This window comes from Caballeronia sp. Sq4a, from assembly GCF_023170545.1.
Lineage (GTDB): Bacteria > Pseudomonadota > Gammaproteobacteria > Burkholderiales > Burkholderiaceae > Caballeronia.
Genome location: NZ_CP084253.1, coordinates 575,242 through 632,912, shown reverse-complemented (window position 1 = coordinate 632,912; position 57,671 = coordinate 575,242). Strand labels below are relative to the sequence as shown.

47 protein-coding genes and 1 pseudogene (1 of these 48 running past the window's edge) are annotated in these 57,671 nt (G+C 64.8%); 33 read left to right on the top strand and 15 right to left on the bottom strand.

What is annotated here, in order from left to right; translation table 11 throughout:
* Positions 1-55 precede the first annotated feature (55 nt).
* From LDZ24_RS27295 to LDZ24_RS27265, 7 genes are all read left to right on the top strand, one after another.
* Positions 56-1,567: a CoA-acylating methylmalonate-semialdehyde dehydrogenase gene (locus LDZ24_RS27295; RefSeq protein ID WP_248324460.1), complete on the top strand. Its 1,512-nt coding sequence runs from the start codon at positions 56-58 to the stop codon at positions 1,565-1,567.
* Between the two features lie 96 nt (positions 1,568-1,663).
* Positions 1,664-2,788, top strand: coding sequence for a nitronate monooxygenase family protein (locus LDZ24_RS27290; protein WP_248324459.1), 1,125 nt, complete (start codon positions 1,664-1,666; stop codon positions 2,786-2,788).
* Positions 2,789-2,876: 88 nt separating this feature from the next.
* A complete protein-coding gene (locus LDZ24_RS27285; protein ID WP_248324458.1) occupies positions 2,877-3,827 on the top strand; it encodes a TauD/TfdA family dioxygenase in 951 nt (316 codons plus the stop codon).
* 35 nt (positions 3,828-3,862) lie between these two features.
* Positions 3,863-4,939, top strand: coding sequence for an ABC transporter substrate-binding protein (locus LDZ24_RS27280; RefSeq protein ID WP_248324457.1), 1,077 nt, complete (start codon positions 3,863-3,865; stop codon positions 4,937-4,939).
* A 29-nt stretch (positions 4,940-4,968) separates the two neighbouring features.
* Positions 4,969-5,796 (top strand): ABC transporter permease, encoded by an 828-nt coding sequence (locus LDZ24_RS27275; protein ID WP_248324456.1) that lies wholly within the window; start codon positions 4,969-4,971, stop codon positions 5,794-5,796.
* Between the two features lie 9 nt (positions 5,797-5,805).
* Positions 5,806-6,609: an ABC transporter permease gene (locus tag LDZ24_RS27270; protein ID WP_248324455.1), complete on the top strand. Its 804-nt coding sequence runs from the start codon at positions 5,806-5,808 to the stop codon at positions 6,607-6,609.
* 12 nt (positions 6,610-6,621) lie between these two features.
* Positions 6,622-7,389, top strand: a complete 768-nt coding sequence (locus LDZ24_RS27265; RefSeq protein WP_248324454.1) for an ABC transporter ATP-binding protein — start codon at positions 6,622-6,624, stop codon at positions 7,387-7,389.
* Between the two features lie 2 nt (positions 7,390-7,391).
* Here the strand turns inward: LDZ24_RS27265 and LDZ24_RS27260 are convergent, their stop codons facing one another.
* The 6 genes from LDZ24_RS27260 to LDZ24_RS27235 form a co-directional block, all read right to left on the bottom strand.
* Complete coding sequence (locus tag LDZ24_RS27260; protein WP_371747504.1) at positions 7,392-9,770, bottom strand: penicillin-binding protein 1A; 2,379 nt, start codon at positions 9,768-9,770, stop codon at positions 7,392-7,394.
* A 41-nt stretch (positions 9,771-9,811) separates the two neighbouring features.
* Positions 9,812-10,153, bottom strand: coding sequence for a zinc ribbon domain-containing protein YjdM (locus tag LDZ24_RS27255; RefSeq protein ID WP_248324453.1), 342 nt, complete (start codon positions 10,151-10,153; stop codon positions 9,812-9,814).
* An 85-nt stretch (positions 10,154-10,238) separates the two neighbouring features.
* A complete protein-coding gene (gene treF, locus LDZ24_RS27250; protein WP_248324452.1) occupies positions 10,239-12,023 on the bottom strand; it encodes an alpha,alpha-trehalase TreF in 1,785 nt (594 codons plus the stop codon).
* Positions 12,024-12,109: 86 nt separating this feature from the next.
* A complete protein-coding gene (locus LDZ24_RS27245) occupies positions 12,110-13,582 on the bottom strand; it encodes an efflux transporter outer membrane subunit (protein ID WP_248324451.1) in 1,473 nt (490 codons plus the stop codon).
* Between the two features lie 4 nt (positions 13,583-13,586).
* On the bottom strand, positions 13,587-15,164 hold the full coding sequence (locus tag LDZ24_RS27240; RefSeq protein WP_248324450.1) for an MDR family MFS transporter: 1,578 nt from the start codon (positions 15,162-15,164) through the stop codon (positions 13,587-13,589).
* A complete protein-coding gene (locus tag LDZ24_RS27235; RefSeq protein ID WP_248324449.1) occupies positions 15,157-16,287 on the bottom strand; it encodes an HlyD family secretion protein in 1,131 nt (376 codons plus the stop codon). The genes LDZ24_RS27240 and LDZ24_RS27235 overlap by 8 nt, the downstream gene beginning before the upstream one ends.
* Before the next feature lie 166 nt (positions 16,288-16,453).
* Here LDZ24_RS27235 and LDZ24_RS27230 point away from each other — a divergent pair, with 166 nt between their 5' ends.
* The 4 genes from LDZ24_RS27230 (at position 16,454) to LDZ24_RS27215 (ending at position 20,648) form a co-directional block, all read left to right on the top strand.
* Positions 16,454-17,107, top strand: a complete 654-nt coding sequence (locus LDZ24_RS27230; protein WP_248324448.1) for a TetR/AcrR family transcriptional regulator — start codon at positions 16,454-16,456, stop codon at positions 17,105-17,107.
* Between the two features lie 220 nt (positions 17,108-17,327).
* Positions 17,328-18,020: a heme-binding protein gene (locus LDZ24_RS27225; RefSeq protein WP_241270105.1), complete on the top strand. Its 693-nt coding sequence runs from the start codon at positions 17,328-17,330 to the stop codon at positions 18,018-18,020.
* 295 nt (positions 18,021-18,315) lie between these two features.
* Entirely contained in the window at positions 18,316-19,281 is a 966-nt protein-coding gene (locus LDZ24_RS27220; protein WP_175945907.1) for a bile acid:sodium symporter family protein, read from the top strand.
* 134 nt (positions 19,282-19,415) lie between these two features.
* The gene (locus LDZ24_RS27215) at positions 19,416-20,648 is read left to right on the top strand and encodes a multidrug effflux MFS transporter (RefSeq protein ID WP_248324447.1); all 1,233 of its coding nucleotides are present in this window, start codon (positions 19,416-19,418) and stop codon (positions 20,646-20,648) included.
* A 30-nt stretch (positions 20,649-20,678) separates the two neighbouring features.
* Here the strand turns inward: LDZ24_RS27215 and LDZ24_RS27210 are convergent, their stop codons facing one another.
* The 5 genes and pseudogenes from LDZ24_RS27210 to LDZ24_RS27190 all read right to left on the bottom strand — a co-directional run bounded on the left by LDZ24_RS27210 (position 20,679) and on the right by LDZ24_RS27190 (position 24,179).
* A complete protein-coding gene (locus tag LDZ24_RS27210; protein WP_248324446.1) occupies positions 20,679-21,455 on the bottom strand; it encodes a MipA/OmpV family protein in 777 nt (258 codons plus the stop codon).
* The gene (locus LDZ24_RS27205; RefSeq protein ID WP_248324445.1) at positions 21,452-22,333 is read right to left on the bottom strand and encodes a carboxylesterase; all 882 of its coding nucleotides are present in this window, start codon (positions 22,331-22,333) and stop codon (positions 21,452-21,454) included. Before LDZ24_RS27205 ends, LDZ24_RS27210 begins: the two co-directional genes overlap by 4 nt.
* A gap of 2 nt (positions 22,334-22,335) precedes the next feature.
* Positions 22,336-23,132 (bottom strand): annotated as a pseudogene (locus tag LDZ24_RS27200) (DUF4118 domain-containing protein).
* A 223-nt stretch (positions 23,133-23,355) separates the two neighbouring features.
* The gene (locus LDZ24_RS27195; RefSeq protein ID WP_248324444.1) at positions 23,356-23,736 is read right to left on the bottom strand and encodes a hypothetical protein; all 381 of its coding nucleotides are present in this window, start codon (positions 23,734-23,736) and stop codon (positions 23,356-23,358) included.
* A gap of 20 nt (positions 23,737-23,756) precedes the next feature.
* A complete protein-coding gene (locus LDZ24_RS27190; protein WP_248324443.1) occupies positions 23,757-24,179 on the bottom strand; it encodes a hypothetical protein in 423 nt (140 codons plus the stop codon).
* A 313-nt stretch (positions 24,180-24,492) separates the two neighbouring features.
* Between LDZ24_RS27190 and LDZ24_RS27185 the strand changes: the two genes are divergently transcribed.
* Positions 24,493-27,246, top strand: coding sequence for a bifunctional diguanylate cyclase/phosphodiesterase (locus LDZ24_RS27185; protein WP_248324442.1), 2,754 nt, complete (start codon positions 24,493-24,495; stop codon positions 27,244-27,246).
* 18 nt (positions 27,247-27,264) lie between these two features.
* Here LDZ24_RS27185 and LDZ24_RS27180 read toward each other — a convergent pair whose 3' ends face one another.
* Entirely contained in the window at positions 27,265-27,564 is a 300-nt protein-coding gene (locus LDZ24_RS27180) for a hypothetical protein (protein WP_206470620.1), read from the bottom strand.
* Between the two features lie 352 nt (positions 27,565-27,916).
* Here LDZ24_RS27180 and LDZ24_RS27175 point away from each other — a divergent pair, with 352 nt between their 5' ends.
* The 17 genes from LDZ24_RS27175 to LDZ24_RS27095 all read left to right on the top strand — a co-directional run bounded on the left by LDZ24_RS27175 (position 27,917) and on the right by LDZ24_RS27095 (position 49,980).
* Positions 27,917-28,465 (top strand): hypothetical protein, encoded by a 549-nt coding sequence (locus LDZ24_RS27175; RefSeq protein WP_248324441.1) that lies wholly within the window; start codon positions 27,917-27,919, stop codon positions 28,463-28,465.
* A 69-nt stretch (positions 28,466-28,534) separates the two neighbouring features.
* The gene (locus tag LDZ24_RS27170; RefSeq protein ID WP_175945927.1) at positions 28,535-29,086 is read left to right on the top strand and encodes a hypothetical protein; all 552 of its coding nucleotides are present in this window, start codon (positions 28,535-28,537) and stop codon (positions 29,084-29,086) included.
* Between the two features lie 400 nt (positions 29,087-29,486).
* Complete coding sequence (locus LDZ24_RS27165) at positions 29,487-30,788, top strand: gallate dioxygenase (protein ID WP_248324440.1); 1,302 nt, start codon at positions 29,487-29,489, stop codon at positions 30,786-30,788.
* A 25-nt stretch (positions 30,789-30,813) separates the two neighbouring features.
* On the top strand, positions 30,814-32,163 hold the full coding sequence (locus LDZ24_RS27160) for an aromatic acid/H+ symport family MFS transporter (RefSeq protein WP_248324439.1): 1,350 nt from the start codon (positions 30,814-30,816) through the stop codon (positions 32,161-32,163).
* A 19-nt stretch (positions 32,164-32,182) separates the two neighbouring features.
* Positions 32,183-33,208 (top strand): amidohydrolase family protein, encoded by a 1,026-nt coding sequence (locus LDZ24_RS27155; RefSeq protein WP_248324438.1) that lies wholly within the window; start codon positions 32,183-32,185, stop codon positions 33,206-33,208.
* Between the two features lie 2 nt (positions 33,209-33,210).
* Positions 33,211-33,894 (top strand): 4-carboxy-4-hydroxy-2-oxoadipate aldolase/oxaloacetate decarboxylase, encoded by a 684-nt coding sequence (gene ligK / locus LDZ24_RS27150; RefSeq protein WP_305854735.1) that lies wholly within the window; start codon positions 33,211-33,213, stop codon positions 33,892-33,894.
* 14 nt (positions 33,895-33,908) lie between these two features.
* The gene (locus LDZ24_RS27145) at positions 33,909-34,610 is read left to right on the top strand and encodes a substrate-binding domain-containing protein (protein ID WP_248324436.1); all 702 of its coding nucleotides are present in this window, start codon (positions 33,909-33,911) and stop codon (positions 34,608-34,610) included.
* A gap of 623 nt (positions 34,611-35,233) precedes the next feature.
* Positions 35,234-36,493 carry a nucleotide sugar dehydrogenase gene (locus LDZ24_RS27140; RefSeq protein ID WP_248324813.1) on the top strand — a complete coding sequence of 420 codons (1,260 nt, stop codon included), beginning with the start codon at positions 35,234-35,236 and terminating at the stop codon, positions 36,491-36,493.
* Positions 36,494-36,524: 31 nt separating this feature from the next.
* Entirely contained in the window at positions 36,525-39,035 is a 2,511-nt protein-coding gene (locus LDZ24_RS27135; RefSeq protein WP_248324435.1) for a tetratricopeptide repeat protein, read from the top strand.
* Between the two features lie 117 nt (positions 39,036-39,152).
* Positions 39,153-41,228: a glycosyltransferase gene (locus LDZ24_RS27130; RefSeq protein ID WP_248324434.1), complete on the top strand. Its 2,076-nt coding sequence runs from the start codon at positions 39,153-39,155 to the stop codon at positions 41,226-41,228.
* A gap of 51 nt (positions 41,229-41,279) precedes the next feature.
* A complete protein-coding gene (locus LDZ24_RS27125; protein ID WP_248324433.1) occupies positions 41,280-42,416 on the top strand; it encodes a polysaccharide biosynthesis/export family protein in 1,137 nt (378 codons plus the stop codon).
* Between the two features lie 9 nt (positions 42,417-42,425).
* Entirely contained in the window at positions 42,426-43,739 is a 1,314-nt protein-coding gene (locus LDZ24_RS27120) for an ABC transporter permease (protein ID WP_248324432.1), read from the top strand.
* Positions 43,718-44,464: an ATPase gene (locus LDZ24_RS27115; RefSeq protein WP_371747503.1), complete on the top strand. Its 747-nt coding sequence runs from the start codon at positions 43,718-43,720 to the stop codon at positions 44,462-44,464. Before LDZ24_RS27120 ends, LDZ24_RS27115 begins: the two co-directional genes overlap by 22 nt.
* Positions 44,465-44,537: 73 nt before the next feature.
* Entirely contained in the window at positions 44,538-45,617 is a 1,080-nt protein-coding gene (locus tag LDZ24_RS27110; RefSeq protein WP_350029446.1) for a sugar ABC transporter, read from the top strand.
* Positions 45,610-47,619 (top strand): tetratricopeptide repeat protein, encoded by a 2,010-nt coding sequence (locus LDZ24_RS27105; RefSeq protein WP_248324431.1) that lies wholly within the window; start codon positions 45,610-45,612, stop codon positions 47,617-47,619. The genes LDZ24_RS27110 and LDZ24_RS27105 overlap by 8 nt, the downstream gene beginning before the upstream one ends.
* Positions 47,620-47,689: 70 nt before the next feature.
* Entirely contained in the window at positions 47,690-48,754 is a 1,065-nt protein-coding gene (locus tag LDZ24_RS27100; protein ID WP_248324430.1) for an SDR family oxidoreductase, read from the top strand.
* Between the two features lie 86 nt (positions 48,755-48,840).
* Positions 48,841-49,980, top strand: coding sequence for a polysaccharide lyase family 1 protein (locus LDZ24_RS27095; RefSeq protein WP_248324429.1), 1,140 nt, complete (start codon positions 48,841-48,843; stop codon positions 49,978-49,980).
* Between the two features lie 39 nt (positions 49,981-50,019).
* On the opposite strand, the gene LDZ24_RS27090 is transcribed toward LDZ24_RS27095, so the two are convergent.
* The 3 genes from LDZ24_RS27090 to LDZ24_RS27080 all read right to left on the bottom strand — a co-directional run bounded on the left by LDZ24_RS27090 (position 50,020) and on the right by LDZ24_RS27080 (position 53,182).
* A complete protein-coding gene (locus LDZ24_RS27090; RefSeq protein WP_371747502.1) occupies positions 50,020-51,525 on the bottom strand; it encodes a methyl-accepting chemotaxis protein in 1,506 nt (501 codons plus the stop codon).
* Between the two features lie 201 nt (positions 51,526-51,726).
* Complete coding sequence (locus LDZ24_RS27085) at positions 51,727-52,440, bottom strand: DUF2182 domain-containing protein (protein ID WP_248324427.1); 714 nt, start codon at positions 52,438-52,440, stop codon at positions 51,727-51,729.
* Complete coding sequence (locus tag LDZ24_RS27080) at positions 52,421-53,182, bottom strand: DUF899 domain-containing protein (RefSeq protein ID WP_248324426.1); 762 nt, start codon at positions 53,180-53,182, stop codon at positions 52,421-52,423. The genes LDZ24_RS27085 and LDZ24_RS27080 overlap by 20 nt, the downstream gene beginning before the upstream one ends.
* A gap of 129 nt (positions 53,183-53,311) precedes the next feature.
* Here LDZ24_RS27080 and LDZ24_RS27075 point away from each other — a divergent pair, with 129 nt between their 5' ends.
* From LDZ24_RS27075 to LDZ24_RS27060, 4 genes are all read left to right on the top strand, one after another.
* Complete coding sequence (locus LDZ24_RS27075; protein WP_248324425.1) at positions 53,312-54,532, top strand: helix-turn-helix domain-containing protein; 1,221 nt, start codon at positions 53,312-53,314, stop codon at positions 54,530-54,532.
* Positions 54,533-54,577: 45 nt separating this feature from the next.
* Complete coding sequence (locus LDZ24_RS27070; RefSeq protein WP_248324424.1) at positions 54,578-55,216, top strand: PQQ-binding-like beta-propeller repeat protein; 639 nt, start codon at positions 54,578-54,580, stop codon at positions 55,214-55,216.
* A 152-nt stretch (positions 55,217-55,368) separates the two neighbouring features.
* Positions 55,369-57,498: a PAS domain-containing sensor histidine kinase gene (locus LDZ24_RS27065; protein WP_248324423.1), complete on the top strand. Its 2,130-nt coding sequence runs from the start codon at positions 55,369-55,371 to the stop codon at positions 57,496-57,498.
* 120 nt (positions 57,499-57,618) lie between these two features.
* On the top strand, positions 57,619-57,671 hold the beginning of the coding sequence (locus LDZ24_RS27060; protein ID WP_248324422.1) for a bifunctional diguanylate cyclase/phosphodiesterase. It continues 2,227 nt past the right edge of the window; only the first 53 of its 2,280 coding nucleotides appear in the window; it begins with the start codon at positions 57,619-57,621; its stop codon lies beyond the right edge, outside the window.

The following is a 57,671-nucleotide window of genomic DNA, read 5'->3' as shown; positions in this document are numbered from 1 at the left end:
TCGATTCGCTTCCTACACTTGTCGTATTGCCGAAACGTTCGAGACAGGAGACGAAATGCAAGCCTTCAACGATACCGCCGATGTCGTCCACTACATTCACGGCGAGCGAGTGAGCGGATCGGGCGCGCGCTCGCAGCCCATCTTCAACCCCGCGACCGGCGAGCGTCCGCGCAAGCTCGTGCTGGGCGAAGCGGCGGACGTCGAAGCGGCGGTGCAAAGCGCGAAGGCGGCCTTTCCCGCATGGCGCGACACGCCGCCCATCCGCCGCGCGCGCATCATGCAGCGCTTTCTCGAACTGATGAATCAGCACCGCGACGAACTCGCCGCGATCATCACGGCCGAGCACGGCAAAGTGTTTTCCGACGCCCAGGGCGAAGTGACGCGCGGCATCGAGGTGATCGAATTCGCGTGCGGCATTCCGCAACTGCTGAAAGGCGACTTCACGGAACAAGTCTCCACGGGCATGGACAACTGGACGCTGCGCCAGCCGCTCGGCATCGTCGCGGGCATCACGCCGTTCAATTTCCCGTGCATGGTGCCGTGCTGGATGTTCCCGGTCGCGATTGCAACGGGCAACGCATTCATTCTGAAGCCGAGCGAGCGCGATCCGTCCGCGTCGCTCTTCATGGCGAATCTGCTGAAGAAAGCCGGCTTGCCCGACGGTATCTTCAACGTCGTTCAGGGCGACAAGGTCGTCGTGGATGCGCTGCTCGAACATCCGGACGTTCGCGCGATCAGCTTCGTCGGCTCGACGCCTATCGCGAACTACATCTACGAAACGGGCGCGAAGCATGGCAAGCGCGTGCAGGCGCTCGGCGGCGCGAAGAATCACATGGTCGTGATGCCGGATGCGGATATCGACCAGGCCGTCGATGCGCTGATCGGCGCGGCGTACGGCTCGGCGGGCGAACGCTGCATGGCGATCTCGGTCGCCGTGCTGGTCGGCGATGTCGCCGACAAGATCGTGCCGCGCCTCGCCGAACGCGCCCGCCAGCTCGTCGTGAAGAACGGCATGGAGCCGGACGCCGAAATGGGCCCGATCGTCACCCGCGCCGCGCTCGAACGCATCGAGGGCTATATCGCGATGGGCGTGGACGAGGGCGCGCAACTCGTCGTCGACGGGCGCGGCCTGAAAGTGCCGGGTCACGAAGACGGCTTTTTCACGGGCGGCACGCTGTTCGACCACGTGAAGCCGGAGATGCGCATCTACAAGGAAGAGATCTTCGGGCCGGTGCTCGCGTGCGTGCGCGCGAAGGACTTCAGCGAAGCAGTGGATCTCGTCAACGCGCACGAGTTCGGCAACGGCGTCGCATGCTACACGCGCGATGGACATATCGCTCGCGAATTCGGCCGACGCATAGAAGTGGGCATGGTCGGCATCAACGTGCCGATTCCGGTGCCGATGGCATGGCACGGTTTCGGCGGCTGGAAGCGTTCGCTCTTCGGCGACACGCATGCCTACGGCGAAGAAGGCGTGCGCTTCTATACGAAGCAGAAGTCGATCATGCAGCGTTGGCCCGAAAGCACCGAGAAGGGCGCGGAATTCGTGATGCCGACCGCGAAGTAATATATGAGTGCATGAACTTGACGCCCGCTGACTTCTCGGAGTTCAGCGGGCGTTGTACTTTGTGCGTGCCGGTTGACCGCGTGAGAGGACATTCGAATGACTCAGCAGACGAGACACAACACCTTGATGCCCTTGCTCGGTATCACGAAGCCGATCATTCAGGCGCCGATGGCAGGCGTCAGCACGCCCGCGCTCGCGGCGGCGGTATCGAATGCGGGCGGGCTCGGCTCGCTCGGCGTCGGCGCGATGAACGCGGAAGGCGCGCGCAACGTGATCCGCGAAACGCGCGCGCTGACAGACAAGCCGTTCAACATCAACGTGTTCTGCCATCGTCCGGCGCAGGCGAACGAGGCCGTCGAGAAGGCATGGATCGACTGGCTCGCGCCGCTTTTCGCGCAGTACGACGCCAAACCGCCGCAAAAGCTCGCTGAAATCTATACGAGCTTCGTCGTCGACGATGCCATGCTGAAGGTGTTCGTCGAAGAGAAGCCTGCCATCGTGAGCTTTCACTTCGGACTGCCATCTAAAGACGCGATAGACGCGTTGCGCAAGGCCGGCATTACGCTGATGGCCGCCGCCACCAACCTGCGGGAAGCGGACCAGCTAGCCGCCGCGGGCATGGATGCGATCATCGCGCAGGGCGTCGAAGCGGGCGGGCATCGCGGCGTCTTCGACACCGAAGCCGACGACGACCGTATCGGGACGTTCGCGCTCACGCGCCTGATCGCACGCAAGTTCGACGTGCCCGTGATCGCGGCGGGCGGCATCATGGATGGCGCGGGCATCGCGGCGGCGCTCGCGCTCGGCGCGCAGGCGGCGCAAATGGGCACGGCCTTCGTGCCTTGCACAGAGACGTCGATCGACGCGGGTTTTCGCCGTGCCATCCTGAGCGATGCCGCGACTCGCACGACGTTCACGGCGGCGATCTCGGGACGCGTCGCGCGTGGCCTCGTCAACAAGTTCACGGAGTTGGGCCGCAGCGCGGGCGCGCCTTCGCATCCGGATTATCCGATCACCTACGACGCCGGCAAGGCCTTACACGCGGCGGCGAAGGCGAAGGGCGAGTTCGGCTACGGCGCGCAGTGGGCGGGGCAAGCGGCGGCGCTCGCGCGCGAGATGCCGGCTGCGGAACTGATGGCGCAATTGAGTGCCGAACTGGAGGCGAGCATCGGCGAGCTTCAGCAATACGCACATGCTTTGCGCATGAGATCGACGCTGTAAAGCTAAGTCGAAACGCTTCGTTGGTCAGGCGGTGGCGAGATGCTTCAATGTTTTCTCCCAACCGACACCAAGATCAACGGAGCCCACGATGTCCGATACCGTTTCGCTCGCCAACGAATCTTCCAGCGATACCGCACGCCAGCCCGCCACGTCACACGAGCCGCTTCAGGTCCGCCCGATAGGCGGGCGCATCGGTGCCGAAGTGCGGGGCGTGACGCTCTCGGCGGATCTCGACGATGCCGCCATCGGCGTCATCAACGCGGCGCTGCTTCGTCATAAGGTGCTGTTCTTCCGCGGCCAGTCGCATCTCGACGACGCCGCGCAGGAAGCCTTCGCCGCCCGCTTCGGCGAGACGGTCGCACATCCGACGGTGCCTTCGCTTGCAAGCGGCAGCCGCCTGCTCGAACTCGACTCGAAGCACGGCGCGCGCGCAAACTCGTGGCATACCGATGTCACCTTCGTCGACGCGTACCCCAAGATTTCGATTCTTCGCGGCGTGGTGATTCCGCCTGCGGGCGGCGACACGGTCTGGGCCAACACGGCCGCAGCATACGAGCACTTGCCGCAAGCGTTGCGCGAACTCGCCGACAGCTTGTGGGCGCTGCATACAAACGCCTACGACTACGCCGCCGCGCGCAATACGCCGGACACCGAAGCGGACCGCGAGTACCGCCAGCAGTTCACCTCCACGCTGTACGAGACCGAGCATCCGGTGGTGCGTGTGCATCCGGAGACGGGCGAGCGCACGCTCGTCCTCGGCCACTTCGTGCAGCGTTTCATCGGCTTGTCGCAGCGGGATTCCGACCGGCTGCTCGCGATCTTTCACGATCACATCACGCGTCTGGAGAACACCGTGCGCTGGCGCTGGACGCAGGGCGACGTCGCGATCTGGGACAACCGCGCGACGCAGCACTACGCGGTGAACGATTACGGCGACGCGCATCGCGTGGTGCGGCGCGCGACCGTGCATGGCGATGTGCCCGTGGGCATCGACGGACGCACGAGCCGCATCGTCAAGCGCGAGACGCGCACGCACTGATCTTTGCCGACGCCCTTCACTCTAGCGATCAAGCGATGAAATCGAGCAGACTCTCTGTCCTCATCACACGCAGTGTGGCCGCGTGGTTCGGCGCGGCACTGTTATGCGCCGCGCATGCAGCGCAGCCCGACGTGGTGCGCATCGGCGTCGCGCAACAAGGCATGGGCGATCCCCCGACGTTCGGCGGATCGCCTGCCGCGACCGCGCAATTGCAGCATCGCGTGGAAGATGCGTTGAAGCCCGAGCACATCAATGTGCAATGGCTCTTCTTCAAAGGCGCGGGACCTGCCGTGAACGAGGCGCTCGCGAACAAGCAAGTCGACTTCGCGTATCAGGGCGATCTGCCCTCGGTGCTCGGACGCGCCAACGGACTCAAGACGCATTTGCTACTCGCGTCGAACGTGCGCACCGGCGTGTATCTCGCGGTGCCGCCGGACTCCGACATCAAGGGCGTGAAGGACCTGAAGGGCAAGCGCGTCGGAATATTTCGGGGTACGAATCTACAGCTCGTGACGGACAACGTGCTCAAGGAGAACGGACTGAGCGAGCGCGACTTGCGCGTCATCAACCTCGATACGGCGGCGGCGCAGGCGGCGCTCGCGTCGAAGGGCGTGGATGCGGTGTTCCTCGACTATTCGCTGTTCAAGTTGCAGCGTCAGGGGCTGGCGAAGATCGTCTACGCGTCGCGCAATGACGGCTTGCAGCTGACGCGCCAGGCGCATCTGCTCGTGCTGGAAGACTTCGAGCACGCGCATCCCGATACGGTGCAGAAAGTGGTGACGGCGGTGGTGCAGGCGGCGCAATGGTCGTCGGATGAAGCGAACCGCAACGCGCTCTTCGCGCTGTGGGCGAAAAGCGGCGTGCCGGTCGAATCATGGCAGGCCGAGTATGCGAACCAGCCGATGAAGGAACGCATGTCGCCGCTCATCGATCCGTTTCTGGTCGCGCGCTATCAGGCCGTCGCCGACGACGCGCTGCGCCTCAACCTGATCCGTCAGCCCGTCAGCGTCAACGGCTGGTTCGAGCCGAAGTATCTCGACGAAGCCATCAAGTCGCTGAAGCTCGATGGCTACTGGCCGCGCTTCGATGCGTCCGGCAAGCCGCAGGCGTGACGCGCTCAACCTTCACGGAGAACAGGCTCATGGCGAACACACTGTCCCGCGCGTTGCCCACGGCCGAGCGCGCCCGCTCTCGCGTGTTCGGCGCGCAGACGCTGCGCGCGGCCGGATGGACGGCGCTTCCCTGGCTCTTGCCCGTTGTGTGCGCGGTGTTGTGGGTGCTCGGCGCGCGCTTCGGATGGATTTCCGCGCAGGTCTTGCCGGCGCCCGCGCTCGTCTTCGAAACGCTCGGCGCGCTCGCGAGAAGCGGCGAGCTATGGACGCATCTGGCCGCGAGCCTCTCGCGCGTGGCGGTCGGCTTTATCGGCGGCGTGGCGCTCGGCGTCGCGCTGGGTGCGGCGCTCGGTCTGTCGCGCTCGCTCGAAGCGTATGTCCTGCCGAGCTTCAATGCGATCGTGCAGGTGCCCGTGCTCGGATGGCTTCCGTTTCTGATGATCGTCGTCGGCATCGGCGAGCCGTTGAAGTATCTGCTGATCGGCCATGCCGCGCTCGTGCCGGTCACGCTGAGCACGCTCCAGGGCTTTCGCAATACGCCGCCCGCGCTGCGCGAAGTGGCGTCCGTGTATCGCTACTCGCGCTGGCAGACCATTCTTCACGTCACGCTGCCCGCCGCCATTCCGATGATCGGCACCGGCGTGCGCCTCGCGTTCACGAAGGCGTGGCTGACGCTCGTCGTCGTGGAACTCGTCGCGTCGTCGGAAGGGCTCGGGTATCTGATCGTCTACGGCCGCCAGCTTTTCCAGCTCGATCTCGTTCTGGCGTCGGTGCTGATCGTGGGCGCGATCGGGTTCATCGCGGACCGCTCGCTCGGCGCGGTGGAACGCAGGCTGAATCGCGCGAACGCGGGTTAAGGAGCCGACATGTCCACACTCGAACTCGAAGCCGGAACGCCCGATAAGCAGCGTACAGCCGGTCCGCAGCGCTGGCGCGGCGTCGTGCTGCCGCTCGCGGCGCTCGCGCTGTGGTGGCTCGTCTCTCGTCATGCGCAGCCCGGCCACGGCGTGATGGTCTCGCCCGCGCAAGTGCTTCATGTCGCGCTGGAACAGGCGAAAAGCGGCGGGCTCGCGCGTGCGTTGTCGGCATCGCTCGCGCGGGAATTGACGGGCTTTCTGATCGGCACCACGCTCGGCCTCGCCTTGGGCGCGCTGCTCGGCATCTCGCGGCTCGCGCATCGCGCCATTGCGCCGAGCTTCGACACGTTCAAGCAGGTGTCGCTGTTCGCGTGGATTCCGCTCATCTCCGTGTGGTTCGGACTCGGCGATGTCGCGAAGGTCGTCTTCCTCTCGCTCGCCGCGCTGGTGCCGGTCGTCGTGCATACGAGCGACGGCATTCGCGCCGTGCCGCCGCAATGGACCGAGGTCGCGCGCACGTTCGGCTACGGCAAGCTGCAAATGCTCGCGCATGTGGTCTTGCCCGCGGCATTGCCGTCCGTCTTCACCGGTATCTACCTCGCGCTCATCTATTCGTGGCTCGCCACGCTCGGCGCGGAGTATTTGCTGGTGGCGGGCAGCGGCATCGGCAATACGCTCGTGGACGGCAGCGAGCAGTTCCGGATGGACCTCGTTCTGTTCGGCGTGGTCGTCGTCGGCATAACGGGTTGGGCGCTCAATGCGCTCGCCCGCGCGATCCAGCGGCGATGGTTCGATGCATCGCGCTATGTTTGAGGAGAAGAACGAATGGAAGCGATAGCAGCGAAGGACGGCAGCCTCGCCTTGCGGCACGTGAGCAAGCGTTTCGCGGGCGACGACAGCGCGCCCGTGCTGGAACGCATCGATCTGAACGTGCAGAGCGGCGAGTTCGTGAGCATCGTAGGCGCGAGCGGATGCGGGAAGTCGACGCTCTTGCGGCTCGTCGCGGGCCTGGATGACGCTTTCGAAGGCGAAATCGACTTCGACGGCGCGCGCGTGGTGTCGACGGATCTATCGCGCGGCATCGTGTTTCAGGATCACCGCCTGTTTCCATGGCTCGATGTGGAACAGAACGTGGCGGTGGCGCTGCGCAACGCGCGCTTGTCGAAGCGCGACAAGGCGAAGGCAGTGGCCGAGCATATCGCGCTCGTCGGCCTGCGCGGGTATGAGCGGCACTATCCGCATCAGCTGTCGGGCGGCATGGCGCAGCGCGTGGCGATTGCGCGCGGTCTCGTCAATCGGCCGCGCCTGTTGCTGCTCGATGAACCGTTCGGCGCGCTCGATGCGCTCACGCGTGCCCGCATGCAGGACGAACTTCAACGCATCTGGGCCGCCGAGCGGATCACGATGGTGCTGGTCACGCACGATGTCGAGGAAGCGGTGCTGCTCGCGGATCGCGTGGTGGTGATGCAGGCGCGGCCGGGACGCATCGCCGACATCGTCGATGTCGACGTGCCGCGTCCGCGCGCGCGCACCGATGCGCGACTCGCGCGTCTCAAAGACGATATCGTCGCCGGGTTCTTTTCGGAAGCCTGAGCTTACGGCTCCGTGGCCGATGCCGCCGCGGGCGCCTCGCTCGCGGTCACGGCAGGCGAAGCGGTCGAAGCAGGAAGCAGCGGTGGTACTGCAGGGAGGATAGGCGGCTGAGGCGGCTCTTCCGTCACTTCTGCCGCCGGTTGCGCAGGCGCACGCTTGACGCGCACTGGCTTGTGCACCGCCGTCTGCGCGGGTTTCTTCGCGAACGTCTCGTCGATCCATCCGCGCAGCCGCGTGACGAAAGTCTGCCACGCGCTCGGCGGCGCCTGCGTGTCGAAGCGCGCGCGCGAGTCGATCAGGCGCGAGCGCAACGCGCGCTGCACGAAGTCGCCGACCATCGGCAACGCGCTATGCGCGCCTTGTCCCCAGTAGTCGCTGCGCAGCGTCACGCGGCTGTCGTTGAAGCCGACCCACGCGCCCGCCACCAGTTGCGGATGCATCAGGATGAACCAGCCGTCCGCGTTGTCCTGCGTCGTGCCCGTCTTGCCCGCGACATCGCCGCGAATCCCGAAGCGCGTGCGAATGGCCGTGGCCGTGCCGCGATTCACGACATCGCGCATCACGTCGACGAGCTTGTGCGTCGCGTCGATCGACAGCGCCCGCTCCGGCGTGCTCTCGAATTGCGCGAGCACGTCGCCCTTGCGGTTCTCGATGCGCGTGACGAGTAGCGGCTCCATGTAATTGCCGTTGTCGGCGATGGTGCCGTACGCCGAGACCATCTCTTTCAGCGTCACCGGACTCGTGCCGAGCGCAAGCGACGGCACCACATCGAGATGACTCTCGCGCACGCCCATGTCCCGCGCGAGACGTGCGACGCGCGCCGGGCCGACCGACTGCATCAGTTGCGCGGTGATGCGGTTCTTCGAGAACGCGATGCCGTCGCGCAGGCTGACCGGACGTCCGCTCGGCGGCGCTTCGTCGGTGGGATGCCAGGTCTCGTTGCCCTTCACCGGAATGGTCACGTCCCGATCGATGAACGTATCCGTCGGCAGCGCGCCGCGCTCGAACGCCGCGCCATAGACGAAGGGCTTGAACGTCGAGCCCGGCTGACGCCGCGCCTGTTGCACGTGGTCGAACGGGTCCTGCGTGAAGTCGCGGCTGCCGACCCACGCCTTGATCTGCCCGTTGCGCGGGTCGAGCGCGAGGAACGCGGCCTGCACGCGCGTCTTGTTCTCGCAGACGTTGCGCATGAACGCGCGATCCGCCATGAGATGCTTGAGGGCGTCCGCGTCGGTCGCGCCGGCATCGCGGGCGGCGCGGTATTCGCTCGTCTCGCGCACGAACGCGCGCGCCAGATCGGCGTCCGCGTTCGCGCAGCCGCCGTGTCCGTTCCAAGCGGCATTGGCGATCGACTGCAACTGATTGCCCTGCCACGTGAGCGCCTGCGTGGCCATCGACTGAAGGCGCGAGTCGATCGTCGTGCGCACGACGAGCCCGTCCGAATAGACATTGAAGTCGTTGTCGTCGGCCCACGCGATCAGCCACTTGCGCAACTGCTGCGCGAAATGCGGCGCGCGTCCCGGCTCTTCGGTCTGCCGCTCGAAGTCGATGCGCAGCGGCCGCTTCGCGAGCGCGTCGAGTTTCGCGGGAGGAAGATGCCCGAAGCGGACCATCTGCCCGAGCACGATGTTGCGGCGGTCGAGCGCGCGCTCGGGATTGATCACGGGGTTGTAGTAGCTGTTGCCCTTCAGCATGCCGATGAGCGTCGCGCTTTCGAGCACGTCGAGCTGGCCCGCCGACTTGCCGAAGTACGTGCGCGCGGCCATTTCGATGCCGTAGGCGTTGTACAGAAACGGCACCGTGTTCAGATACGTTTCGAGAATCTCGTCCTTCGAATAAACGGCTTCGATCTTGAACGCGGTAATCGCTTCCTTGAGCTTGCGCGTGAGTGTCTGCGAGCGGCCGATTTCATCGGGATACAGATTGCGCGCGAGTTGTTGAGTGAGCGTCGAGCCGCCCTGGCGATCGCCCGAGAACGTGTGCAGCGCCGCCGACGCCGTGCGCCGCCAGTCGATGCCGTGATGCGAGTAGAACCGCCGGTCTTCGGTCGAGATGAGCGCGTCGATGACGTACGGCGAGACCTGCTTCACGCTGACCCATTCGCGATGCGTCGGCTTGAATTCGGCGAGTAGCTTGCCATCGGCGGAAAGAATCTGCGCGGGCTGATCGACCTTGGCCTTGCGGATATCGCTGATGCCGGGCGTGAACGGAATCAGCGCGAGCACATACAGGACGAAGAGCGCCGGCAGCAGCAGAAGCGTGCGCGGCCGGCCGTGCGGACGCAGCCGGGCCGCGAGACGGGCGAGCATCGCGCGGGCGATGACTTTGAATTCGGACGCAATCAAGACGAAACGGCGGGGGGCAGCGTGGAAAACACGCATCGTAACGCATCTTTACAATGCGCTTGCCACCGTTCGACCGCTCAAGCCTTGCGCACGAACTCCGATTTAAGGCTCATCGCGCCGAAGCCGTCGATCTCGCAGTCGATATCGTGGTCGCTATCCACGAGGCGAATGTTCTTGACCTTCGTGCCCATCTTGATGACGCCGCCCGAGCCTTTCAGCTTCAGGTCCTTGATGACGGTGACGGTGTCGCCGTCGTTGAGCACGTTGCCCGCCGAATCGCGATAGACCTTCGCGGATGCTTCGGCAGCGGTGTCCGCCTTTGCGCTCCATTCGTGCGCGCACTCCCGGCAGACGTACGCGCCGCCGTCTTCATACGTGAATTCGGAATGGCAGTGCGGGCAAGGGGGAATTGCGTTCATCGGTTGTCCTTCAGGCCGTGCGTGGCGAAAAAGCGCGTGAGTATAGCGCCGCGCACGGTCCCGATTTCCGACGATCCTACGCCGCTCATTCGCCGCTCGGCGTCGGTGCCAGCCGATGCGTATTCTTCGACGCCTTCGCCGCCGAAGCCGCCGCGTCCGCGACGCCGGCCGCGCCGGAAGGGACATCGACCGGACGCGTGGTCGCGCCCGCCGCCGACGGATACATGACCATCAACGTGCGCAGCACGCCGTTGGTCCAGCCGAAGCCGTCCTGCAACGGATACTCGCCGCCGCCCGCTGCGGTCGATCCGGCTTTCGCGTCGACATCGTATTTCTCGACGAGCTTGCCGGTATGCTGGTAATACGCGACGTTCGTCTGAATCCAGCGCTCCGCGATTTGGCGCGCGAGCGCGGACTCGCCATAGCGACGCAGGCCCATGATCGCGAGATATTGCAGCGGCGCCCAGCCGTTGGGCTCGTCCCATTGCTGGCCGGAGCGCACCGTCGTGGTCGCGAGGCCGCCCGCGCGCAGGAGCTTCCCGCGAATCGTCGATGCCACCGCGCTCGCCTGCGCTTTCGTCGCGATGCCCGCGTACAGCGGATACACCGTCGCGGCGCTCAGGCGATGCGTGAGCGCATGCGCGACGAAATCGTAATCGCCGAACGCGTGCAGTTGCGGGTCCCAGAGATGGCTGCGGATTGCCTGCGCCCGCGCGTGCGCGCGTTGTTCGAAGTCTTCGGCTTGCGCGGCATCGCCTTTCACGCGATACGCCCGCGCCAGCGTGCGTTCGAGATCGTAGAGCAGCGCGTTCAGATCGACCGGCGCGAGCGACGTGACTTCGATCGTCGCGAGCGACTTGCCGTCCGAGAACCAGCGCGAACTGAAGTCCCAGCCGGTTTCGCCGCCCGCGCGCAGATTGCGCCAGAGGTCTTCGGCATTGCGTTGCGGCATCTGTTTCGCCGTCTCCACGTCTTCGCGATACGACTCGTCGCGCGGCGTGGCACGGTCGTCCCAATAGCGGTTCAGGAGCGTGCCGTCCGAAAGACGCACGACATGCCGATACGCCTCGCCGGGCGCGACCTTGTTCTCGCCGTCCATCCAGTACGCGTATTCGCGCGCGAGTTCCGGCAGATAGCGCAGATACGCGCTGTCGCCGTCGGTTTCCGTCGCGAGCTGAACCATCTGCGCGAAGAAGGGTGGCTGCGAGCGGCTCAGATAGTAGCTGCGGTTGCCGTTCGGAATATGCCCGTATCGGTCGATGAGCGTCGCGAAGTTATCCAGTTCGTTTTTCATCAACTCGCGCTGCCCGCTTTGCCGCAGTCCGAGCATGATGAAGTAGGAATCCCAGTAGTAGATCTCATCGAAACGGTCGCCCGGCACGACATACGCATACGGCAGCGGCAACAGCGATGACCACGGGCTCGCGTTCGCATCCGGATTGCGGCGCAGGACGGTCCAGAGCGTGTCGATATGCTGCGTCACGCTTTCGTTCGGGTCGGACGCATAGCCCTTGGTTGCCCGTTGGGGCAGCGTGAAGTGCGAGCCGACGAAGCGCGCGAGATCGAACGGCTGCGTCCGGTTCGCATAGTCGATCATGACTTGCTGCGGCGACACGTTCGGCGTCATGTCGGCGAACGTCTTGCTATCGGGATAGACGTGCGCGAGTTGCACCTCGCGATATAGCTCGCCGTAGAGCTCGGACGGCGGCAGCGGCGACGAGGCGGGCGCGCTCGCCGCCACGGCTGCGGACGCGGCTTGTATTTCGCTTTGTGCTTGCGTGGCGGTTGAGAACGCCGCGGCGCTCGCCGCGATCAGCAATGCGCGTGTAAGAGTGGTGAAGCGTGTGGCAGGGTGTTTCGCTTGATGCATTCGATTCTCCGCGTGATGCCGGAAGCACAGGTTCAAGACTGAACGCTGTCGCAAGATGCATTCCGCAGAGCAATCGAATGTTCTCGTCAGGAAGTCGAGTCCGACGCTTGCTGCCAGCCGAGGCCGAGACTCTTTTGCAGCGACACGAAATCTCTCAGCAACTCGGCGCGCGCCGCGACCACGTCCTGTTGCGCGGCGAACTCGGTGCGCTGAGCGTCGAGCAAGTCGATGAGCGTCGATACGCCCGCCGTGTACCGTTGACGCACGAGCGTAGCCGACCGCTCCGACGACGCCTGCACTTCCTGAAGCCGCACGACATGCTCGCGCTGATTGCCATAGCGTGAAAGCGCCGAATTCGCGTCCTTCAGCGCGGCGAGCACCGTTTTGCCGTAACGCGCTTCCGCTTCGTCACGCGATGCCTTCGCTGCATCGACGCTCGCCGCCGTGCGGCCGAAATCGAGCACGTTCCATTGCAGATACGGCACGCCCAGCCACGAGAAGTTCTCCTTGCGAATCAGATGCCCCGGCTCCGACGCCGAGAAACCGATATCGCCGAGCAGCGAGACCTTCGGAAAATAATCCGCGATATGCTCGCCGATCTGCGCGTTGCTCGATGCGAGACGCCGCTCCGCCGCGCGAATATCCGGGCGCTGCTGCAACATCGTCGCGGGATCGCCGATCGGAACCGACGCGGGCAGCGTCGGCAGCGGCGCGGGCTGCGCGAGTTCGACGTCGAGCGCGCCGGGCGCGCGGCCCGTCAGCACCGCGAGTTGATCCAGCGAATCGGTGATCTGCACTTGCAGCGGCACGAGCGTCGCGCGCGTCGTGTTGACCTGCGTGTTGAGGCGCTCGACATCCACTTCGGCCGCCGTGCCGCGTGCGCGGCGCTGCTCGGTCAACGTGAGCATCTGCTGCTGATAGTCGGCGGTGCGCTGCGCAAGCGCGAGCCGCTCTTGCTCGTCGCGCAAGTCGATATAGGCGGACGCGACTTCGGCGGCCAGCGACACTTGCGTATCGGCGAGATCGGCCTGCACGGCTTCCGCTTCGCCCGATGCCGCTTCTATGGCGCGGCGCGTGCCGCCGAAGAGGTCGATCTCCCACGATGCATCGAAGCCGACGGTGTAGAAGTCCAGCGGGCCACGGCCGCCCGAGCCTTCCGATCCGCCGAGAATGGCCGTGTCAGGCGAGCGCATGCGCAACGCCGCCGCGGACGCCGAAGCCTTCGGCAATGCGTTCGCGCGTTCCCCGCGCAATTGCGAGCGCGCCTGGCGCAGACGCGCCTGCGCCATCTTCACGTCGAGATTGCCGGCGAGCGCGGCGTCGATCAGCGCGTCGAGTTGCGGGTCGTTCAGCGAGCGCCACCATGCGGCCGGCGCGTGCGTGGCGAGCACGCCCTGCGACGGCGCGCGCACGAACGCGCCGCTTTGCACCGATTGCGCGGCGACATCCGGCGCGCCGTGATAGTCGGGTCCGACGGTGCAGGCCGCGAGCGCGAGCGCCGCGAGCGGCAGCAGACGAGTGAAGCGAAAGTGATAACGGGACATCGTGTGGAGATTCATTGCTTCAATGTCCGGCGGACGGCGCTTCGCCGGGTTTGAACGACGGCGTTTTCAGCAACATCGCGAGCGGCAGGCAGGCGAGCAGCGCGATGGCGAGCACGTAAAACGTTTCGGAGTACGTCATGACGACGGCTTGCTGGCCGATCTGCATCGAGAGTTGCCCGAGCGCCTGCAACTTCGCGTGCGCCATGTCGCCGGTCTGCGCGAAGAAACTCGCGGCGCTTCCGGCGATGCGCTCCTGCCCGATGACCGAATTCGCCGTCACGGATTCGCGGATGGCCGCGTTATGAAAGTCGTTGCGCCGGTCGATCACCGTGCCGAGGATCGCGAGCCCGACCGAGCCGCCGAGATTGCGCGCCATGTTGTAGAGCCCGGCCGCATCGCCCGATTCTTCGCGCGACACCGCGGCCATCGACGCCTGATTGAGCGGCATCATCGCGAGCATCTGGCCGATGCCGCGCAGAATCTGCGACCAGAAGAAGTCGTGGCCGACGCTCTGCGCGGTCAGCGAAATGTCCAGCAGGCAGCTTCCGGCGAAGCAGAGAAGGCCCGCGATCACGAGCACGCGTGAGTCCACCTTGCCGAGCAGGCGCGGCAGCACCGGCATGATGAGAAACGCGGGCACGCCGGAAATCAGCATGATGGAGCCCGACTGCAGCGCGTTGTAGCCTGCCACGATGCTCAGGAACTGCGGCAGCAGAAACGACACGCAATAGAGTCCGGCGCCGACGGCGAAGACGATCAGAATGACGCTCGCGTAGCGCGGATTGCGCAACAGCGAGAGCCGCACGATCGGGCGCTTCGCAATGACCTGTGACACGGCGATCAGCACCATGCCGAACGCGGCGACGCACGAGAGCAACACGATTTCGCTCGACTCGAACCACTGATTGCGCTGGCCTTCTTCGAGCACGACCGTGAGCGAACTGAGCCCGATAGCGAGACCCGCAATGCCGATCCAGTCGGCCTTGAAGAACGCGTCCCACTGAGACTTCTCGGACGGCAAGCCGGAAAGCAGCAGCGCCACCAGCGCGACGCCCACCGGCAAGTTCAGAAAGAAGCACCACGACCACGAGATGTTTTCGGCGAGCCAGCCGCCGACCACCGGCCCCATGAGCGGGCCGAGCAGCACGATCAGGCCGAAGATGGTCATGCCCACCGGCATCTGCTCGCGCGGCAGCCGCGTGCGGATGATGGTCTGCGCCGTGGGAATCATCGCGCCGCCGGTGAAGCCCTGGCCGATGCGGCCGGCCACCATCATCGGCAGTGAATGCGAAAGGCCGCACATGGCGGAGAACATCGTAAAGAGCACCGCGTTGCCGAGCAGGAAATTGCGCAGACCGAAGACGCGCGTGAGCCACGCGGCGAGCGGGATCATCACGATTTCCGACATCAGATAGCCGGTGGAGATCCACGTGCCTTCGGTGCCGGTCGCGCCGATTTCGCCCTGGATCTGCGGCAGCGCCGAGTTCGTGATGGAGATGTCGAGCGTGGCCATCAGCGCGCCGAGCGCGCCGGCGGTCACGGCGATCCAGTCTGTCGCGGTGGCGCGTGCCGGCGCGTTCGCGCTTGCCTCAGTCATGATGGTTCTCGGCTGCGATGCGCTTGCTGTCATCGGTGGCCGACTTCGTGTCCACGTCGACGGTCACGGACAGGCCCGGCAGCAGGACCTGACGCGTTTGCGGCCCCGTGTCGATGCGAATGCGCACCGGCACGCGCTGCACGATCTTCGTGAAGTTGCCGGTGGCGTTTTCCGGCGGCAACAGCGCGAACTGCGCGCCGGTGCCGGGCGAGAAGCTCTCGACGACGCCGTGCAGCTCGGTGCCCTTCAGCGCATCGACGTGCAGCGTCGCCGGCTGGCCGACGCGCATGCGGCCCACTTGCGTTTCCTTGAAGTTCGCTTCGAGATACACGCTCTGCACCGGCACCACCGTCATCAGACGCGTGCCCGGCTGCACGTACTGGCCGACGCGCACGGTGCGGTCGCCGACGCGCCCGGCGAGCGGGCTATACAGCGTGGTGTCGTTGAGATCGAGCTTCGACTGGTTCATCTGCGCCTCTGCGGCTTCCATCTGCGCGCGGGCCTGCACGATCTGCGCCTCGGTCGCGCCGATTTGCGTGGCCGCCGAGCGTGCCGCAGCCAGATTCGCGGCAAGCGTCGCGCGAGCCTGATCGCGCGTGCTCACGAGGCTCGCGAGCCGCTCCTCGGTTTCCGCCCCGGTGGCGACGAGCGGCCGATAACGGCGCACGTCGTCTTCGGCATGCGCGAGGCTCACGCGCGATACCTCGGCTTGCGCTTTGGCCTGGTCGGCATTCGCGTGCTGCTGCTTGAGTTCCGCCTCGGCTCGCTGGATGTCGGCGGCGCGCGCATCGAGCGTGGCCTTGGCCTGATCGAGCGACGCCTGATACTGGCGGGTATCGAGCCGCGCGAGCGGTGCGCCCGCCGCCACCGCCTGATTGTCGGCGACGAGCACGTCGGTCACGTAACCGGCTACCTTCGGCGCGATGGTCACGCTGTCTGCCTGAAGATACGCGTCGTCCGTGCTCTCGATGAAGCGGCCGACCGTCCACCAGCGCAGTCCCCAGATCAGGCCCGCGACAATGGCGATGATGCCGACGATGAGCAACAGCACGCGTCGCCGCGACGATTTGCGTTGGGTCGACTCGTTCGATTCGCCGCCCTGTGCAGGTGCTGTAACTGCCATGATTTCTCCAACCTCGATATGACCGCGCTGCAAGGCGGCCGTAATGAACCTGCATCCGATGGCGCGGCCGCGACATTTGCGGCACGCTCGCCAAACTAGACGGCATCGTCTAGTATGCATGATTGTAGACGGATGCGTCTAGTTTCGTTCGACGATTGGAGACCCGATGACGAAGTCACAGGATCACGACCCGCATGCGCCTGAACGCGCGAACAGCGCGCGTTCGCCATTGCAGGCGCGCGGGCGCGCGCGCATCGAGTCGGTGCTCGACGCGACGGCCGATCTGATTGTGGAAAAAGGTCTCGCCGGCGTGACCATGCATGGCGTAGCCCGCAGCGCGCAGACGCCGATCGGCTCGATGTATCACTTCTTTCCGGACCGCGAGAGTCTCTTGAGCGCGCTCTGGGACCGGCACAAAGCGGCGATGGGCGAGATCGACGACGCGCTCGATAAGATCGACACCGAGACGTGGCGCACGTTGTCGTCGGAGGCGGTGATCGACCGCATCATGACGCCTTACATCACGTATCTGGAGCAGCACCCGGATTGCCTCATCCTCATGTCCGTCATGCCGCACGACGACAAGACCAAGCGCGAGTCCGGCACGCTCCGGAAGGTGATCGACGTGCGCATGGCGAGCGTGAAGCCCGCCGAGCGCGCGCTTTACGTCGACATGTTGCGCGCGCTCGCGAGCGGCGCGCTCGCCATCAAGCTGCGTCCCGCGATGGGCGACGTGCAACTCGCGAAGCGCTATCTACGCGAGGTCAAGCGGGCGCTGGCGGCCTATCTCGCCGTGGTGGAAGCGTCCGTGTCGGGCTGACTTTCTTCCGATTACAGCGCGCTTTCTACGAGCCTTGCGTAGGCAGCGCGCGCTTCTTCGTTCAGGGTTTACGACGAAGAAACAACGTTCGTTCTATTCACTAAGGCATCCTATCTTGTTAGGCAGCGATCGGTTTAGTGCTTCACTCGTGTAGTTAAATCGTGAATACGTCGGGAGAATCGCCATGCGCATGATCGCGTCTTACTCGTTGGCCGCCGCAATGTCCGTTGCACTCGTGTCGCCGCTCGCTCACGCGTACGGCTACGACGACTATCCGCAGGGACGTTGCATGCTTCCCCAAGGAACCGTCTCGCTGGTCGAGAATCAACTGGCCAAAGTCGTCAATGCGGGCGACGGCAACGGCGGCATTTTCAAGCCGAACCGGATGTGGGCCGCGGTCGTGGATCGCGAAGGACACTTGTGCTCCGTCATCAAGACGGGCGACGCGTGGCCCGGCAGTCGCGCCATCGCCATTGCGAAGGCGTACACGGCGAACGGCTTCTCCAACGATGCGCTCGCGCTCTCCACGGCGAATCTCTACGCGGCCACGCAGCCGGGCGGCTCGCTCTACGGTCTGAACAACTCGAATCCGTTCGATGCGCGCTTTCTGGAACACGGCAGCGGCATCGGGCGCACGCTCGGCGGCGTAATCACCTTCGGCGGCGGCGTGGCGCTCTATGCGGGCGGAAAGGTGATCGGCGGTCTGGGCGTGAGCGGCGACAGCGCCTGCGCGGATCATGCGATCGCATACCGCATGCGCAAGCTCGCGGGACTCGGCAACGTGCCGCGCGGGCAGGGGCCGAACAACACTGACAACATCATCTATTCGACGGGCGCCTCGCCGATGGGATTCGAACATCCCCACTGCTTTCCGACCGATCTGAGCCCCGCAGCCATCGAGTCGACGCGCTGAATCGGCATCGCCTGTCAGGGCGGTGCGCGGACTTCGGGCGGGCGCCGGTAAAATACGGGCCTTGCCCGCCAAATGGCCGCGTCGCGCGTGACCCGCGCGGCGCGGCATCGTCAACGGGCATTCGCCCCACGAAGGCAAGCATTTCGTCCCACACGCGGCCCGCAACCCACGCCGCGCTTTGCCATCCGACGCAGCGAAACGTGTCGCCGTGACGCCTTCCGGGCATCACGCGCCGGCTGCTGCGCTCGACGTTCGCCCAGAACATACACGCCACGACATTCGAGGACCGCACCACATGCTTGCCCGCATTACCCGTCTTTTCCCGCTTTGGGCCGTACTTGCTTCGGTTGCCGCGTACTTCTCGCCGTCATCGGTCACCGGCATCGCGCCGCACGTGACGACGCTGCTCACCATCATCATGCTGTCGATGGGCGTGACGCTTTCCATCGACGATTTCCGGCGCGTCTTCACGCGTCCGGCGCCGGTCGTCGCCGGCATCGTGCTGCACTATCTCGTGATGCCGCTCGCCGCCTGGGTTATCGCCAAGGCGCTGCGCATGCCGCCCGATCTCACCGCGGGCATGGTGCTCGTCGGCAGCGTCGCGAGCGGCACGGCGTCGAACGTGATGATCTATCTGGCGCGCGGCGATGTCGCGCTCTCGGTGACGATCAGCGCGCTCTCCACGCTCGTCGGCGTGTTCGCGACGCCGCTGCTCACGCGCCTTTATGTCGACGCGTCCATCGCCGTGGACGTCCACGGCATGCTCATGAGCATTCTGCAGATCGTCGCCCTGCCGATCATCGTCGGGCTGATCGTGAATCATTTCTTCGGCAAGCTGGTGCGCAAGATCGAGCCGGTGCTGCCGCTCGTGTCGATGGTGTCGATCCTGCTGATCATCGCGGCGGTGGTCGGCGGAACGCAGAAGAGCATCGCGTCGGTCGGCGTCGTCGTGGCGCTCGGCGTGGTGCTGCACAACGGCATCGGATTGCTCGGCGGCTACTGGGGCGGGCGTCTGCTCGGTTTCGACGAAGCCGTTTGCCGCACGCTGGCGATCGAAGTGGGCATGCAGAACTCGGGTCTCGCCGCGACGCTCGGCAAGCTCTACTTCACACCGATTGCCGCGCTGCCCGGCGCGCTCTTTTCCGTGTGGCACAACCTGTCGGGCTCCATGCTCGCGGGCCACTGGGCGGGGCGTCCGGCGAAAGGATCGACCCGCGATGCCGACGCGCAACGCGTCGCCGCTAACCGCAGCGGCGCATAGCGGACGTGGCGCCTTCGGCGGCATCGCGCGATGACAGGCAGAATACGCGCTGACGCCGCTTCCAAGCCTCATTCCATCTGAACCGGCGGATGCCTCGTCACGGCATCCGCTCCTTCGTCGCTTTCGTCGCTTTCATGAACCCTGCTCATCTGGACGGCACGTTCGTCGCCGCGCGCCCGGCGAACTCGCCGCGCTTTCTGCTGTTCCTCGTGTGTCTGTTCGCATCGGCAGGGCAGCTTGCCATCGACATCTACGTGCCCGCGCTGCCCGCGATGGCGCGCTATTTCGCGACCTCGCCGCAAGCGATCCAGTCGAGCGTCTCGGGCTACATGGCGGCCTACGCGCTCGGCCAACTGACGCTCGGACCGGTGGCGGACGCATACGGCCGCAAGCGCGTGCTCGCGTTCGGCCTTGTCGTCTTCACGCTCGGCTGCCTGCTGTCGCTCGCCGCGACGAACCTCGAAACGTTTCTTATCGCGCGCTGCCTGCAAGGCTTCGGCATTGCGGCGACGAATCTGCTCGCGAAGGCCATCATCACCGATTCGTTCTCGGGCCACGCGTTGATGCACGCGTTCACGTATATCTCGATCGCGTGGGGGCTCGCCCCGATTGTCGCGCCTGTGATCGGCGCGCATCTGCAGACCGCGTTCGGCTGGAAGGCGTGCCTCGTCTTCCTGCTCATTTATTCGATCGTGATGTGGGCGCTCGTATGGCGTTATCGCGAGACGTTGCGGCGGCCGGTGCGGCTCGAGCCTCGCACGCTGATGGCGAACGCGGGCAAGGTGCTCGCAAGTCCGGTGTTTCAGAGCTGCTTTCTCGCGCAGGGCCTCTGCTACAGCATTCTGCTGGTGTTCAATATCGTCGGACCGTTCATGGTCCAGAACACGCTGCACAAGCCGCCGACGTACTTCGGTTATCTCGCGCTCGGCATCGGCATGATGTACTTCTTCGGCGGCTTGTCGAACCGCGTGCATGGTCCGCGTCTGCCGAGCGCCGAAGCGCGGCTGCGCATCGGCTCATGGACAATGGCGGCTGCGTCGGCCGTCATGCTGCTGCTCGCGTTGACCGTCGGCCTTCGCGTATGGACGCTCGCGCTGCCCGTGCTCGTGATGGGCTTTTGCGCCGGCGCGATGTATCCGACGCTCATGGCGAAAGGCAATTCGCTGTTCCCGCACATCGCGGGGCTGACGAGCGCGATTCTAGGTTGCGCGCTGCTGCTTGTTTCGTCGGCGATGATGGGACTCGCGGGCTTCGTCTCGGTGCAGGTGCTGACGCCGCTCGCCGCGTTCTTCGTGCTGGTCGGAATGACCGTCGTATGGATGGTGGGCAAGCTGCTGCGCCATCTGGAAACGCAGGCCAACGCCTAGTCTCGCGCGACTATCGCTCGCCTCGCGGCATCAGAAGTGATATGCAACAGACGCCACGCCGTTGAGATCGAGACGGCGCTCGGTGATCGGACTGCCGCCGGCATATTTTTCGAGGCGTCCGATTTGCGCCGTGACATCGGCGGACCAGTGCGCGTTCATCGTGTAGGTAGCGTTCAGGCCGAGGTGGATATCGCGCAAGCCGGAACGCGTCGCGTACTGAGGCAAGCCCGACGCGGCGCTTTCCTGCGCGCTGACGCCGAAAAACGTCCTCGTATAAGCCGCGTTCGCCCACGTCAGACCCGGTCCGACGGAGAGCAAGAGCTTGCCCAACGGAGCCGACATATAGAGATCCGTCATCGCGGTGAGACCTTGCCCCGTTCCGGCTATATCCTGATATACGGCAGCCGCGCCCGTGAACGCCCACCACGTGTAGTCTGCAAAAAGCCGCAGCTTGGGGCCGTAGTGGACATCAGGCAAGCCCTTCAGACGGGAGTCGTCGGAGGCGGATTGCGATTGGAAATCGAAGCTCAGCGACGCACCGACGTGATAGTTCTCGCCCTTCAACGCATTCACGCCGAGCACGTCCGGGCCTTGCGAGAAGATGCGTTCCTTCCACGATATGTCCTGAACCGGGAACGGCAGGACCTGCAATTTCGACGAGCCGGGATACTTCGGAAAGACATACAGGCCGGGCCCGATCGACACCTTCCAGTCACTGGCGGGCGGCGGCTCATCAGCGTTCGCCGCGTGCGCAGTGGCCGTTAGCAGGAGGGCGAGTGCCGCCGCGACCGCGCACGTGCGATTCATGCTTTCCTCGCAACGGTCGCCAGTTGCCGCAACCGGCGCGCGAGGGCGCGCGACACGACCGGCGTCGGCGCATGGTTCGATTCCGACGCTGCCGCGCTTTCGCGCAAGAAGAGCGCGCATTCCCGCGCGACGACTTCGCGCTCGTTATCCGATGTGATCATGTGATATGAATCGTCGAGCCAGATCGTGCGGAGGAACGACGCCCCGACGTTCTTGCCGACGAAGCGGGCGTTATGCGGGCTCGACGTCTCGTCGTCGATGGCGTGAATGATGAGGCAGTCCGTCGTGATGCCCTTGAGCTCCTTGCGCACCGCGTGAGCGAGGCGGCTCGCTTCGTGCAGCGCCGGCATGGCGATGGACGCGGGACCGACCTCACTGATTTCATTCTTCTGCATTGCGCGCGCGATCTTCGAGCGCAACGCCTCGTTGCGCAGGCCGTACGGCTCCTCTTCGCGATAACGGTAGCGCGAGCGCAACGGCGTGTAGTAGAGATAGTCGAGCAGAAAGCGGTACCACGGTATCGCCCGGCCGTCATAGTCGAGCGTGACCGACAGCAGCAACAACGCGCGCGCGTCCGGGCGTCGTTGCGCGACGGCGGCTGCGAGCGTCGCGCCCATCGAAAGCCCGCATACGGAAACGTGGCGATAGCGGGCGGCGAGCGCGTCGAACTCGTTGATGGCCGCATCGATCCATCCTTCCATCGCTTCGTGTCCGGTGCCCGCGCTGTATCCGCGCAATTCCGGCGTATGCGTCGCGAAACCTTCGTCGGCGAGAAATCGCGCGAGGAAACGCAGTTCGAGCGGCGAACTGGAGAGGCCGTGCAGAAGTAAAACGGCGTGATCGTGGCCGTGTGCCGACGAAAACTCGGGCGCGTTCATAGTCAGTCTTCTGCTCGCAGAATCAGGAAGTCGCCCGACGGCGTGACGAAGCGCTCGCACACGCACTCGACGGGTTGCCAGTCCTCGCGTCCGCCGGACCGGAAACGGATGCGGTGATGCCCCGGCGTCAGGCGAACGCTTACGCGGGCAAGATCCTCCTCGTGCGCCTCGGCATGCTTCGTCCCGTACGCGATGCCTGAGCCGAACGATGTGTCGTCGAAGACGCCGTTGCGCGTGGCAGTCGCCGCGGCCACGACACTGCCGGGCGACACGCCGTTCGCCAGGTCGAGCGCCTTGATGACGACGAGCGAGCGATTGTATTGCGCGATGTGATGCAGCATGCGATGCATTTCGTCCGTGGCGCGACGCGCGATGAGCCGCTCGTTGTCGTGACGCAGCAGCATTTCATAGCGCGACTGCGCGACCGCCGCGAGCAGCTCGGCGCGATACTGCGCGCGTCGCAAGCGCTCATGAGCGTGATGACGACGATCGTGATGAGCGGATAGGAGATGAGCAGCCGGAAGTCGGAAGCGTCGATGACGTCGATGCGCCCGTACGGCGCCACGAACAGATAGTCGGCGATCACGAGTCCGGCCAACATCACGAACGAGGCGGGCGCGAGGCCGCAATAGTACTGAACGAGCGCCGCAGCGATCAGGAAAGCCGCGCCGGGCATGACGGGACCGAGCAACGGGTGCAGCATCGTTCTGATGATGCCGGCGGCAAAAAGTGCTGCTCCGGCGATGAGCCACCTCTTTGCTCCGCGCGGCGCCCACCGTCTGGAGTTTTTGATTTGCATGCGTTCGACGCGATTTTGATGTTCTTTGCCTGGCCCGGGCGATAGAGCGGGACGCTTGCCGCGCAGTCAGATCGAGAGCGGTGCGTAGTATCGTGCGATTATAGGGTTCTTGTTGATCGCCGAATTCCCAGAACTGGGGGTTGATCTGACTGCTTATCGCCGATTAGGACGATGCCGAGGCACGGGCATGAAGGCGCGGCCCTTGTCGCCGCGCCTTGCGCCGTCAAACCATCGCGTCCTCGGTCAGCGCTATGGCGTGACGCTTGGCCACAGCAGAAAGCTGAAGCGGCCAGTCTGCGACGTCCCCTGCATCATGCAGATCTTCCAGGTCGTGAAGTAGCGCTAACGTTTCCGCGCGATAGACGTCGACACCGGACATCGCCAGCGCGCGCAGTAGCGGACCGTCTTGCCCCGCCTTGTAATAGCTGATTCCGAGGCCTTCCAGCGGATGACCGTAGTGCGCGTCATCGATCAGGATGCCGATCGCGCATCGGCGGCCGTCTTGCCCGCGCAGGCGGCAGGTTCCGTCGTCATCCACGGATAAGGCCTGCTGCGCAAGCAGATGCGACCGCACTTTCGCGAAGATTTCCGTCAGGTCTTTCATGATGCGTTGCCTTTGATTCACTAGGCGGCGCGCTGCAAGCGCTCGGCCGAGAGGCCAAATTGGCGCGCGATGGAACGCAGGCGGTCCTCCCACTCCCAGATGCCGAAAACGTCGTGTACGTTCTGCAAGCAGCTCAACAGTTCGACCGTTTCTGGTGAGAACACGTTGATCCTTGCCCGCAAGAGCGCCTTTCTGAGCGCGGCGACGCCCACATCCATATAAGCCGGAACGCGCGTCGGGTCCGCGAGAATGAAGCGCACCGGCACGCCTTCCATGGCAGTGCGATAGTCGCCCGGCCGCACCAGCGCGCCGACGGGACAGCCACCGCATCGTCCGCGGTAAGCACCACCGCCTCGCGGCAGCAGCGAAGCCGATCCTTGCGTGAGAAGGTGGTCGATGCTTCGTTCAAAGATTTCCTGATGCGAGAGAAACGTTTGCGACATGGTGTGCTCCGACGAGAAGTGGTGCCTGAGTATCGTCGGAAGGAACGACGCCGCGCATTGATGAAAACCCTGTTTTACCGATGATCGCGCACATGACCGGCACGATTTACTCGTTCGCGTTTCGCGGCCTCGCGAAACGGACGACTCCTGACTTAACTAAACGGATAAGCAGCCGATAAGAGTGTTCGGAGATAGGCCGTTCCTTAAGTGGTCTACGGCAGTCGGGCGAGCCAGGTGCGATTCGAAGCGGCATTCGCATTCAAGGCATCGCATCGCGCACTACTACAAAAGATTTGGCGTTCGGCAAGTGGCAATGAAAAAAGACGTGCGGCGGTTCGTGCGGGGCCTTCGAGGCTCCAAAAGAGGCCGGCTTTTCGGAGCGGTCATCTTTCTGTTTGCAGTTGCGTCGTTCGCTGCGCTGACGTGCTATTTCGCGGCGAGATCGCGATCGCAACAGGAAGACGCGCTGCGACAAGCGCTCACGGTCAGTTCGCAACTGGAACTGATCGCCAATCTGCATATCGACGCGAACGCGGACTTCCTCACCGGCGTCGGCAGCGCGCGGTTTCGATCGCTCGCCTGGCCGGTGTCGCGTGCCGTCGAAGCCATGCGCTCGTACGATCTGCTTCAGCGCTTCCTGAACGACGACGAGGCATCGTTCTATCAGCTATCGACGCTGCGCAGAGACACCAGCCTGTGGGCATCGCAACTCGACCTGGCCGCGACGAGCGCGCGCGGCCCTGGCGCGAGCCGAGGCGTCGATTCGACGCAACTGGAGAAGGCCAACAAGACGCTTCAGTCGATCATGCATGGGCTCTCCGAACTGCAACTGGCGCAGAGGTCGAAGCTCGCAACGATGCAACTCACGGCGGAAGCGCAACTGGTTCGGCAGAAGGTCACGTTCGCCGTCGCGCTCGCCACGGGTTTGATCTTGCTGGCTTACGCGCTCGTGATCGCGCACCGCGCGTCGCTCGCGAGCAGCGCGGCCAGGATCGTTGCGAGGGAAGCACATGACCGCTTTATCGAGTACTTCGCGCAGCATCCGCTGGCAATGCTCATCTTCGACATTCATACGGGACGCGTGCTCACCGCCAACGCAGCGGCGCAGCGTCAGTACGGAGGCAGTCTCAGCGAGCTGATGCAGATTACCGCCGACGACCTGCGTCCGCCGGAGGATAGACAGCAATTCCGGCAAGACCTGGAGATGTATATCGCGGCAAGCGCGCCGGCAGGGTCGGGCGGCGTGCGCAGGCATACGCGTCTGGACGGTCACATCATTCATGTCGATGTCTCGTACCATCTTCTGAACTATGCCGGCCATGAAGCGTGTTTCGTCACGGCAGCCGACGTCAGCGCGCACGAACTGGCAAGACAGGAGTTGAGGATTCGCAGTCGAGCGCTGGACGCGTCGGACAATGCCGTCGTCCTTCTGCAAACCACCACCGAAGACGCTGTGCAGGTGATCTACGCGAACCCTGCGTTTCAGCGGCTCACGGGGCTGCCTGTCGCGGACGTTCTCGGCAAAGAAGCGGCCGACGTCCTGCCCGGAAGCATGAATGACGCGGCTTTGCTCGATGCCACGTCATCGACTGCGGATCGTCTCAAAGCCGCGACGGTCGTCGAGGGACGCCGTCGAGACGGATCGCGATTCTGGGCGCAGCGTCAGATATCGCCCGTGCTCGACGAGCATGGGCGAACGACACACACGGTCGCCGTGTTCAGCGACATCACGGACCGGATCAGGGATCAGGAGCAATTGCAGTTGCAGGCAAGCCTCGATCCGTTGACCGGGTTGCTCAATCGGTCTGCGTTATATGCACGGTTGTCAGACCTGCTCTGCACGGCCTCGACGTCAGCCTGTCAGATAGCGATCCTCTTCATCGACCTCGATAACTTCAAGGAGATCAACGATTCGCTGGGCCATGTGTGCGGCGACGAGGTCATCAAGGAGGTCGCGCGGCGACTATCGCGCAGCGTCGGCGAGTACGACGTCGTGGCGCGCTTTGCCGGCGACGAGTTCGTCGCGTTGCTTGTCGGGCGCTCGGGTATCGACGAACTGATCGGCAGGGCGAAGGCGCTGCATGCGTCGGTGAACGCGAATCTGCGCGTGGGCGGTGAGTGCGTCGCTTCGAACGCGAGCGCTGGAGTAGCCATTTTCCCCGATCACGCGATTGACGCCAGCACGCTGATTCGCTACGCCGATGCGGCGATGTATCACGCGAAGCGTTCCCGGCAGAGCGCGCTCGTGGTCTACGACGAGTCGATTGCGACCGCCGACGCCGAGCGTGTCGAGCTCGCGAAGCATCTCAGCCGTGCCGCTCAGACCGATGCGTTGCGGCTGGTTTTTCAACCGCGTGTCGCGTTGGAGAGTGGCCAACCGGTCGCATTCGAAGCGCTGTTGCGATGGTTCGATGGTGAGCGCGGACTCGTTAGCCCCGCTGTCTTCATACCGCTCGCCGAGGAGAATGGGCTGATCGTGCCGATAGGCGAGTGGGTGTTCGAACAGGCATGTCTTCAGGCAAAAGACTGGGCGCGGGATTATTCGGACATCGTCGTTTCGATCAACGTGTCGGCCATGCAGTTTCTGCATTCCGACTTCGCAAGCACGGTGGAGAGGACGCTTGCGAAGGTCGGCGTCAGTCCGCGCAACATCGAACTCGAAGTGACCGAGAGCGTGTTGATGACGCCGGCCGCCCTTGTCGCGCTCAACGCGATCAGACGAATGGGCGTATCGATCGCGATCGACGACTTCGGCACAGGCTTCTCGAGCCTCAATTACATTCGGGAGTTCAAGCCCGACTGCATCAAGCTCGACCGGTCGTTCGTTCAGGGCATCGGTAAGTCGACGATCGATGAGGTCATCGTCAAGGCCGTGCTGGCGATGGCCCATACGTTGGGGATGCGTGTCGTCGCCGAGGGTGTCGAGACCATCGAACAATTTGCCTTCCTCGCCGACAACGAGTGCGACGAAGTACAGGGCTTCCTCACCGGACGCCCGATGCCTGCGCCGCAGGCGCGCCAGGCGCTGAGCAGGTCCGGGAATGAGGCCGTCGAAGCGTTTGCGTAGAACCGCTACCGAATACGCTCAGTCGCGCGGCGGGACGTTTGCCTTGTTGCCGGCGAGCGGCGCGCCATAGCCGCCGTCGTTCGCATTGTTGGGCAGGCCGTTGACCATCTGTGCGCGGGGGTCCGCCGGGTTGAGGTTCAACTCGCCTGCTTGCACGTTGCCGTGCGACGGATATTCGCTGCCGAGCGGCGCGTTCGGCATCAGCTTCGGGTTGTTGTGGGGCGCGCGCATATCCGTCTCCGGGCTCGGATGCGACTGCGCCAGAGCGAACGGCGTTGCAACGCACAATGCGGCGAACACAAGCACTAGCTGTTTCATGACTGGCTCCCGTTGCGTAGTCCAGTATAGGTGCTCCGGTGCCGGCATCCACGGATACCCCTACGGACGAGCAGACCAGCGTTTGTCATACGGTCCTTCATGCGGCGCAGCAGTATCGCATGTGCTTCCTTCGGTCATCTAAGCGCGCACCGACCGTCTCACATCGGCTAGCAATAATCGAATAGTTCGACCGTGCTAAACGAAGACTCTCAGCTCGACGAAGCGTCAGCCTGTTTGTGCGTTCTGACTCTTTTACTTTGCAATACGTCGCAGTCGTTCTATCCTAACGCATACGGTTGCCCGATCGCTTGCTCATTCGGCAATGCCCGCAACTGACATAAGAGGTGGAGACATGCGTGCTTTCGTCGTTTCAGTCTTATTGCTGCTGCAATTGACGGCTTCCTTCGCGGGCGAGACGCCCCTGGTGTTCGACGCGCAAGGCAAGTTCGTCGGACCACTGGACGATTACGGCGGGCCCGGCCTTTATCTCACCGTCAATGGCGCGATCGCATTCGTGCCCATCGAGCGCGTGATCGTCTCGGGCGACGGCGGGCCGCAGACCGTTTATTCGGCGACGCAATTCAGATGGTCGGGCATGAACGTAGCCGACTTCACGTCGACGGACTGCAGCGGCACGCCGGTCATCACATTGACGACAGGCGTGCGGCCATCGACCACCATACGGCTAGGCCACGACGTCACGTTGTACGTCGCGCCTGCCACCAACTCCGCGCCGATCCTGATCGGGTCCGTGCGGTCGGGTCCGACCTTTACCTGCGCGGCATCGGGCACGCCAGTCACGGAATACGGCTGGCCGACCGAGAGCACCTTCTCGCTGACCGGCGCCTATCCCGAGCCGCTCACCGTACGCATTCCGACCGGCAACACGCCCGCGCGGTGAGGCTAGCCGAAGGACTTCGCAACAAGCGCGTCCCCACTGAACCATGACTATGGGCTTGAGGTGCATGCCATGCGCAGAATGATTCTGTTGACGCTGCTGTGCTCGGGCGCGATGACGTCGTTTGCCGATGAAGTCGAGCACCACCATCATCATCGGCACGTACTCCGTGTCTTCGACGCGAACGGGAAGGAAGTCGGCCCATTGAAATACGCGGGAGGCAGCGCCGGTGTCTTCCAGTCGGTGAACGGGGCGCCGGTCTTCGTGCCGATCATGCGGCGGCAAGTCTCCGGCACCGGCAACAAGATCGTCTATTCGGCGACCGAGTTCACGTGGGGATGGTATTTCATGAACCAGTTCTATTCGAGCGATTGCAGTGGCGCGCCGCTCATCCCCAGCACGACTGCATCGCGGCCCGCGTTTGCAGTGAGAAAAGGCTCGGACGTCACGGTGTATGTCGCGCCGGAAACGAACTCGCAATTCCTGACCGTCTCGTCGTACACCCTGGGCACCAACGGACAATGCCAGCGCTATAACCCGCCCATCACGGCGGCGGGCTGGCCGGTCGACTCCAGCTGCGTGATTACACAGGAACATCCCGAGCCGTTGACGATTCACTACTGATGCACTCATGACACGGTCGGCGCGGACGAGAAGTCTCGCGTTTCGCGACGACAACGGATCGCTCGACGTCGACTCCTCGCGATCGAAACAACGCCACCACTGGTGAAGGTCCGGTTCTCGAACAACCGGCCGTTCGCCGTCCCCTTGCGTCCTTTTTGTCCGGCCATCGGTTTTATTTATCGCGCCGCTCGAATCGTAGCGTCGAAACCCCGCCCGCAAGCCCGCGCCGGCCGGTCGTCCATCATCTTCGCTGCGTCCCGTCTCTCCCCGACTCATGGTTTACGCGCAGTACCGCGCGTGCCGTGCGGCCCGTATCGTCGGCTCACGTTCTCGCAACATACCGGGCCGCGTGCATTCCACGAGCGCCTGATTGCCCGGCACCTCACGGAGCACCTTCGACATGGCCCGCATCATCGGTGGCATCGCCGCCTCGCACACGCCCACCATCGGCTTCGCATTCGACAAGAACAAGCGCGACGACCCCGTCTGGGCGCCGATCTTCGAAAACTTCGCGCCGCTCGCGAAGTGGCTGGAAGAGAAGCGCCCCGATGTGATCCTGACCATCTATAACGATCACGTCACGTCTTTCTTCTTCGATCATTACTCGGCGTTCGCATTGGGCGTAGGTCCCGAATGGCACGTCGCGGACGAAGGCGGCGGCGCGCGCGATCTTCCGCCGATCAAGGGACATCCTGCGCTTGCCGCGCACATCGGCAGCTCGCTGATGACCGACGAGTTCGACATGTCGTTCTTCCAGAACAAGGCGCTCGATCACGGCTGCTTCTCGCCGCTGTCGATGCTGTGCCCGCACAAGCCCGAGTGGCCCGTGAAGATCGTGCCGCTGCAAATGGGCGTGCTGCAATTGCCGATACCGAGCGCGCGACGCTTCTACAAGCTCGGTCAGGCGCTGCGGCGCGCCATCGAAAGCTATCCGGAGGACATCAAGGTCGCGATTCTCGCGACGGGCGGTCTTTCGCATCAGGTGCATGGCGAACGCGCCGGCTTCAACAACACCGAATGGGACCAGCGCTTCCTCGATCTCTTCGAACGCGATCCCGAACAACTCGCGCAGATGACGATTGCCGAGTACGCGGAACTGGGCGGCTACGAAGGCGCGGAAGTCATCATGTGGCTGACCATGCGCGGCGCGCTGTCGTCGAGCGTGGTCTGCAAGCATCGCAGCTACTACTTGCCGTCGATGGCCGGCATCGCGACGGCCATCTACGAAGGCGAGGACAGCGAGACGAAGCCCGCGATCATCGAGCGGCATCGTCAGCGCATGGCGATCGAATTGACCGACGTCGAGAAGCTGCAAGGCACGTATCCGTTCAGCATCGAAACGGCGGTGCGTGCGTATCGCATCAACGATTATCTGCATCGCATGGTCGAGCCCGCGCATCGCGAAGCCTTTCAGCAAGACCCCGAGGCGAGCTTCGAGGCCGCCGGTCTCAGCGAAGAAGAACGCGACATGATCCGCCGCCGCGACTGGCGCGCGCTGCTGCATTACGGCGTGATCTTCTTCATGCTCGAAAAGCTCGGCGCGGTAACGGGCGTGTCGAACCTGCACATCTATGCCGCGATGCGCGGCCAGACGCTCGAAGAATTCCAGAAGACGCGCAATGCGCCGGGCGCGCTGTATTCGGTCGCGGGCAAGGGCGGCGGCAAGCTCGACTGGGACAAGGCGGAGCAGGGCAAACAATAAAACGATAAACGCACGGAGACATCACATGACTAGCGGTAGAACCATCGACATCAAGGCGTTCATCGACGAGCGGCCCATTTCCGCCTACCAGTGGCTGCTGGTGGCGCTGTGCTTTCTCGTGGTGACGGCCGACGGCATGGACGTGGCCATCATGGGCTTCGTCGCGCCGTCGATCATCGCGGACTGGCACATCTCGCGCCCGGCGTTCGGACTCGTGATGAGCGCCGCGCCCATCGGACTCGTGATCGGTGCGCTGGCTGCCGGGCCGGCGTCGGATCGCATCGGGAGAAAAGGAGTCCTGATTACGTCGGTGTTCCTGTTCGGCGTGTTCACCATCGCCACGGCGTTCACCACAACGCCAACGAGCATGGCGTTGCTGCGCGTGCTGACGGGTATCGGCCTCGGCGCCGCGATGCCCAACACCACGACGCTGCTCTCCGAGTACGCGCCGCAACGCAAGCGCGCGCTGCTCATCACCATCATGTTCACGGGCTTCAATCTCGGCTCGGCGTTGATCGGCTTTGTCGCGGGCTGGCTCATTCCGACGCACGGCTGGCGTTCCGTGCTGATCTTCGGCGGCGGCCTGCCGCTCGTGCTGATTCCGCTGCAAATCTGGCTGCTGCCCGAATCGGCGCGTCTCTTAGCGGTGCGCGGCGCGACCTCGCAGAAGATCGGTAAGGTGCTGGGCCGCGTGTGCGGCGCGCGCTTCAAGGGCGATGAAACCTTCGTTTCGACCGAGCCGCCGCTGCCGACCAAGCGCCCCATCGGCGTGCTGTTCTCGCACGGCTATGGTCTTCTGACGGCGGCGCTGTGGGTGACGTACTTCATGGGCCTGCTCGTCATCTATCTGCTCACCGGCTGGCTGCCGACGCTGATGAAAGACGCCGGCCTCACCGTATCGGCGGCGGCGAACATCACGGCCATGTTCCAGATCGGCGGCACCATCGGCGCGATCATCGTCGGCTGGATCATGGACCGCGTGCGCCCCGCGCCGGTCATCAGCGCGGCCTATCTCGGTGGCGCGGTGTGCGTGCTCGGGCTCGCGTGGATCGGCGCGCTGTCGTCGTCGCTCGCCGTACTCGTGTTTGCCGCGGGCTTCTGCATGAGCGGCGCGCAAACCGGTCTCAACGCATTCGCGCCGGGCCGCTATCCGACGGTCGCGCGCGCCACCGGCGTGAGCTGGATGCTTGGCATGGGGCGCTTCGGCAGCATCTTCGGTTCCGCGTTCGGCGGCGCGTTGCTCGGCCTCGGCTGGCAGTTCGGCGCCATCCTCGCGATGCTCGCCATTCCCGCGACGCTCGCAGGCATCGCTATTCTCGTCGCGCAGCGCAGCCGCACGGCCGACGCCGCCCCGCAGACGACAGCCGCACATTAGTCCTGGAGTTGAAGTCACGATGATCATCGACATACACGGCCATTACACGACCGCGCCGAAGGCGCTGGAGGCATGGCGCAACCGGCAGATCGCCGGCATCAAGAATCCGTCGGAGATGCCGCGTCCGTCGGAACTGCATATCAGCGACGACGAACTGCGCGAATCCATCGAAAGCAATCAGTTGCGCCTGATGCGCGAGCGCGGGCTCGATCTCACCATCTTCAGTCCGCGCGCGAGCTTCATGGCGCACCATATCGGCGACTTGGAGGTGTCGAGCACGTGGGCCGCCATCTGCAATGAACTGTGCTATCGCGTGAGCCAGCTTTTTCCCGACAGTTTCATTCCGGCGGCGATGCTTCCGCAGAGCCCCGGCGTCGATGTCGCGACGTGCATACCCGAGCTCGTGAAGTGCGTGGAGCAGTACGGCAACGTGGCGATCAACCTGAACCCCGACCCGTCCGGTGGTCACTGGACGAGCCCGCCGCTTTCCGACCGCTATTGGTACCCGATCTACGAAAAGATGGTCGAGTACGACATCCCCGCGATGATCCATGTCAGCACCAGTTGCAATGCGTGCTTTCACACGACGGGCGCGCACTATTTGAACGCGGACACGACCGCGTTCATGCAGTGCCTCACGTCCGACCTGTTCCGCGATTTCCCGACGCTGCGCTTCGTGATTCCGCATGGCGGCGGCGCGGTGCCTTATCACTGGGGACGCTTCCGCGGGCTCGCGCAGGAACTGAAAAAGCCCTTGCTGAAGGATCATCTGCTGAACAACGTGTTCTTCGACACATGCGTCTATCACCAGCCGGGCATCGACCTGCTTACGCGCGTGATACCGGTCGACAACATTCTTTTCGCCAGTGAAATGATCGGCGCGGTGCGAGGCATCGACCCGGAAACCGGGCACTATTTCGACGATACGAAGCGCTATATCGAAGCGGCGTCGATGCAGCCCGAAGCGCGCCACAAGATCTACGAAGGCAACGCGCGCCGCGTGTATCCGCGCCTCGATGCGGCGCTCAAAGCAAAGGGACGATGAATATGTATGAACTCGGAGTGGTGTATCGAAACATCGATCGCGCCGATGGCGACGCGGCGACGAAGCTCGGCGCGCTCGGCTCGGCCACGGTTCACGAAGCAATGGGCCGCGTCGGTCTGATGAAGCCGTATATGCGCCCGATATACGTCGGCGCGCAAGCGAGCGGCACGGCCGTGACGGTACTCTTGCAACCCGGCGACAACTGGATGCTGCACGTCGCGGCCGAACAGATACAGCCCGGCGATATCGTCGTGGCCGCGTGCACGACCGACAACACCGATGGCTTCTTCGGCGATCTGTTCGCGACGAGCTTCAAGGCGCGTGGCGCGCGGGCGCTCATCATCGACGGCGGCGTGCGCGACGTGCGCGTGCTGACCGAGATGGGCTTCCCCGTCTGGAGCAAGGCGATCTCGGCGAAGGGCACCGTCAAGGCGACGCTCGGCTCGGTCAACATTCCGGTGGTGTGCGCGGGCGCGTGGGTCACGCCGGGCGATGTGATCGTGGCGGACGATGACGGCGTGGTCGTGGTGCCGTCGGCATCGGCGCAAAAGGTGTTGGAAAAGGCCACGGCGCGCGAGGCGCTCGAAGAGGAGAAGCGCGCGAAGCTGGCAAGCGGCGTGCTCGGTCTCGACATGTACAACATGCGCGAGCCGCTGCAACGCGCGGGCCTGCGCTATATCGACTAATGCAAGGATTCGCGATGCACGACACCGCCGCGCCGATCACGGTCATTTCGTCGATGGCGACGCGCCAGGTCCTGAACGATCTCGCCGACGTCTACATGCAGCAAGCCGGGCAGCGCGTGACAATCGAATCGGTCGGCGGGGTCGCGGCGGCACGGCGTATTGAGGATAAGGAAGTGTTCGACACCGTGGTGCTCGCGTCGGACGTGATCGCGCGGCTTGCCGAGGCCGGGCTCGTCCATGCGACAAGCCGCGTAGGCATCGCGCGTTCGGGCATTGCTGTCGCGGTGGCGGCGGGCGCGGAACGTCCTTCGATCGACAGCGGCGCAGCCGTGCGCGAGGCCGTGCTCGCCGCGCGAAGTATCGGCTATTCGACGGGGCCGAGCGGTACGCACCTCATGCGCTTGTTCGAACGATGGGGCATTGCGGACGCGATCGGTTCGCGCATCGTGCAGGCGCCGCCGGGCGTCGCGGTCGGCACGCTTATCGCGCGCGGCGAAGTCGAACTGGGCTTTCAGCAGATGAGCGAGCTGATCGGCGTCGCGGGCGTGGACATCGTCGGTGCGTTGCCGGACGACGTTCAGGCGCTGACCGTGTTCGAAGGCGCCGTGTGCGCGACGACGCGCGCGCCGGTCGAGTCGAGAGACTTGCTTGCGTTCATGGCCGCGCCCGCGAACGATGAAATCAGGCGGCGGTATGGAATGGAGCCTGCGCGGTAGGCGTCCCGAGATGAGCGCACGGCGCGCAATTAATGGCGTCGGCGCTCGCGCAGTTGCGCGTAAAAGCGCGTGAAAATTTCTTCGATGCTTACGCCTTCAGTAAAACGGCTTTCGAACCGATTGACTAGCGGCAAATATAAACAAAATACGCAGTCGACGATTGCTCAGTAGTTTCGGTCATTCCAAAATTAATCTTAGAAACAGTTGATATTAGGCATAAGTCGAATCCAGACCGGTTATCGACTAAAGCCTAATCTAGGCGATGTCCTATTTACAACGCGAACAACATTTAAACGGGCGGAATCTTTCGCTGCCTTACTGTTTCTAATGGGCGCTTTTTGACGGCCCTTCAGAGCTTAAGATCGCCCAATTCGTCAAACAGTGTTATCTGAAACATTGTTTCGAAGTCCTTCTATATCCCTTGCGCCGTTGTTATCACCTCTATAGGATTCGTTCCAATTCGCTGGGTCTGGATATTTTTAGCGAAAAGAAACCCGGACGAATAACAGGGTTCGAGGCAGTCGACTGCCAACGGTGATGTTGCAACACGCTATTCAATGCAAGCAGTCAGCGTCGAATAGCCAGGCGTCAAGGATAATTCTGTGGCAATCAAGAAAATTGCAGTGTGTGGTCTGGGCTATGTGGGCCTGCCTGTCGCCGTCGCGTTCGCGCGCCGCTACGAAGTCATCGGTTTCGACGTCGATCGTCGCCGTATCGAACACCTTAAAAAGGGTGAGGATTGGACGGGCGAAATCGAGAGCGAAGTGTTGCGCGCGTCGACCATGCGCTTCACCGACAACGCAGCGGACCTCGCTGACTGCAACTTCTTCGTGGTCGCGGTGCCGACGCCCGTCGACGAGAAGTGCATCCCCGATTTCTCGCTGCTCGTGAGCGCATGCCGCACCATCGGCCCCGTGCTGCGCCCGGGCAGTATCGTCGTGTTCGAGTCCACGGTTCACCCCGGCGCGACGGAAGAAATCTGCGGGCCGGAACTCGAAAAGGCGTCGGGCTTGCGCTGCGGCGTGGACTTCAAGCTGGGCTACAGTCCCGAGCGCATCAATCCGGGCGATCGCGAGCATCCGCTGGAGCGGATCGTCAAGATCGTTTCCGGACAGGACGACGAAAGCGCCGACATCATCGCCGAAGTCTACGGCGGCATCATCGACGCGGGCGTGCACCGCGCGTCGTCCATCAAGGTGGCGGAAGCCGCGAAGGTGCTCGAAAACACGCAGCGGGATATCAACATCGCGTTGATGAACGAGATGTCCAAGATCTGCGATCTCGCCGGCATCTCGACGACGGAGGTGCTCGAAGCCGCTGGCACGAAGTGGAACTTCCTGCGCTTCACGCCGGGGCTCGTGGGCGGCCACTGCATCGGCGTGGACCCGTATTACCTGACATCGAAAGCGCAGGAGATGGGTTATCACCCGGAAGTCATCCTGGCAGGGCGCCGCATCAACGACGGCATGGCGCAGCACGTCGCCGCGAAGATCGTGCAGATGCTCGCGCGCAAGCACCGTCTGGCCGGGTCCACGCGTGTCGGCATTCTGGGCATGACGTTCAAGGAGAACGTCCCCGACATCCGCAATTCCAAGGTGGTCGATCTGTACCGTGCTTTGCAGCAATACGGCATCGCGCCGCTTGCTTACGACCCGATGGCGGACAAGGCCCAGATGGAGCACGAGTACGGCATCTCGCTCGTCGACAAGTCTCACTTCGACAATCTCGATGTCGTCGTTCTCGCAGTGCCTCATCGCGACATCATGGCGACGATCTGGCAAGACCTGCCGCACATGCTGACAGAAGACGCATTGCTGTGCGACCTCAAGTCGTCGCTGGACAAGACGCGCTTGCCCGCGAGCGTGCAGTACTGGGCGCTGTAAGCGGCATCGTCCACGTCACTCAAGACCCGGTATGAGCCAATCGAAGCTGCTGGTCAGTCCCATCGGGACGTGCCGCATTCATACGCCGCTGCGCAAAGGCGCCGCGCGGTATCCGATTCGGGCGCAGAGCGCGCGCAACTATGGATTCGTCCACACGAGCGCCGAGGCGCTCCAGCAATTGCGTTTCATGCTCGGTCAGCAGTCGATCCCGGCCGAGATCGAAGCGCTGCTGTTCCGGCCCGGCGTCGCGGCGGGGAGCTATGCGAAGCCTTGCGCGCACGCGGACCTGACCATCGTGGAAGTGTCTTCGCGCAAGCTGTTGACGGTCGACGGTTATCCCATCCAGATCAACTACATGGGCCGGTACTTCGCAGATTTCTTCGCGGACCGGGCGCGTTCGCGGACCTTCTGGTCAATGGCATCGGTCAAGAAGATGGCCGAGCGGCGCGCATGGCTCGAACAGGAGCCGAACTTCAGGCGGCTTGCGACGGCGGATCAGGCGCTGCTCGCGCGCATCGTGCGAAGGGAACAGACGGACGACGAGATCGAGCGCGACATGCGGGAGATAGCCGCGCTCGTCGGAAGCGAGAAGCTGGTGTTCGTCACGCACGTTGACGCCGCGCCGCCCGACAGTCCGGTCATCGAGCAGCGGCACCGCCTGATCGAGACGGTGAGTGACATCGCGCGGCGCATGCAGGTGCCTTGCTACGATCCCACGCCGCTGATGCACGAGGTCGGACAGGCTGACGCGATGGAGCAGGGCGGACTTGATCTCACGCACTTCACCGATGCGTTCGCCGATCGTCTGGTGGACGACTGGCATCGCTGCTTTCTCGCGGCGCATATCGCCGCATCGGGCGTGCGCGACAGCGGCGCGCGCGTGCAGAAAGAAGCGCAGCCGGTGGACGAAGCCGCGAGCATCGAGATGGCATGGAACGAAGGACGCCTGTGCGAGGCGTCGCGGCGAGTACGCGCGGTATTGCGCGCCGACCCGACACACGCGGAGCACGGCCTGCTGCTCGCCCGCATGCAGTTCGAACTGGGCGATTACGAAGGCGCGATCAGCGTGCTCCAGCAGCGCGAGGTCGACGACGGCTCAGACGACAACGCCAACCGCGTCTTAATGCGCTGCTACTTCGAATTAGGCGATTTCGAGAACGCGTTGGCGCTCGCGACTGCGATGCTCGGAGACGAAGTGGAAACGCCCGAGCTATTGCGCGTCAGCGCCCTTTCCGCCACGCGCCTCGGCGACACCAGGACCGCGCTTGCAAGCTGGAAGCGCCTCTTCCGCCTGACCAACGGCGACGCCGAAGCCGCCGGCGCGGTGCTGTCGCTGCTGCAATCGGCTGGGGAAGGGGAAAGCGCGGAAAACTGGGCCGAAGAAGTGCGCGCGACGTTGCCGGCGCACGCCCCGAGCTATGCATTGCTGTGGCACCGGAAGCTCGACACGAAGAACCGCGCGGCGCTGATGCGGCTTGCCGGTGAGCCGCTGCGGCTGCCCGCGCGCGAAGCGCTGGCGCTCGCGGAGCGGGCGGTCGGCGAGGGCTTCGCGGCGCCCGCGGCCGCGTTGGCTGTATCGCAGGCATTCGGCGCGAACGATTCGGCCGATGTGGCGGGCTGGCTGACCCGCCAGATCGCGCGGTGGCTCGCCGAGGGTGAAGCGGCAGTGGCCGCAGGCGATCTGCGCGTGGCCGCCGACCGCATTCAGGCGGCGTGCCTCGCACAGCCGGCGAACGCGGACGCATTGCGCGCGCGCCGGGCGCTCGAGCGGCACATGCGTCAAGCGGCTCGCGCGGCCATCGTCGAGCAGGATTTTCACGCGGCAGTCGGCCTGATCGACATCGCCTTGCAGACCGGCCTCACGTTTCCCGACCTCGACAGCTTGCGTGGGCGGGCAGCGGAAGCGCTCGGCGATACGCCGACGGCGCTTCGTCACTTGCGACTGGCTGCGGACGAGCCCGGCGCGCCGGTCTCGGCGCGTCTTCATCTCGCGCGCGTGGCCGTTCGGGCCGGACGTTATGCCGAAGCGATCGAGGCTTTCTCGCAGATCGCTGCGAACCACGAAGCGGACTCCGCCATGCGCGACGACGCCGCGCGTCAGATCTCGACGTTGCGAGGGCGCTCGATTCGCGCCGCCCGCGACATGCTGGCTCGCCAGGAGTACGACGCGGCGTGGGCCCTGCTCGATCTGATCGAAAGAGCCGACGCCTCGGGCGCCGATGTCGCCGTCGAGAAAAAGCGCGTCGTCGCGGCGTTGCGCGCGCAGCTGCGCGGACTCGATTCCGCGAGCGGCGAGGAACGCCTGGCGCTCGGCGAAGCAATTTTGAAGCTCGTGCCCGACGATCCGGTCGGCCTGAAGGCGGCGGCGTCGGGCGCCATGCGTCTGCATCGCTTCGCGCAGGCGCTGCCGTACTGGAAGGCGCTTCGCCAGCAGTCCGGCGATGTCGAGCAGATCGACGCCAACATCCGCAAGTGCCTGCTGTGGGCCGAACGCGACAGGCGCAAGACGATTTCCCTGCCGGAGCCTGAAAAGGCCGCTTGACCGTATCGCGGCGTTTGCCTCGCGCTGTACGGCTCCGTCCGTGCGTCTGAAAGAGAGTGGTAGTCCTAAATAATGACTGAAGCAACGAAAGCGAGCGCCACAGCGGTGGATTCGCCGGTGACAGGCATCGCAGCCGAACCAGCAGCGAACGAACAGGTCCCGGGCGCGTCGGGGCAGTCGAGCCGCACAACCGAGACCGACACCGTGCGCGAGGAGCTCGCCCGGCTGGTGGCGCACGCGCGCACGGCCCGTCTCGCGCAAGACGCGCTCGCCGAGGCGCGAAGCCTCGTTCGCGATCGCGCGCAAGACGCCGACTCGCGCCTCTTGCTGTTGCAGTTGATGGAAATGGCCGGGGATGCCGAGGGCACGCTCGACGCCTGGCATGCGCTGTCGGCCGATTGCCCGGACCATGCGGCCATCACGCGCGGTTACGCTCTGCGGCTCGTCAAGGAAAAGAAAGTGGAAGCGGCGCTGGAGCACATCGACCGCTGCATGCCGGAATCGCTCGACGACGCGTCGGCGAGTCTCGCGCGCGCCGAGCTTCTCGCGGACGTGCGCGCGCACGAGGCGTCGGATGCGCTGTTCGAGCGCCTGATCGCGCGGCACGACCGACGCGATATTCGCATTGCCTTCGCCAAGCGACTCAGCAAGCGCGGACGGCTGGCGCAGGCGGTCGCCGTGCTGGAACCGATCGCCGCGTCGCTCGCGCCCGACAGCAAGGCCGGGCGACTGGCGGCCGCGCTGGCAAGCGATTACGCGTTCTATCGACAGTATGAATCGGACGACGTGCTCGCGAGCGCCGACATCAAGATCGTCGCGATGAAGCACGCGATCCTGTCGTTCCGCCAGCGCGTTGTGCGCTGCGCCGACGGCGCACGCGCGAAAGCCATCGCGCTCGTCACCGGCAGTCTCGGACCGGGCGGCGCAGAGCGCCAGCTGACGCGGCTTGCCTGCCATTTGCGCAAGGAAGCGCTGCATGGCGGCCCGTCGGCGACGGCGAGCCGCGTCGAAGTGCTCGTCAGGCAGCATACGGAAACCACGCGTGAGCAGAACGGCCAGCGGCTCGACTTCTTTCTCGGCACATTGAACGATGCGGGCGTGCCCGTCACGCAGATCAACGGCCTGCCCGTTGTCGCGGCCGCCGATCACTCCGTGACCGATGCCAACCTGTTGCGCATGCTCGCGCACCTGCCGCCGCCGGTGCACTACGGCGTCGGACGCCTGACACCGTACTTTGGCGAGCGCCGCTTCGATGTGGTCAGTCTCTGGCAGGACGGTACGTGCCTGTTCGGCGCGCTCGCCGCCTTGCTGGCGGGCGTGCCGGTCATCCATCTCGTGTTTCGCGGATTGCCGCCGAACATCCGCCGGGAGCGCGACCGCCCCGAATACGCGGTGCTCTATCGGGCGCTGGCCGAGGTGCCCGGCATCCACTTCGTCTGCAACAGCCGCGCGGGCGCGCAAGCGTACGCCGCATGGCTCGATCTGCCGCTCGCGCGGTTCCATGTGCTCTACAACGGCGTGCCCGAACTCGACACCACGGGTTCGATCGAGGACGTGCAGCGCTGGGAGGCGTTCGCGAAGAAGACCGCGGATGCATCCGAGACGATCGGCGGCGTCTTCCGCTTCGAGCCGGACAAGCGGCCGTCGTCATGGATCAGGCTCGCGGCCCGGTATCTGAAGAAGCGGCCGCGCGCGCGTTTCGTGATTGTCGGCGACGGGCGGTTGCAGCAGAAGGCCGTCGAGCTTGCGAACGAACTGGGCATTTCGGGCCGGCTTCTGTTCGCGGGCTTGTCGTCGCATGTGGGCTACTGGTACTCGAAGATGGACGCGAAAGTGTTGCTCTCGCGCTTCGAAGGGCTGCCCAACGTGCTCATCGAAGCGCAGATGCTCGGCGTCGCCACGCTTTCGACGCCGGCAGGCGGCGCGGGCGAGTGCTTCGTGGACGGCGTGACCGGGCACTTGCTCGAATGCGCCGATCAGCCCGACTTGCAGGCCGCCTGCGACAAGCTCGCCGCGCTCGTCGACCGCTGCAAGGCGGACGGCGCGACGCGGGAGCATGCGCGTCAGCGGGCGCGCATGCTGTTTTCGGTCAACGCGATGACGAGCAAGTTCGCAGAACTCTGCGCCTCGACGGCACAAGGCGCTGAGTCGATCGCGCCGACCGACGAGCAGGAGAGTCCGCTTGTCGCGTGATGCATGCAAAAGAGCGGGCGCGTGTGGCTCGATGGTTCGGAGAAGGAAGCGATGAAATCGTTGGCTCGTGAAATCTTCCCGGCGAAAGTCACCCGCGCGCGACAGTGCGCGGCGTTGCTGCTCGGCCTCGCCAGCGCGTGCTTCCTTCAGGGATGCGGCTTGCCGCGCAGCGGGCCGATGGTGAGCGAGATCAACGCATCGGACGCGCGGGGCGACGTCGTGCTCGTTCCGGCGACAGCGGAGACGGTTCTTGCCGGACATAGCGCGCGCCCTTCGACGTTTCCGCCCGCGTTCACGCACGCGGCCGCGTTCGACTACGAACGTTTCGCGCCAGGCGATGGCATCGACGTCACCGTCTTCGAGCGAGACGGCCTCGCCGTTTATCCCGCCGGGCCGAACGGCGCGTCTGACTTGGGCGAGATGATCGTCGACCGTGCAGGCGACATCTACTTGCCTTATGTGGGCAGCATCCGCGCAGAAGGGCTGACCGCAGCCGAACTACGCGCTGCGATCATGCGGCGCCTGAGCCGGCTCATGACTGCTTCGGACGTCGTCGTGCGGCCCACGACGCGGCGCGGACAGACGGTCACGGTTCAGGGCGATCTTCAAAAGCCCGGCGTGTATGCGCTCGGCCGCGACATGTCTCGCCTGAGCGATGTGCTCGGCCTCGCCGCGCCCAGCCAGGTCAACCCCGAACAGTTGGCGATCTCGGTGCGACGTCAAGGCACGGAAGCCACCATACGGCTTGCGGACGTGTATCGAACGAGCGCCAACGATATTCCGCTGCGACCGGGCGATTCCATCATCGCGCATGACGTGGTGGAACAGGTCGTCGTGCTCGGCGCGGCGGGCGTGCAAGGGCGCATCAAGGTGCCGAAGCGCGATTACACGCTTCTGGATGCGCTCGGCGATTCGCGCGGTCTCAGCGACGCGCTCGCGAATCCGCGCGGCGTGTATCTGTTGCGCAGAGCCGCGACGAGCGAGCGCGAGCCGGGCGATGCACGGCCTACCGTCTACCAGTTCGATTTCACGCGGCCGGAGCAGATCGCGCTCGCGGGCCAGTTCGTCGTGCATGACGGCGATGCCGTGCTGGTATCCGACGCCCCGTTCACGCAAGTGCAGAAGCTGCTGTCCACCTTCAGCGCGTCGCTCGGCACCGCGCGCTCGGTGAGCGCGCTGGCGGATTGACGCGGCATCATGAGCAATCAGAGGCGCATAGACGACTGGCGCGCGCGTCGGCAAACAAGCGGCTACCGGATCGGCGCGGGCGCGCAGTTGGAAGACGCCGGGCCGCACGCGCCCGCGACGACGCTCGCGCTTATCCTCGCCACGCTGCGCCGCTCACCGCGCGAGACGCCTCTGCAGCGGCGTCAGGTGTACGAGTCGCTAGAGGCGCGTCTTAGCGACGGCGTGCCGCACGCGGACGAAGAAACGCTCGACCTGCGGCGACGGCAACTGCGCACCGCGATTCGTCTGCTGGAGAACGACATTCGCGCAGGCGTCGATGTGTTCGCTCCCGGCTACGCGCCGGCCACGCTCGCACGAGAAGAAGCGCATCTTGCCGATGCGCACGAAAAGCGCGTGCGCCGCCGTCGCGAAGAAGAAGCGCGCGAGGCTCGCCGCAGTGCATCGCGCGAGGACCGCGCGCTGACGCCGGACTTCGGCGCCGGCGAAGCCAGCGACCTCGCGGCGCTGAAGTCTCGCATCGCCTCGCTTCATGCGAGACAACGGCCACGGGCGGTGCAAGCCGGCCGCTCCGACCTGCGCGCGTTGCTTCCGATGCTGATCTTCCAGCTGCACACCATGCAAGGTGAAAGCCGCTTCGCGCTCGCGTGGGCTTTCTTCGGACCGGCGGTGCTGCTCACGCTCATTTCGTCGCTCTACTTGCTGACGGGGACGCAGTTCATTCTGGGAATGGACGTGCCGACCTTCTCGCTGCTGGGCGCGACGACGTGGATCATGTTCCGGCAGATCATCTTTCGAAGCAGCACGAGCTATATTTCCGCTCGCGGATGGCTCAACCTTCAGGGCGTCACGCCGCTGTTGTGCGCGTGCGTGCAGGCCGTGCTGTATCAGGCCATCTTCGTCCTCGTGTTCGCGACGCTGATTCTCGTCGGCCACGCGTTCGATCTGATCAGCTTGCCGGCGAGCTGGCCCGCGTTCTTCGGTTATGTGATCGCGATGGGCTTCGGCGGCGCGTCGACGGGCGTGCTCTTCGGCGCTATCGCGAGCAAGTGGCGCTTCTTCCTGCGGCTTGCCACGGCCATCGAACGACTGCTCGAAATCTTCAGCAGCGTGTTCTTCGTGTCGGAACAGTTGCCCGAGCAGTATCGCGAGTGGTTCTTGTGGTCGCCGTTCGCGCACGGCATGCAGCTATTGCGATCGGCGTATTTCGAAAGCTATCGCTCGATGGATGCGCGTCTCTCCTACTTCGTCACGTCGCTCGTCTTTCTTGCGGCCGTGGCCCTTTGCGCCGAACGGTTCGCGCGATGCAACGTCCAGCCGATGTGACCGACATGATCCGCCTGCACGCCGTCACGTGTTCATCGACCATTGCCGGCTCGCGCGCGCCGCTGCTGTCGAACGCCGATCTCGACGTGGCGCAGGGACGCTATGCGTTGCTTTCGCGAACGCCCGAAGCCCATCGCGCATTGATCGAGGTGCTGGCCGGGCTGCGGCGGACACGCCACGGTTTCGTCGAGCATCGCGGTCGCGTGTCGTGGCCGCTCGGCCGGCAGGGCTTCATTCGCGGCAAGGCGAACGGACTGCGCATGATCGAGTTCGTGTGCGCGCTGCATGGCTTGCCCGCGAAGGCGGCTATCGAACTCGTGGCAGACCTGATCACCTGTCCCGCGCATCTCGAACTTCCGATGGAACACTGGCCGCTCGCGACGCGTCAGGAAGTGTCGTTTGCGCTCGCGCTCGCTCCCGACTTCGATGTGTATGTGGTCGACGGCGCCCTGCCACATGAAGCAAGCCGCTTCGCGCGTCTGTGGCGCGCGCTGTTCGACGAACGACTGGTCGGGCGCACGCTCATTCTCTCAACTTACCGTCGTCAGCAGATGGCGGATTATTGCGTCAAGGGTTTGATCTATGAAGGAAGCAGCCTTCGAATCGACGCCGATCTCGACGAGTGCCTCCGTCGATTCCCTCCGCGCCGCGCGAACGGCGAGTCCGTCGCAAGCGCGGACGGCAACGGACTCGACGCCGCCCCCGGAGGTGCGTTCGATGTCTGAGTCCGGATCGGTCATCGAAGCGCGTCGCCGTGAACGAGACGCGGCGAGGCGCGCGCGGAGAAGGGCTCGCTGGATGATGCTCGCGCTCGTTCTGGTGCCCGTCGCGTTGTGCGCGGCCTACGCGACGTTCGTTGCGAAACCGCGCTATTCCGCCGAAGCGCGATTCTCGGTGCGCGCGACTTCGAGCGCTGCGCCGCTCGCGGGCGGCGCAGCGAGTCTCTTCACGACTGGCGGCGGCGCTGGCGTGGCTGCCGGTTTCGTCGATGGCTGGGCCGTCAGCGACTTTCTCGCTTCGCGCGACTGCATGCGCCAGCTCGACCAAAGAATCGGACTGCGCCGCCGGCTCACGTCGAACGGTCTCGATCTGCCTAACCGGCTGCCGTCGAACGCGTCCGAAGACGATCTGTATCGCGCGTACCGTTCGTCCGTGAAGGTGTCGTACAACATCATGGAGCAGGTCGACGTGATGCAGGTGAGCGCCTATTCGCCGGCCGATGCCGCAGCGATCTCGGATGCGCTGCTCGACCTCGCGCAAAACTTCGTACAACGAATGGATGAGAAGGGCGTCGAAGATGCGCTCAAGGTCAGCCGGCAGGCCGTCGCGCTGGCGCAGAAGGAGGCGCAGTCGGCACGCGCGTCGCTGACGAAATGGCGCATCGTCAATCGGAATCTCGATCCCGCCGCGAACGCGGCCATGCTGCTCAATCTCTCGGCTCAACTGGAAACCGAGCTCAACACGGCGCAGATCAATCTCGACAAGATTCGCGCGCTCGGCAATCCGCAGCACCCGATGCTGGCTCCGGCGGCGGCACAGGTGCAGGCATTGACGGAGCGGCTCGCGCAGACGCGAGAGCGCATTAGCGGCAAGGGCAAGACTCAGGCGAGCCAGTTGGGCGACTATGAATCGTTGAAGAATGCCGAGGCGTTCGCGGATGCCAATCTCACCGCGACCCAGCAAAGCTATCAGCAGGCATTCACGGATACGCTGAAGCTCCAGCGATACCTGACAGTCATCACGCGGCCCTTGCCGACGGACCGGCCCACGAGCCCGAACGTGCCGCTTCTGTTGTTGGCGTCGCTGGCCGCGGGTCTTGCGCTCGCGCTTGTCGTACGCGTCGCCGTGATGCTCGCGCGCGAGTTCATCAATGGATAAGCCGATGGACGAGCCGAATGGCCGCACGCCGTTCGATGCCTGCAGGTCTCTCGTAAAGAAAGGCGAGTGGACTGCCGGCCTCGCCGCGTATGCCGATGCGGTGCGAGCCGGCGCTGTGCCTGATGCAGCGGCGCGCGTGTATCGCGCCATCGCGCAGATTCGCTCGGGCGAGAGCCGCTCCGCCGCGATCGAGGCACTGAATGCGTCGCTCATCCGCGCCGCCGATGCCCGCATCGACGTGAAGCGCCTCGTCGTATCGCCGCTGATTCGAGACGGCGCGCTGCACGACGCAGCCGCCGTCCTCGCCGCATTGGTGAGCGCGTGGCCCGAGCTTGCCGAGGAGCGGCGGATGCTCGCGAGCGTTCTCGGCCGCTTGCGACGCTGGGACGAAGCGGTGACGCATGCGGATGCCGCAGCGCGGATCGAACCCGACGCGCCGGCTGCGCGTGCCGCCTGCATCCAGTTGCGGCTTCAGGCGGGGCGCGTCGCAGAGGCGGCCGAACTGGCGCGCGCGAGCATCGACATGGCGGTGGCGCACGCCGCGCATGCGCACGCGTGGCTGACGGCGCTCACGCGCGCGGGGCATACGGAACTCGCCGCGCGGCTCGCGTCGCGCCTCGACGCCGCGAGCATGCCGAACGATCGCGCTGCGGCGGCCGTCGTGCAGGCGCTGGCGAGCGACAACCGTATCGAACTTGCGATATCTGCGGGAGAGGCGGCGTTGCGCGCCGGACTCGACGGCGCGGCGCTGCGTTCGCAATTGGGGCAGGCGTATCTGGCGAGCGGCGTCTTGGACGGCGGCCAGGCGCGGGCACTCGAACAATTGGCGCGCGGCGTGGCGTTCGCGCCGAACGACATGCGGCTCATGACGCTCTATGGTGAGACGCTGCTGCGCGCGGGCCGCTACGAAGATGCCGTCACGCATCTGCAAAGCGCGTGCGAGCGTTGTCCTGACCTTGCGCACACGCGAAGGTTACTCGGCAGGGCATTGCGCCACTGCGGCCGCCACGCGGAATCGGCTGACCACATGCTGACGCTCGCTTCACAACGCCCGGACGACGAACGCGTACAGCGTCTCGCGATCGCGGCGTTGTCTCAGGCCGGCAGACGGGATGAAGCGTCCGAGCTTTACCGCAAACGTCTCGACGCGCGAGACCGCCTGCTGCCTTCGAGTTTCGCGCTGGCCATGGCGCAGATCGACGAGCGCGTCGATGAAATCAGTATTCCGAAGGAACGACTCGATTGGGCGTGGTCGCTGCGCAGCCATGCTGACACAACGACGCGCGAAGCATGGGAGCGGGCGGCGCGCTGGGGGCATCTCGTCGATCATCTGCTGCTCGAATGGCTCGAATGTCGCGATTATCTGATTGAAGAAGCCATGACCTTGCTCGACGATCTCGACGAAACGGAGCGGCGCTTCGCGCCGTTGCTGGCCGGCGGCAAGGGTGTCGTGGTCGCGACCGCGCATGTCGGTCCCATGTACGCCGGCCTGATGGTGCTCGAACTGCTCGGCATTCCGTCGCGCTGGGTGGCGAGCATGCCGGGCGTCGCCACGGCGCATTACGCGTCCGCGCTCATCTCCACGGCGGACCAGACCGAGGCGCAAGTGGCGCGGCAGTGCTTTCGCGCCCTGCAGTCGGGCTTCGCGGTGTGTATCGCGGTCGATGGCGCGCCGAACCCCGCCGCGCCTCGCGTTCCGTTCGCCGGGCAGGAGATCACCTACTCGTCGTTCGCGGCGCGGGCCGCGCACCGGCTCGGCTTGCCGTCGGTCTTCTATGCGCCGCGATGGCGCAACGGCAAGATCGTGCAAACACTCGAAATGCTGCCCGCCGCCGAGCCCGGCGAGGATGTCGAGCGCTATGCGCTTCGATGGCAGGAGGCTTATCTCGGCCACCTGCGCGAGCATCTTGCCGGAGCGCCGGAAGACCTGCGCCTGAGCGGCGGGCTGTGGCGTCACGTGCGTTCGGTCGATTCGTCCGCGCATGCAACGCGTGCCGCATGAGATCAAAACCTATCGTGTATCAACTGAGCAGAACCTTATGCAGAGAGAAACCTTGTTGAATGAGTCGACGATGCCGGCATGGCTGCTGCACGAGTCGCAATCCGGCTTGCGCGATGCGCTCGCTGCACAGCGCTTTCGATGGCTCGTGACGGGCGCGGCGGGCTTCATCGGATCGAATCTTGTCGAGACGCTTCTCGTGCTCCGGCAGGAAGTGCGCGGCATGGACAACTTCGCGACCGGCCATCAGCGCAATCTCGATGAGATCAGATCGCGCGTCGGCGAAACGCGCTGGCGCAACTTCAGCTTTCAGGAGGCGGATATCCGTGACGCGCGCGCGTGCGATGCCGCGGTAGACGGCGTGGATTTCGTGCTGCATCAGGCTGCGCTCGGGTCCGTGCCGCGCTCGGTGAAAGACCCGCTTGCGTCGCACGATGTCAATGCAACGGGCTTTCTGAACATGCTCGATGCGTCGCGGCGGGCCGGCGTGCGCCGCTTCGTGTACGCGGCGTCTAGTTCGACGTATGGCGACGAACCCAATCTTCCGAAGCGCGAGGAGCGCATAGGCAATCCGCTGTCACCGTATGCCGTCACCAAGCTCGTGAACGAGATCTATGCGAGCGTATATGCGCGCACTTACGGTTTCGCCTGCATCGGCCTGCGGTACTTCAACGCGTTCGGCCCGCGGCAGGACCCGGAGGGCGCGTACGCGGCGGTGATTCCGAAGTGGATTGCCGCGATGCTTTCGGGCGAAGACGTGCAGATCAACGGCGACGGCGAAACGAGCCGCGACTTCTGCTATGTCGGCAATGTCGTGCAGGCGAATTTGCGCGCGGCGCTTCGCGCGGAGCTCGCTGCGAGCGAGGTCTACAACGTCGCGGTCGGCGGACGCACGACGCTCAACGACCTCTTCCATGTGATTCGCGACGGTCTCGCGGGACTGGGCCATGTGTATCACAAGCAACCGGCGCACCGCGATTTCCGCGCAGGCGACGTGCGCCATTCGCAAGCGGACGTGTCGAAGGCGCAGCGCGAACTCGGTTACGTGCCCCTCGTCGATTTGCGCGCGGGAATGAAGGAGGCGCTGCCGTGGTACGTCGATTTCCTGACGAACACGAAGCGGGTGCGTGCGTCATGAAGATCTCAACGAACAGTGAGCGCCTTCGCTGGGCGCTGAGGACGTGCATCGTTCGCATGATTGCGTGTGCGTCGATGGCCGCGTGCATGACGGCATCCGCCGCGCCGCGCGATGCATGCGAGCGCGCGACCGCGGATTGCGCGATGGTGTCCGAGCTTCTGCAACAGCGAGAAGGCTATGGCCGCGCGGCGACGGGCGGGCTGGACGGCAAAGTGGTGGTTGTGTCGTCGGCGGCGGACGCCGGGCCCGGATCATTGCGCGATGCGCTCGCACATGCGCGCGGACCGACCTGGATTCGCTTCGCGTCGGATATGAAGATCACGCTTGCGTCGATGCTTCGCGTGCCGTCGAACGTGACGATAGACGGACGCGGACACATGGTGGAACTGCTGGACTACGGCTTCGACATCTATGGCAGCGCGAACGTCATCGTGACGCATCTGACGATAGACGGCCGCTTGCGCACGTTCGCGCAGGCGATCGACATCGGCAATGGTTCGCACGATGTGTGGATCGATCACCTCGATCTTTCGCGGTTCGCGGCCCGGCTCGTCAACGTGAAGAACGGCTCGACGGATGTCACGGTCTCGTGGGTGAAGTTTCACGATGACGACAAGGTGATGCTGGTCAACAACATCACCGAGGACAATCTCTTCGCCAACTACGAGCGCGATGCGATTGCACGCGTGACAATTCACCATAGCTACTTCGTCGATACCATGCAGCGTAACCCGCGCGCGCAGTTCGGGACGGTCCACCTCTATAACAATCTCATCGAGAACTGGGACTTCTACGGCATGAGCTTCAGCCTGGAGGCGAGGGCGCTCGTCGAAGGCAATATCTTTTCGAACGCCGCGCATCGCGCTTGCACGGAGCCGGCTTACTTCCCGACGGTGGAAGGCGTCAACGCGAACTATTGCCGCTACATTCCGCAGGCGCCGGCACGCAGCGCCCTCGTCAATGGCGAATCGGATCGCGAACACTATGAGCGCACGAAGTCGCTCTACGGGTACACGCACGGCTATCAGGCGTTTCTTTCGGTACGCGACAACCTGTACCTCGGCGACGCCAAAGCGGTGCTGCAAGACGAGCAGCCGGCCAAGGTGCCGAAGCCGCCGTACTGCTACTCGTACGAAGCGCCATCAGTGGATCTCGCCGATCGCATTCGCGCACATGCAGGCAACACGCGCGACGATGCTGCTGCAATCGGGCGGTGCGGTCGATAAGCGAAGCGCGCACGCGCCCCCTTGCGCGCTCACGCAACCTCACGCAGCCTCACGCAGCCTGAACGTCTCCACCGCCGTGCGCAGCGCCGCCGCCTGGTCCTCTAGCGATTGCGCGGCGGCTGCCGCTTCCTCGACGAGCGCCGCGTTCTGCTGCGTCACTTCATCCATCTGCGTCACGGCGCGGGCTACCTGATCGATGCCGCTGCTCTGCTCTTCCGATGCCGCCGCGATCTCGCCCATGATGTCGGTCACGCGCTGCACCGCGCCGCTGATTTCGGTCATCGTGCGGCCGGCTTCGTCGACGAGCGCGCTGCCCGACTGCACGCGCTCCACCGATGTGTCGATCAGTTCCTTGATCTCCTTCGCCGCCGCCGACGAACGTTGCGCGAGCGAGCGCACTTCACCTGCGACGACAGCGAAGCCGCGTCCTTCTTCGCCTGCGCGCGCCGCTTCCACGGCGGCGTTCAACGCGAGAATGTTGGTCTGGAACGCGATGCCTTCGATAATGGTGATGATGTCCGCGATCTTCGCCGAGCTTTGATTGATCTCGCCCATCGTCGTGACGACTTGCGACACGACATGGCTGCCCTTGCTCGCAATCTCCGACGCATTGGCGGCCAGCTTGCTCGCCTGACGCGCGTTGTCGGCATTCTGTTTGACCGTGCCCGTGAGTTCGTCCATGCTCGACGCCGTTTCCTGCAACGCCGAAGCCTGCTGTTCGGTGCGCGATGACAAGTCGATATTGCCCGCTGCGATCTGTTTCGTTGCAGAGGCGATCGACTCGCTGCCCGAGCGTACCGAACGCACGGTGTCGATGAGGCTCGCTTGCATCATCGAAAGGCCGCGCAGCAGTTGGCCCATTTCATCGTTTGAGCTGACCGTCACTTCGCGGCGCAGATCGCCCGATGCGATCGCGCTGAACTGCGTGAGCGCGGCATCCAACGGACGCGCGATGCGGCGGCGCAGCGACGCCCACGAATAGATCGCAGCGGCCACGCCGGCGAGGATCGCCGCGATGCTCAACAGGCGGAAGGTTTCGAACTGGGCTTGTCCCGCGTCGTAGGCGCGTTGCGCCGATTCGAACTGCAGTTTGCGCAGCGCGACGCCCGTCTTGGCGAACTCGTTGAACGCCGCCTGCATGGCGCTGGCGTCGGCGGTGATCTTCTCCTGGTCCTTCGCGCGCACGTCCGCGTAGCCTTCGTCGATCAGCTTCTGCATCGCGAGACGCTGCTGATTGAACTTCTCACCGAGCGCCTTTTCTTCCGGATCCTGTGCCAGCGATGCGTATTTGGCCCAGGCTTCGTCGGAGGTCTTGCGCATGAGCGCGCCGCGCCCGATGGCATCTTCGGCCGCGCTCGTGCCCACGTTCAAGGCGGCGCGGTCGAAGCTCAGACGCTCGCGTGCCATGAACATCTCGGCGTTGCCGACGGAAACCGCGCTCGGCATTTCGTTCGTGAACAGATCATGCGTCACCGAGTTCGCGTGTGTCATGCCGATGAGCCCGAGCACGCCGATACCGATCAAGAGCGCGCTCAGCAGCGTCATGGCCAAAGCCAGCCGCCCTTTGATAGTCGAAAACATGAATTCCCCGAAATGGCTGCATCGCGTCATTCACGCTCCAGGCGGCGATGCTGCGCCCACTGCGCGGCCGAGGGAATCCATCGACCCTTGTATATCGACCGCCGCGCGCCGCGCTTGAGTCCGGGAAAACATGGATGAGCAAAGCGCACGGCCGATCGTTTTATTTCATGCGACGGCGTGAAGCATCCACGCCGCGCCCGCTGCGATCATCAGTACACCAATGCCTTTCGCCACGCGATGCCCGAAAGGCAGCAGGCGTTCGGCGGCGATGGCGAACGTCACCGCGGCCATTGCTCGCGAGTCGGTCATGCCTGCGACGCATAGAGCCACGGTGAGCGCCGCGCACGATGCAATGCACTGCATGCCGTGCCATATCCCGTGTTCATACGATGCAAGCATCGTCGAGCGATGCTCGCTGATGGACCGGCAACGCGCGAGACGGCGCGCCTTCCATCGGCTCGATTGCACCATGCCGGCAAGCACGATCACGGCGCCGCCTGTTACGGGCTTCGTCATGAAGAGCACGCTCCATGTCGTGCGGAGCGGATACATCGCGATGCCGGTCATCGACCATGCCGTGACATAACCGGCCGTCATGAGCGCAAGCGCCGCCGCGCCGCACCGGCGATAGCGCCACAACGTCTGCGCGAAGGGCGGCAGCATCATCGCGTTCATCATGACGGCCCACGCTGCGACGAAGGAGACTGCCGCGCCGAGCGGCGTCTGGCCGCAAGGACGCGCCCAGTCCATCGACGGCATGCACGCATGACACGCGGCGAGCAATGCGGCACTGAGCGCGAAAGCGAAGGCAAGCAGCGCGACGAGTCCGCGCCGCTCGTCCCCGCTCAGCATGACGAGATCAGTCGGCGTACTCGTCATGGCGCTTCCACCAGATGCCGTTCTCATTGCGTCCTTTCGGCGCGCGATCGAGCCATTGATACATGCCCCAGAGCGCATCGAGCCCGCGCGCATACGCCGAATACGTGTGATAGACGACGCCGTCTTCCATCGCGAATGCGCTCATGCCGGGGCGATCGCGCGTGAAGGTCGGCGCGTCGGTGCCGCAAGCGGCGGCGAATGCCTTCACGGGTTCCGGCGCGTCCTTCCTGTCCATCGCGTGGCCGCCGCGCGCGAAGTTGTATTCGATGTCGCCCGCGCGCTGCTGCGCCTCCGTGAACGACACGTTGAAGTCGTAGTTGAACTCGCCGTTCTTCGCGGACGCCCACGGAAAGCGCCATCCCATGCGCTTTTTATAGGCCGCGAGCTTGTCGATGGACGCGCGCGAGACCGCCCATAGCGCGACATCGTGATGCGCGAGATGAACGGCGAAGCCATCGAAGCAGTCCGCAATCGACGAGCACGACGGACAGCCCGCGCTCCAGTCCGGTCCGAACATGAAGTGATAGACGAGCAGTTGCGAGCGCCCGCCAAAGAGGTCGGCGAGCGTGGCATCGCCGGCTTCGGTAACGAAGCGATACGTCTTGTCGATGCGAACCCACGGCAAAGCCTGACGTTGCCGCGCGAGTTCGTCGCTGCGGCGCGTGAGCTCCTTTTCGGCTTTCAGCAGATCGAGCCGTGCCGCGAGCCATTCATGGTGTGTCGCAGTGGTGTGAGTCGTCATTTGCGTTGCCTCCGTTGTGCGGCGGTGCGTGCGCACCGGTTTGGGATCCATTGCAAAGCGCGCCATGCATGGTGTTAGATTAGTGCGGGGCATCGGACGCGGGGGAGTGACAAGCGTGTCGGGATTCGCATGGATTCGTTGATGACGGCGGCGGCGCGCGCGCTCGCGGCGGGCGATCCGCTCGGCGCGCTGAATCGCGTGGCACTGCGCGACGATGCTCCCGCGCTCGCGCTGCGCGGCATCGCGATGGCGCAGCTCGGCGACTTCCCGCGTGCGAAGGCGCTGCTCAGGCGCGCGTCTCGCGGGTTCGGCGCGAGGGAAGCGGTGGCGCGCGCCCGCTGCGTCGTGGCCGAAGCCGAGATTGCGCTCGCATCGCGCGAACTCGCGTGGCCCGCGAAGGCGCTGGACCATGCGCGCGCGACGCTCGAAGCGCACGGCGATCGCATCAACACGGCGCACGCGCGTTATCTCGACGTGCGACGCGCGCTCCTCATCGGGCGCATCGACGAAGCGGAAGAAGCGCTTCGCGCGCTCGATGCATCCGCGCTTCCGCCCGCGTTGCTTGCCGCGCATGCGCTGATCGAAGCGGGCATCGCCATGCGCCGTCTTCAGGCGCAAGGAGCCCGCGCCGCGCTGGATCGCGCGAGACAAGCCGCGCGAGTCGCGGGCATTGCCGCGCTGTCCGCGGAAGTGGACCATGCGCGCGCGCTGCTCGATACGCCCGCTGCGCGGCTCATCGCGCAAGGCGAGACGCGTCTTGTCCTGCTGGACGATGTGGAGGCGTTGTTCGCATCGAACACGCTCGTCATCGACGCCTGCCGCCATGCCGTGCGCGATGCGCACACGCTCGTCTCGCTCGCCACGCGCCCGGTGCTTTTCACGCTCGCACGCATGCTCGGCGAGGCATCGCCCGACGACGTACCGCGCGATCGACTGATCGCATCCGCGTTTCGCATGCGTCACGCGGACGAGACGCATCGCGCGCGGCTGCGGGTCGAGATGGGACGCTTGCGCACGCTGCTGCGGCCACTGGCGCAGATTCGGGCCACGCGCGACGGGTACGCGCTCGCGCCGCATCGAGCAGCACATGTGGCGGTGCTCGCGCGGCCTCTGGACGACGCGCACGCGCCGCTGCTCGCCTGTCTGGCTGACGGCGAAGCGTGGTCGAGTTCCGCGCTCGCGCTTGCGCTCAATGCCAGCCAACGCACGGTGCAACGCGCGCTGGAAACGTTGGCCGCGTCGGGCAAGGTGCAGTCGTTCGGCCGCGGTCGGGCGCGCCGCTGGCTCGCGCCGCCCACGCCGGGATTCGCGTCGGCCTTGTTACTCCCCGCCGATCTCGCGAGCGGCTAGCATCATCGCCATGCATCGACCGATGCGCGACGAGAGGACCGAGCCATGAAACGCGCGAAAGCAGAAATCATCCGTGAATACGGGCCTTTTCCGGATGTGGAAGGCGTGCACGGCGTCACGTTCGACGGCCATGCGGTGTGGTTCGCGGCAGGCGATACGCTCAACGCGTTCGATCCCGAGACGGGCGAGCCGCAACGCAAGCTCCTTGTCGCGGCTCATGCGGGAACGGCTTTCGATGGCGAGCATCTCTATCAGATCGCGGAAGACCGCATCCAGAAGATCGACCCGCGAACGGGCCGCGTCGTCTCGACGATTCCGGCGCCCGGCGGCGGCGCGGACTCGGGCCTCGCGTGGGGCGAAGGCACGCTGTGGGTCGGCCAGTACCGTGACCGCAAGATCCATCAGATCGATGCGACGAGCGGCGAGATTCTGCGCACCATCGAATCGAACCGGTTTGTGACGGGCGTGACGTGGGTCGAAGGCGAGTTGTGGCACGCCACATGGGAAGGCGATGAAAGCGAGTTGCGGCACGTGGATCCGGCCACGGGCCATGTGCTCGAAAGGCTCGACATGCCCGAGGGCGCGAGCATCTCGGGGCTCGAATCAGATGGGCATGACCGCTTCTTTTGCGGCGGCGGACGCGCCGCCAAAGTGCGTGTCGTGCGCCGGCCGAAGACGCCTTGAGGCACGCCATTCTTCCTGAAGGTTCAGCGCGGCGCGCATGACGTCAAGCGTCTTTTTTGCGCGTGCGAGCGCAATAGCCCTTATGCTCTCGCATGAAGCGCGCGGCTCTTGAGTGAGGCTCCGTGCGCAAAAACTCGACAAAAAGGCCGGCCTTGACGTCTACCACCATCGATTCAATTCAGCTCGATTCATGGGTCGGGGAGACAGCCCGCGCCATTCGCGATTTCGACTGGTCGACCACGCCGCTCGGCAGCATCGGCGAATGGCCGCAGGCGCTGCGCTCCGTCGTGCAGGTGATGCTGCGCAATGCGTTGCCGATGGCCGTGCTATGGGGCGAAGAGGGCACCTTGCTCTACAACGACGCGTACGCGAAGTTCTCCGGCGTGCGGCATCCCGGCATTCTCGGCATGCCGATCGAGCAAGCCTGGCCGGAAGCGTCGGAGTTCAACCGCAATGTCGTGGACTCGTGCTTGAGCGGCGAATCGCTGTCGTACCACGACATCGGCTTCGTGCTCGCGACCCACGGCCGTCCGGCGCAAGTGTGGCTCGATCTGCACTACAGTCCCGTAGCTTCCGACGACGGCACGCCCGCGGGCGTGCTTGCCATCGTCGTCGATACGACCGAGCGCGTGCTGCTCGAACACAACCGCGCGGTCGCGGAAGCCGCATTGCGCGAGGCCAACGACCGCCTGAATCTCGCGCTCAACTCGGGCGCCGTGCTCGGCGTGTTCGTGTGGGAGATCGGGTCGAACCGCGTGCTGGGCGACGAACGCTTCGCGCGCACGTTCTCGGTTCCGTTCGAACAGATAGCGGAGGGCTGGCCGCTGGAAGCCGCGCTCGACATCATGCATCCGGCGGATCGCGCGCATGTGCACGAGTCGATCGAGCGCACCGTGCGCGACGGCGTGCCGTATCGCGCGGAATACCGCATTCGCACGCCCGGCGGCGGATGGATGTGGATTCTCGCGAGCGGCCGCTGCGACTACGACGAACGCGGCCGGCCTTTGCGCTTTCCTGGCGTCCTCGTCGACATTCACGATCGCAAGATCGCGGAAGAGAGCCTGAAGGAACTCACGCGCGGGCTCGAAGACAAGATATCGGAGGCGGTCGCCGCGCGCATCGCGGTGGAAGCGCAACTGCGTCAGAGCCTGAAGATGGAGGCGCTCGGCGCGATGACAGGCGGCGTCGCGCACGACTTCAACAACACGCTGCAAGCCATCAGCGGCAATCTGCAACTGCTGCAGTATCTCCCGCCGATGGACCCGCGCGTGCCCGAGCGCGTGCATGCCGCGATGGAGGCCGTGGAGCGCGGCGCGAAACTCGCCTCGCAACTGCTGTCGTTCGCGCGGCGGCAGCCGCAGTCGCCGGTGGTCATCAATCCGCGCCGCCTGCTCGGTGAAATCCGCGAACTGTTGCAGCATGCCGTTGGCGCGTCGGTGTCCATCGGCACGCACTTGCCGGACGATGCCTGGAACTTCTGCGTCGACCGCAATCAGCTTGAGAACGCGCTGCTCAATCTCGCGATCAACGCACGCGACGCGATTCGCGGCGACGGCAAGTTCACGCTGACCTGCTCGAACGAAGTGCTCGACGAAGCGGCGTGCGAAGGCAAGGACGTGCGCCCCGGCGAATACGTGCGGCTCTGCGCATCCGACACCGGCGCGGGCATGGCGCCTCACGTGCTCGAACACGCGTTCGAGCCGTTCTTCACGACCAAGCCCGAAGGCCACGGAACGGGCCTCGGCCTGAGCATGGTGTTCGGCTTCGTGAAGCAGTCGGGCGGACATATCGACATATCGAGCACGGTGGGCTCGGGCACCACGGTCGAACTGTACTTTCCGCGCAGCTTCGAACAGGAAGCCGTGGCCGTGCCCGGCGGCCCGCTCGCCACGCAAACGGGCGGCGCGACGCTGCTCGTGGTGGATGACGATGCCGCCGTGCTCACCTCGACAGTCGCCATTCTCGAAGCCTTGCACTACACCGTGCTCAAGGCCGCGAACGGCGATGCCGCGATGAGCGTGCTGCAAAGCCGCGTCGGCGTGGACCTCATCCTGACCGACGTGGTGATGCCCGGCAAGATCAAGTGCGCCGATCTCGCGGAATGGGCGTTCGCGCAGCCGCGGCCCGTGCCCGTCATCTACGTTTCGGGCTACACGCGCGACATCATTCTGCGCGACGGCGTGCTGCGTCCCAATGTGACGCTGCTGAGCAAACCGTATCGCGCGGAGACGCTGGCGAGGGAAATCGCGTCGGCCTTAAAAGGCGTGCAGCACACGCATTGAGCGACACGCAAAGACAGGTTTCTCCGCATTTCTCCGGAGCATTGCCCGCCTCAAGACTTTCCGCATCGCGCCGTTAAGCAGCGAGCAACGCCGCACTCACGGCGGAAAGGGACTACGGCAGTGCAGGAAAGAGCGAGCGATTTTCTCGGAGCGATCGGCGATAGCGTCGCGCG

Excerpts from the sequence above, each read along its gene's own strand:
- LDZ24_RS27295 (WP_248324460.1), top strand. The coding sequence starts at position 56 with ATGCAAGCCTTCAACGATACCGCCGATGTCGTCCACTACATTCACGGC.
- LDZ24_RS27290 (WP_248324459.1), top strand. The coding sequence starts at position 1,664 with ATGACTCAGCAGACGAGACACAACACCTTGATGCCCTTGCTCGGTATC.
- LDZ24_RS27285 (WP_248324458.1), top strand. The coding sequence starts at position 2,877 with ATGTCCGATACCGTTTCGCTCGCCAACGAATCTTCCAGCGATACCGCA.
- LDZ24_RS27280 (WP_248324457.1), top strand. The coding sequence starts at position 3,863 with ATGAAATCGAGCAGACTCTCTGTCCTCATCACACGCAGTGTGGCCGCG.
- LDZ24_RS27275 (WP_248324456.1), top strand. The coding sequence starts at position 4,969 with ATGGCGAACACACTGTCCCGCGCGTTGCCCACGGCCGAGCGCGCCCGC.
- LDZ24_RS27270 (WP_248324455.1), top strand. The coding sequence starts at position 5,806 with ATGTCCACACTCGAACTCGAAGCCGGAACGCCCGATAAGCAGCGTACA.
- LDZ24_RS27265 (WP_248324454.1), top strand. The coding sequence starts at position 6,622 with ATGGAAGCGATAGCAGCGAAGGACGGCAGCCTCGCCTTGCGGCACGTG.
- LDZ24_RS27260 (WP_371747504.1), bottom strand. The coding sequence starts at position 9,770 with ATGCGTGTTTTCCACGCTGCCCCCCGCCGTTTCGTCTTGATTGCGTCC.
- LDZ24_RS27255 (WP_248324453.1), bottom strand. The coding sequence starts at position 10,153 with ATGAACGCAATTCCCCCTTGCCCGCACTGCCATTCCGAATTCACGTAT.
- treF (WP_248324452.1), bottom strand. The coding sequence starts at position 12,023 with ATGCATCAAGCGAAACACCCTGCCACACGCTTCACCACTCTTACACGC.
- LDZ24_RS27245 (WP_248324451.1), bottom strand. The coding sequence starts at position 13,582 with ATGAATCTCCACACGATGTCCCGTTATCACTTTCGCTTCACTCGTCTG.
- LDZ24_RS27240 (WP_248324450.1), bottom strand. The coding sequence starts at position 15,164 with ATGACTGAGGCAAGCGCGAACGCGCCGGCACGCGCCACCGCGACAGAC.
- LDZ24_RS27235 (WP_248324449.1), bottom strand. The coding sequence starts at position 16,287 with ATGGCAGTTACAGCACCTGCACAGGGCGGCGAATCGAACGAGTCGACC.
- LDZ24_RS27230 (WP_248324448.1), top strand. The coding sequence starts at position 16,454 with ATGACGAAGTCACAGGATCACGACCCGCATGCGCCTGAACGCGCGAAC.
- LDZ24_RS27225 (WP_241270105.1), top strand. The coding sequence starts at position 17,328 with ATGTCCGTTGCACTCGTGTCGCCGCTCGCTCACGCGTACGGCTACGAC.
- LDZ24_RS27220 (WP_175945907.1), top strand. The coding sequence starts at position 18,316 with ATGCTTGCCCGCATTACCCGTCTTTTCCCGCTTTGGGCCGTACTTGCT.
- LDZ24_RS27215 (WP_248324447.1), top strand. The coding sequence starts at position 19,416 with ATGAACCCTGCTCATCTGGACGGCACGTTCGTCGCCGCGCGCCCGGCG.
- LDZ24_RS27210 (WP_248324446.1), bottom strand. The coding sequence starts at position 21,455 with ATGAATCGCACGTGCGCGGTCGCGGCGGCACTCGCCCTCCTGCTAACG.
- LDZ24_RS27205 (WP_248324445.1), bottom strand. The coding sequence starts at position 22,333 with ATGAACGCGCCCGAGTTTTCGTCGGCACACGGCCACGATCACGCCGTT.
- LDZ24_RS27195 (WP_248324444.1), bottom strand. The coding sequence starts at position 23,736 with ATGAAAGACCTGACGGAAATCTTCGCGAAAGTGCGGTCGCATCTGCTT.
- LDZ24_RS27190 (WP_248324443.1), bottom strand. The coding sequence starts at position 24,179 with ATGTCGCAAACGTTTCTCTCGCATCAGGAAATCTTTGAACGAAGCATC.
- LDZ24_RS27185 (WP_248324442.1), top strand. The coding sequence starts at position 24,493 with ATGAAAAAAGACGTGCGGCGGTTCGTGCGGGGCCTTCGAGGCTCCAAA.
- LDZ24_RS27180 (WP_206470620.1), bottom strand. The coding sequence starts at position 27,564 with ATGAAACAGCTAGTGCTTGTGTTCGCCGCATTGTGCGTTGCAACGCCG.
- LDZ24_RS27175 (WP_248324441.1), top strand. The coding sequence starts at position 27,917 with ATGCGTGCTTTCGTCGTTTCAGTCTTATTGCTGCTGCAATTGACGGCT.
- LDZ24_RS27170 (WP_175945927.1), top strand. The coding sequence starts at position 28,535 with ATGCGCAGAATGATTCTGTTGACGCTGCTGTGCTCGGGCGCGATGACG.
- LDZ24_RS27165 (WP_248324440.1), top strand. The coding sequence starts at position 29,487 with ATGGCCCGCATCATCGGTGGCATCGCCGCCTCGCACACGCCCACCATC.
- LDZ24_RS27160 (WP_248324439.1), top strand. The coding sequence starts at position 30,814 with ATGACTAGCGGTAGAACCATCGACATCAAGGCGTTCATCGACGAGCGG.
- LDZ24_RS27155 (WP_248324438.1), top strand. The coding sequence starts at position 32,183 with ATGATCATCGACATACACGGCCATTACACGACCGCGCCGAAGGCGCTG.
- ligK (WP_305854735.1), top strand. The coding sequence starts at position 33,211 with ATGTATGAACTCGGAGTGGTGTATCGAAACATCGATCGCGCCGATGGC.
- LDZ24_RS27145 (WP_248324436.1), top strand. The coding sequence starts at position 33,909 with ATGCACGACACCGCCGCGCCGATCACGGTCATTTCGTCGATGGCGACG.
- LDZ24_RS27135 (WP_248324435.1), top strand. The coding sequence starts at position 36,525 with ATGAGCCAATCGAAGCTGCTGGTCAGTCCCATCGGGACGTGCCGCATT.
- LDZ24_RS27125 (WP_248324433.1), top strand. The coding sequence starts at position 41,280 with ATGAAATCGTTGGCTCGTGAAATCTTCCCGGCGAAAGTCACCCGCGCG.
- LDZ24_RS27120 (WP_248324432.1), top strand. The coding sequence starts at position 42,426 with ATGAGCAATCAGAGGCGCATAGACGACTGGCGCGCGCGTCGGCAAACA.
- LDZ24_RS27115 (WP_371747503.1), top strand. The coding sequence starts at position 43,718 with ATGCAACGTCCAGCCGATGTGACCGACATGATCCGCCTGCACGCCGTC.
- LDZ24_RS27110 (WP_350029446.1), top strand. The coding sequence starts at position 44,538 with ATGATGCTCGCGCTCGTTCTGGTGCCCGTCGCGTTGTGCGCGGCCTAC.
- LDZ24_RS27105 (WP_248324431.1), top strand. The coding sequence starts at position 45,610 with ATGGATAAGCCGATGGACGAGCCGAATGGCCGCACGCCGTTCGATGCC.
- LDZ24_RS27100 (WP_248324430.1), top strand. The coding sequence starts at position 47,690 with ATGCCGGCATGGCTGCTGCACGAGTCGCAATCCGGCTTGCGCGATGCG.
- LDZ24_RS27095 (WP_248324429.1), top strand. The coding sequence starts at position 48,841 with ATGACGGCATCCGCCGCGCCGCGCGATGCATGCGAGCGCGCGACCGCG.
- LDZ24_RS27090 (WP_371747502.1), bottom strand. The coding sequence starts at position 51,525 with ATGACGCTGCTGAGCGCGCTCTTGATCGGTATCGGCGTGCTCGGGCTC.
- LDZ24_RS27085 (WP_248324427.1), bottom strand. The coding sequence starts at position 52,440 with ATGACGAGTACGCCGACTGATCTCGTCATGCTGAGCGGGGACGAGCGG.
- LDZ24_RS27080 (WP_248324426.1), bottom strand. The coding sequence starts at position 53,182 with ATGACGACTCACACCACTGCGACACACCATGAATGGCTCGCGGCACGG.
- LDZ24_RS27075 (WP_248324425.1), top strand. The coding sequence starts at position 53,312 with ATGGATTCGTTGATGACGGCGGCGGCGCGCGCGCTCGCGGCGGGCGAT.
- LDZ24_RS27070 (WP_248324424.1), top strand. The coding sequence starts at position 54,578 with ATGAAACGCGCGAAAGCAGAAATCATCCGTGAATACGGGCCTTTTCCG.